59 protein-coding genes and 1 tRNA gene (2 of these 60 cut by a window edge) are annotated in these 54,373 nt (G+C 65.9%); 21 read left to right on the forward strand and 39 right to left on the reverse strand.

The window, feature by feature from the left end:
• The 4 genes in view from ACQY78_RS03450 to ACQY78_RS03465 are tightly spaced (at most 19 nt apart) and all read left to right on the forward strand, a layout consistent with a single transcriptional unit that may run on beyond the window.
• On the forward strand, nucleotides 1-1,031 hold the 3' portion of the coding sequence (locus tag ACQY78_RS03450) for an ABC transporter substrate-binding protein (protein WP_428682772.1). It extends 73 nt beyond the left edge of the window; the window shows 1,031 of its 1,104 coding nt (coding positions 74-1,104); the start codon falls outside the window, past its left edge; it ends in the stop codon at nucleotides 1,029-1,031.
• Between the two features lie 19 nt (nucleotides 1,032-1,050).
• Nucleotides 1,051-2,166, forward strand: a complete 1,116-nt coding sequence (locus ACQY78_RS03455) for an ABC transporter ATP-binding protein (protein WP_428686321.1) — start codon at nucleotides 1,051-1,053, stop codon at nucleotides 2,164-2,166.
• A gap of 8 nt (nucleotides 2,167-2,174) precedes the next feature.
• Nucleotides 2,175-3,071 carry an ABC transporter permease gene (locus tag ACQY78_RS03460; RefSeq protein ID WP_428682774.1) on the forward strand — a complete coding sequence of 299 codons (897 nt, stop codon included), beginning with the start codon at nucleotides 2,175-2,177 and terminating at the stop codon, nucleotides 3,069-3,071.
• Nucleotides 3,068-3,877 (forward strand): ABC transporter permease, encoded by an 810-nt coding sequence (locus ACQY78_RS03465; protein ID WP_428682776.1) that lies wholly within the window; start codon nucleotides 3,068-3,070, stop codon nucleotides 3,875-3,877. The genes ACQY78_RS03460 and ACQY78_RS03465 overlap by 4 nt, the downstream gene beginning before the upstream one ends.
• Here ACQY78_RS03465 and ACQY78_RS03470 read toward each other — a convergent pair.
• Nucleotides 3,855-4,394 (reverse strand): peroxiredoxin, encoded by a 540-nt coding sequence (locus ACQY78_RS03470; protein WP_428682778.1) that lies wholly within the window; start codon nucleotides 4,392-4,394, stop codon nucleotides 3,855-3,857. The two genes, ACQY78_RS03465 and ACQY78_RS03470, sit on opposite strands and share 23 nt — an antisense overlap.
• An 84-nt stretch (nucleotides 4,395-4,478) precedes the next feature.
• On the reverse strand, nucleotides 4,479-5,639 hold the full coding sequence (locus tag ACQY78_RS03475; RefSeq protein ID WP_428682780.1) for an NADH:flavin oxidoreductase/NADH oxidase: 1,161 nt from the start codon (nucleotides 5,637-5,639) through the stop codon (nucleotides 4,479-4,481).
• A gap of 14 nt (nucleotides 5,640-5,653) precedes the next feature.
• Between ACQY78_RS03475 and ACQY78_RS03480 the strand changes: the two genes are divergently transcribed.
• A complete protein-coding gene (locus ACQY78_RS03480) occupies nucleotides 5,654-6,142 on the forward strand; it encodes a CoA-binding protein (RefSeq protein WP_428682782.1) in 489 nt (162 codons plus the stop codon).
• A gap of 339 nt (nucleotides 6,143-6,481) precedes the next feature.
• Here the strand turns inward: ACQY78_RS03480 and ACQY78_RS03485 are convergent, their stop codons facing one another.
• The gene (locus ACQY78_RS03485; RefSeq protein WP_428682784.1) at nucleotides 6,482-8,002 is read right to left on the reverse strand and encodes a DegQ family serine endoprotease; all 1,521 of its coding nucleotides are present in this window, start codon (nucleotides 8,000-8,002) and stop codon (nucleotides 6,482-6,484) included.
• A gap of 133 nt (nucleotides 8,003-8,135) precedes the next feature.
• Here ACQY78_RS03485 and ACQY78_RS03490 point away from each other — a divergent pair, with 133 nt between their 5' ends.
• Both ACQY78_RS03490 and ACQY78_RS03495 read left to right on the forward strand, forming a co-directional pair.
• Nucleotides 8,136-8,810 (forward strand): response regulator transcription factor, encoded by a 675-nt coding sequence (locus ACQY78_RS03490; RefSeq protein ID WP_298313053.1) that lies wholly within the window; start codon nucleotides 8,136-8,138, stop codon nucleotides 8,808-8,810.
• Nucleotides 8,788-10,170, forward strand: a complete 1,383-nt coding sequence (locus ACQY78_RS03495) for a sensor histidine kinase (protein WP_428682786.1) — start codon at nucleotides 8,788-8,790, stop codon at nucleotides 10,168-10,170. Before ACQY78_RS03490 ends, ACQY78_RS03495 begins: the two co-directional genes overlap by 23 nt.
• Here the strand turns inward: ACQY78_RS03495 and ACQY78_RS03500 are convergent.
• From ACQY78_RS03500 to ACQY78_RS03520, 5 genes are read right to left on the reverse strand one after another with little or no spacing between them, the layout of a single operon-like run.
• Nucleotides 10,155-10,871 (reverse strand): ABC transporter ATP-binding protein, encoded by a 717-nt coding sequence (locus ACQY78_RS03500; RefSeq protein WP_428682788.1) that lies wholly within the window; start codon nucleotides 10,869-10,871, stop codon nucleotides 10,155-10,157. The two genes, ACQY78_RS03495 and ACQY78_RS03500, sit on opposite strands and share 16 nt — an antisense overlap.
• Nucleotides 10,868-11,638: an ABC transporter ATP-binding protein gene (locus ACQY78_RS03505; RefSeq protein ID WP_428682790.1), complete on the reverse strand. Its 771-nt coding sequence runs from the start codon at nucleotides 11,636-11,638 to the stop codon at nucleotides 10,868-10,870. The genes ACQY78_RS03500 and ACQY78_RS03505 overlap by 4 nt, the downstream gene beginning before the upstream one ends.
• A 1-nt stretch (nucleotide 11,639) precedes the next feature.
• Nucleotides 11,640-12,647 carry a branched-chain amino acid ABC transporter permease gene (locus tag ACQY78_RS03510; RefSeq protein ID WP_428682792.1) on the reverse strand — a complete coding sequence of 336 codons (1,008 nt, stop codon included), beginning with the start codon at nucleotides 12,645-12,647 and terminating at the stop codon, nucleotides 11,640-11,642.
• A 6-nt stretch (nucleotides 12,648-12,653) separates the two neighbouring features.
• Entirely contained in the window at nucleotides 12,654-13,556 is a 903-nt protein-coding gene (locus tag ACQY78_RS03515) for a branched-chain amino acid ABC transporter permease (protein WP_422036161.1), read from the reverse strand.
• A 29-nt stretch (nucleotides 13,557-13,585) separates the two neighbouring features.
• The gene (locus tag ACQY78_RS03520; protein WP_425065762.1) at nucleotides 13,586-14,857 is read right to left on the reverse strand and encodes an ABC transporter substrate-binding protein; all 1,272 of its coding nucleotides are present in this window, start codon (nucleotides 14,855-14,857) and stop codon (nucleotides 13,586-13,588) included.
• Nucleotides 14,858-14,962: 105 nt separating this feature from the next.
• Here ACQY78_RS03520 and ACQY78_RS03525 point away from each other — a divergent pair, with 105 nt between their 5' ends.
• Nucleotides 14,963-15,877, forward strand: coding sequence for an EamA family transporter (locus ACQY78_RS03525; RefSeq protein WP_428682795.1), 915 nt, complete (start codon nucleotides 14,963-14,965; stop codon nucleotides 15,875-15,877).
• Between the two features lies 1 nt (nucleotide 15,878).
• On the opposite strand, the gene ACQY78_RS03530 is transcribed toward ACQY78_RS03525, so the two are convergent.
• Nucleotides 15,879-16,727 (reverse strand): SDR family NAD(P)-dependent oxidoreductase, encoded by an 849-nt coding sequence (locus tag ACQY78_RS03530; protein WP_428682797.1) that lies wholly within the window; start codon nucleotides 16,725-16,727, stop codon nucleotides 15,879-15,881.
• A gap of 38 nt (nucleotides 16,728-16,765) precedes the next feature.
• Between ACQY78_RS03530 and ACQY78_RS03535 the strand changes: the two genes are divergently transcribed.
• On the forward strand, nucleotides 16,766-17,830 hold the full coding sequence (locus tag ACQY78_RS03535; protein ID WP_428682799.1) for a lactonase family protein: 1,065 nt from the start codon (nucleotides 16,766-16,768) through the stop codon (nucleotides 17,828-17,830).
• Between the two features lie 6 nt (nucleotides 17,831-17,836).
• On the opposite strand, the gene ACQY78_RS03540 is transcribed toward ACQY78_RS03535, so the two are convergent.
• Complete coding sequence (locus ACQY78_RS03540; RefSeq protein WP_428682801.1) at nucleotides 17,837-19,339, reverse strand: tripartite tricarboxylate transporter permease; 1,503 nt, start codon at nucleotides 19,337-19,339, stop codon at nucleotides 17,837-17,839.
• A 1-nt stretch (nucleotide 19,340) separates the two neighbouring features.
• The gene (locus ACQY78_RS03545) at nucleotides 19,341-19,790 is read right to left on the reverse strand and encodes a tripartite tricarboxylate transporter TctB family protein (protein ID WP_428682803.1); all 450 of its coding nucleotides are present in this window, start codon (nucleotides 19,788-19,790) and stop codon (nucleotides 19,341-19,343) included.
• Between the two features lie 277 nt (nucleotides 19,791-20,067).
• Here ACQY78_RS03545 and ACQY78_RS03550 point away from each other — a divergent pair, with 277 nt between their 5' ends.
• From ACQY78_RS03550 to ACQY78_RS03565, 4 genes are all read left to right on the forward strand, one after another.
• Nucleotides 20,068-21,360, forward strand: a complete 1,293-nt coding sequence (locus ACQY78_RS03550) for an O-acetylhomoserine aminocarboxypropyltransferase (RefSeq protein WP_428682805.1) — start codon at nucleotides 20,068-20,070, stop codon at nucleotides 21,358-21,360.
• A 45-nt stretch (nucleotides 21,361-21,405) separates the two neighbouring features.
• Nucleotides 21,406-22,740 (forward strand): Rieske 2Fe-2S domain-containing protein, encoded by a 1,335-nt coding sequence (locus ACQY78_RS03555; RefSeq protein WP_428682807.1) that lies wholly within the window; start codon nucleotides 21,406-21,408, stop codon nucleotides 22,738-22,740.
• Entirely contained in the window at nucleotides 22,740-24,074 is a 1,335-nt protein-coding gene (locus ACQY78_RS03560; RefSeq protein ID WP_428682808.1) for a Rieske 2Fe-2S domain-containing protein, read from the forward strand. Before ACQY78_RS03555 ends, ACQY78_RS03560 begins: the two co-directional genes overlap by 1 nt.
• A 65-nt stretch (nucleotides 24,075-24,139) precedes the next feature.
• Entirely contained in the window at nucleotides 24,140-24,748 is a 609-nt protein-coding gene (locus ACQY78_RS03565; protein ID WP_428682810.1) for a glutathione S-transferase family protein, read from the forward strand.
• Nucleotides 24,749-24,751: 3 nt separating this feature from the next.
• On the opposite strand, the gene ACQY78_RS03570 is transcribed toward ACQY78_RS03565, so the two are convergent.
• Nucleotides 24,752-26,008, reverse strand: coding sequence for an MFS transporter (locus ACQY78_RS03570; RefSeq protein WP_428682812.1), 1,257 nt, complete (start codon nucleotides 26,006-26,008; stop codon nucleotides 24,752-24,754).
• Between the two features lie 108 nt (nucleotides 26,009-26,116).
• Here ACQY78_RS03570 and ACQY78_RS03575 point away from each other — a divergent pair.
• A tRNA-Pro gene (locus ACQY78_RS03575) sits at nucleotides 26,117-26,193 on the forward strand.
• 25 nt (nucleotides 26,194-26,218) lie between these two features.
• The gene (locus ACQY78_RS03580) at nucleotides 26,219-27,427 is read left to right on the forward strand and encodes a TCR/Tet family MFS transporter (protein ID WP_428682814.1); all 1,209 of its coding nucleotides are present in this window, start codon (nucleotides 26,219-26,221) and stop codon (nucleotides 27,425-27,427) included.
• Here the strand turns inward: ACQY78_RS03580 and ACQY78_RS03585 are convergent.
• The 8 genes from ACQY78_RS03585 to ACQY78_RS03620 form a co-directional block, all read right to left on the reverse strand.
• On the reverse strand, nucleotides 27,390-27,701 hold the full coding sequence (locus ACQY78_RS03585) for a hypothetical protein (RefSeq protein ID WP_428682816.1): 312 nt from the start codon (nucleotides 27,699-27,701) through the stop codon (nucleotides 27,390-27,392). The genes ACQY78_RS03580 and ACQY78_RS03585 overlap by 38 nt on opposite strands.
• Before the next feature lie 185 nt (nucleotides 27,702-27,886).
• Nucleotides 27,887-28,414, reverse strand: a complete 528-nt coding sequence (locus tag ACQY78_RS03590; RefSeq protein WP_428682818.1) for a MerR family transcriptional regulator — start codon at nucleotides 28,412-28,414, stop codon at nucleotides 27,887-27,889.
• A 23-nt stretch (nucleotides 28,415-28,437) separates the two neighbouring features.
• Nucleotides 28,438-28,749, reverse strand: coding sequence for an integration host factor subunit alpha (locus ACQY78_RS03595; protein ID WP_295136311.1), 312 nt, complete (start codon nucleotides 28,747-28,749; stop codon nucleotides 28,438-28,440).
• A 123-nt stretch (nucleotides 28,750-28,872) separates the two neighbouring features.
• Nucleotides 28,873-29,844: a beta-ketoacyl-ACP synthase III gene (locus ACQY78_RS03600; RefSeq protein WP_428682821.1), complete on the reverse strand. Its 972-nt coding sequence runs from the start codon at nucleotides 29,842-29,844 to the stop codon at nucleotides 28,873-28,875.
• Entirely contained in the window at nucleotides 29,841-30,917 is a 1,077-nt protein-coding gene (plsX, locus tag ACQY78_RS03605) for a phosphate acyltransferase PlsX (protein WP_428682823.1), read from the reverse strand. The genes ACQY78_RS03600 and plsX overlap by 4 nt, the downstream gene beginning before the upstream one ends.
• Nucleotides 30,918-30,969: 52 nt before the next feature.
• Nucleotides 30,970-31,164, reverse strand: coding sequence for a 50S ribosomal protein L32 (gene rpmF, locus ACQY78_RS03610; protein WP_425065747.1), 195 nt, complete (start codon nucleotides 31,162-31,164; stop codon nucleotides 30,970-30,972).
• A 128-nt stretch (nucleotides 31,165-31,292) separates the two neighbouring features.
• Nucleotides 31,293-31,832: a YceD family protein gene (locus ACQY78_RS03615; protein WP_428682825.1), complete on the reverse strand. Its 540-nt coding sequence runs from the start codon at nucleotides 31,830-31,832 to the stop codon at nucleotides 31,293-31,295.
• A 54-nt stretch (nucleotides 31,833-31,886) separates the two neighbouring features.
• Complete coding sequence (locus ACQY78_RS03620; RefSeq protein ID WP_428682827.1) at nucleotides 31,887-32,435, reverse strand: ubiquinol-cytochrome C chaperone family protein; 549 nt, start codon at nucleotides 32,433-32,435, stop codon at nucleotides 31,887-31,889.
• 46 nt (nucleotides 32,436-32,481) lie between these two features.
• Here ACQY78_RS03620 and ACQY78_RS03625 point away from each other — a divergent pair, with 46 nt between their 5' ends.
• Nucleotides 32,482-32,976: an outer membrane protein assembly factor BamE gene (locus ACQY78_RS03625; protein WP_428682829.1), complete on the forward strand. Its 495-nt coding sequence runs from the start codon at nucleotides 32,482-32,484 to the stop codon at nucleotides 32,974-32,976.
• 97 nt (nucleotides 32,977-33,073) lie between these two features.
• Here the strand turns inward: ACQY78_RS03625 and ACQY78_RS03630 are convergent, their stop codons facing one another.
• From ACQY78_RS03630 to ACQY78_RS03685, 12 genes are all read right to left on the reverse strand, one after another.
• The gene (locus ACQY78_RS03630) at nucleotides 33,074-35,179 is read right to left on the reverse strand and encodes a sodium-translocating pyrophosphatase (protein WP_428682831.1); all 2,106 of its coding nucleotides are present in this window, start codon (nucleotides 35,177-35,179) and stop codon (nucleotides 33,074-33,076) included.
• A gap of 157 nt (nucleotides 35,180-35,336) precedes the next feature.
• On the reverse strand, nucleotides 35,337-36,569 hold the full coding sequence (locus tag ACQY78_RS03635; protein ID WP_428682833.1) for an MFS transporter: 1,233 nt from the start codon (nucleotides 36,567-36,569) through the stop codon (nucleotides 35,337-35,339).
• Nucleotides 36,570-36,646: 77 nt separating this feature from the next.
• Nucleotides 36,647-37,633: a thiamine-phosphate kinase gene (gene thiL, locus ACQY78_RS03640; protein ID WP_428682835.1), complete on the reverse strand. Its 987-nt coding sequence runs from the start codon at nucleotides 37,631-37,633 to the stop codon at nucleotides 36,647-36,649.
• A gap of 6 nt (nucleotides 37,634-37,639) precedes the next feature.
• The gene (nusB, locus tag ACQY78_RS03645) at nucleotides 37,640-38,110 is read right to left on the reverse strand and encodes a transcription antitermination factor NusB (RefSeq protein WP_428682837.1); all 471 of its coding nucleotides are present in this window, start codon (nucleotides 38,108-38,110) and stop codon (nucleotides 37,640-37,642) included.
• The gene (locus ACQY78_RS03650) at nucleotides 38,107-38,595 is read right to left on the reverse strand and encodes a 6,7-dimethyl-8-ribityllumazine synthase (RefSeq protein ID WP_428682839.1); all 489 of its coding nucleotides are present in this window, start codon (nucleotides 38,593-38,595) and stop codon (nucleotides 38,107-38,109) included. Before ACQY78_RS03650 ends, nusB begins: the two co-directional genes overlap by 4 nt.
• 2 nt (nucleotides 38,596-38,597) lie before the next feature.
• Nucleotides 38,598-39,749, reverse strand: a complete 1,152-nt coding sequence (gene ribB, locus ACQY78_RS03655; RefSeq protein ID WP_428682841.1) for a 3,4-dihydroxy-2-butanone-4-phosphate synthase — start codon at nucleotides 39,747-39,749, stop codon at nucleotides 38,598-38,600.
• Entirely contained in the window at nucleotides 39,746-40,348 is a 603-nt protein-coding gene (locus tag ACQY78_RS03660; protein WP_428682843.1) for a riboflavin synthase, read from the reverse strand. The genes ribB and ACQY78_RS03660 overlap by 4 nt, the downstream gene beginning before the upstream one ends.
• 9 nt (nucleotides 40,349-40,357) lie before the next feature.
• Nucleotides 40,358-41,449 carry a bifunctional diaminohydroxyphosphoribosylaminopyrimidine deaminase/5-amino-6-(5-phosphoribosylamino)uracil reductase RibD gene (ribD, locus tag ACQY78_RS03665; protein WP_428682845.1) on the reverse strand — a complete coding sequence of 364 codons (1,092 nt, stop codon included), beginning with the start codon at nucleotides 41,447-41,449 and terminating at the stop codon, nucleotides 40,358-40,360.
• Nucleotides 41,450-41,454: 5 nt separating this feature from the next.
• Nucleotides 41,455-41,922 carry a transcriptional regulator NrdR gene (nrdR, locus tag ACQY78_RS03670; RefSeq protein ID WP_304850666.1) on the reverse strand — a complete coding sequence of 156 codons (468 nt, stop codon included), beginning with the start codon at nucleotides 41,920-41,922 and terminating at the stop codon, nucleotides 41,455-41,457.
• Nucleotides 41,923-41,956: 34 nt separating this feature from the next.
• The gene (glyA, locus tag ACQY78_RS03675) at nucleotides 41,957-43,264 is read right to left on the reverse strand and encodes a serine hydroxymethyltransferase (protein WP_428682847.1); all 1,308 of its coding nucleotides are present in this window, start codon (nucleotides 43,262-43,264) and stop codon (nucleotides 41,957-41,959) included.
• 5 nt (nucleotides 43,265-43,269) lie between these two features.
• On the reverse strand, nucleotides 43,270-43,710 hold the full coding sequence (gene rpiB, locus ACQY78_RS03680; RefSeq protein WP_428682849.1) for a ribose 5-phosphate isomerase B: 441 nt from the start codon (nucleotides 43,708-43,710) through the stop codon (nucleotides 43,270-43,272).
• 253 nt (nucleotides 43,711-43,963) lie between these two features.
• Nucleotides 43,964-44,641, reverse strand: coding sequence for a GNAT family N-acetyltransferase (locus ACQY78_RS03685; RefSeq protein WP_428682851.1), 678 nt, complete (start codon nucleotides 44,639-44,641; stop codon nucleotides 43,964-43,966).
• Between the two features lie 58 nt (nucleotides 44,642-44,699).
• Here ACQY78_RS03685 and ACQY78_RS03690 point away from each other — a divergent pair, with 58 nt between their 5' ends.
• The gene (locus ACQY78_RS03690) at nucleotides 44,700-45,275 is read left to right on the forward strand and encodes a bifunctional transcriptional activator/DNA repair enzyme AdaA (protein WP_428682853.1); all 576 of its coding nucleotides are present in this window, start codon (nucleotides 44,700-44,702) and stop codon (nucleotides 45,273-45,275) included.
• 33 nt (nucleotides 45,276-45,308) lie between these two features.
• Here the strand turns inward: ACQY78_RS03690 and ACQY78_RS03695 are convergent, their stop codons facing one another.
• The 6 genes from ACQY78_RS03695 to ACQY78_RS03720 are packed head-to-tail and all read right to left on the reverse strand — an operon-like array spanning nucleotide 45,309 to nucleotide 50,703.
• Nucleotides 45,309-46,421, reverse strand: coding sequence for a branched-chain amino acid ABC transporter substrate-binding protein (locus ACQY78_RS03695; protein WP_428682855.1), 1,113 nt, complete (start codon nucleotides 46,419-46,421; stop codon nucleotides 45,309-45,311).
• A gap of 55 nt (nucleotides 46,422-46,476) precedes the next feature.
• Nucleotides 46,477-46,839 carry a DUF6867 family protein gene (locus tag ACQY78_RS03700; protein ID WP_428682857.1) on the reverse strand — a complete coding sequence of 121 codons (363 nt, stop codon included), beginning with the start codon at nucleotides 46,837-46,839 and terminating at the stop codon, nucleotides 46,477-46,479.
• Complete coding sequence (locus ACQY78_RS03705; protein ID WP_428682859.1) at nucleotides 46,836-47,564, reverse strand: ABC transporter ATP-binding protein; 729 nt, start codon at nucleotides 47,562-47,564, stop codon at nucleotides 46,836-46,838. The genes ACQY78_RS03700 and ACQY78_RS03705 overlap by 4 nt, the downstream gene beginning before the upstream one ends.
• Entirely contained in the window at nucleotides 47,557-48,366 is an 810-nt protein-coding gene (locus ACQY78_RS03710) for an ABC transporter ATP-binding protein (protein WP_428682861.1), read from the reverse strand. The genes ACQY78_RS03705 and ACQY78_RS03710 overlap by 8 nt, the downstream gene beginning before the upstream one ends.
• A complete protein-coding gene (gene livM, locus ACQY78_RS03715; protein ID WP_428682863.1) occupies nucleotides 48,363-49,784 on the reverse strand; it encodes a high-affinity branched-chain amino acid ABC transporter permease LivM in 1,422 nt (473 codons plus the stop codon). The genes ACQY78_RS03710 and livM overlap by 4 nt, the downstream gene beginning before the upstream one ends.
• Before the next feature lie 4 nt (nucleotides 49,785-49,788).
• Nucleotides 49,789-50,703, reverse strand: coding sequence for an ABC transporter permease subunit (locus tag ACQY78_RS03720; protein ID WP_428682865.1), 915 nt, complete (start codon nucleotides 50,701-50,703; stop codon nucleotides 49,789-49,791).
• 186 nt (nucleotides 50,704-50,889) lie between these two features.
• Between ACQY78_RS03720 and ACQY78_RS03725 the strand changes: the two genes are divergently transcribed.
• From ACQY78_RS03725 to ACQY78_RS03740, 4 genes are read left to right on the forward strand one after another with little or no spacing between them, the layout of a single operon-like run.
• Entirely contained in the window at nucleotides 50,890-51,759 is an 870-nt protein-coding gene (locus ACQY78_RS03725; RefSeq protein ID WP_428682867.1) for an NAD(P)/FAD-dependent oxidoreductase, read from the forward strand.
• Between the two features lie 17 nt (nucleotides 51,760-51,776).
• Nucleotides 51,777-52,295: a UGSC family (seleno)protein gene (locus ACQY78_RS03730; protein WP_422036204.1), complete on the forward strand. Its 519-nt coding sequence runs from the start codon at nucleotides 51,777-51,779 to the stop codon at nucleotides 52,293-52,295.
• Nucleotides 52,292-53,329, forward strand: coding sequence for a hypothetical protein (locus tag ACQY78_RS03735; RefSeq protein ID WP_428682869.1), 1,038 nt, complete (start codon nucleotides 52,292-52,294; stop codon nucleotides 53,327-53,329). Before ACQY78_RS03730 ends, ACQY78_RS03735 begins: the two co-directional genes overlap by 4 nt.
• On the forward strand, nucleotides 53,326-54,297 hold the full coding sequence (locus ACQY78_RS03740; RefSeq protein ID WP_428682871.1) for a hypothetical protein: 972 nt from the start codon (nucleotides 53,326-53,328) through the stop codon (nucleotides 54,295-54,297). Before ACQY78_RS03735 ends, ACQY78_RS03740 begins: the two co-directional genes overlap by 4 nt.
• 22 nt (nucleotides 54,298-54,319) lie before the next feature.
• On the opposite strand, the gene ACQY78_RS03745 is transcribed toward ACQY78_RS03740, so the two are convergent.
• A protein-coding gene (locus ACQY78_RS03745; protein WP_428682873.1) for a hypothetical protein crosses the window boundary here: on the reverse strand, nucleotides 54,320-54,373 show its final stretch. Its footprint extends 384 nt past the window's final position; 54 of the gene's 438 nt are visible here — the last part of the coding sequence; its start codon lies off the right edge, out of view — the gene reads right to left on this strand; its stop codon occupies nucleotides 54,320-54,322.

Here is a 54,373-nt window from a genome sequence, read left to right on the forward strand (position 1 = left end):
TCCGCCCGAGTTTCGGACAGGCCGCGTGGCCCGAGCAGACCACGGTGCCCGATGCGCTGAAGGGCAGCGGTGAAGTCCGCATCGCCACATTCGGCGGCACCATGCAGGAGGTCCAGCAGAAGGCCTATTTCGAGCCGTTCGAGAAGATCACGGGCATCAAGGTGCGTGCCTTCCCGGGTTCCGACGCGACCAAGATCAAGGCGATGGTCGATACGGGGAATGTCGAATGGGACATGGCGCAGCTAAGCCGTGGCTCGATCATGAACCTCCAGAAGCGCGGCGATTATTTCGAGAAGATCGACTACGACATCGTCGATCCGGGCGTCGAGCCGCAATATCGCTTCGAGTACGGTCTCGAGATGCTGGTCTGGGCGCAGGTCCTCGCCTACCGCACCGATGCCTTCAAGGGCGCCGTCCCTTCTGGCTGGGCCGACTTCTGGGATACCAAGAAATTTCCCGGCGATCGCGCCATGTTCGGCACCAACAGCGGCGGCTGGCCCGAGATGGAGTTCGCGCTGATGGCCGCCGGCGTGCCGGCCGACAAGCTCTATCCGATCGATGTCGACAAGGCGCTGGCGAGCTACGCCAAGATCAAGAAGGACGTCTTCAAGTGGTGGGATACCGGCGCCGTGCCGATCCAACTACTGACCGACCGCGAAGTCACGATGACCACGGTGTGGAACGGCCGCATGGCCGCGCTGCAGGCAGCCGGCGTCCCGGCGGCGATCAACTGGAACCAGGGTCTGCTCAAGCGCGACGCCTGGGGCATTCCGAAGGGCGCCAAGAACAAGGTCAATGCGATGAAGTTCGCGGCCTATTCGACCATGGCCATTCCGCAGGCTCGCGTCTGTCTCGGCATTCCCTATGGCTCGGTGAACGCCAAGTCCAACGAGTACATCCCGGCGGAACGCCTGGCCGTCCTGCCGAGCGCACCGGACATCAAGAAGCAGCTCGTCAACTACAACTACGACTGGTGGATCGACAATCGCGAAACGGTCATTCCCAAGTTCAACAAGTGGCTGTTGAGCTGACGCCGTGACCGGCGCTGGCATGAACGGAGCCGGCTCCGCCTCGGGCAGCGGTGCGTCGGTGACGCTCTCCAACCTGGAGAAGACCTACGATCGCGCCAACGCCGCCAAAGCCGTGGACGGCGTCTCGCTAGACATCCGCTCCGGCGAGTTCCTGACGATGCTGGGGCCCAGCGGCTCGGGCAAGACCACGACCCTGATGATGATCGCCGGCTTCGAGACGCCGACCGCCGGCGACATCGCGATCGACGGCAAGTCGGTCGTCGCCATGCCGCCCTACCGGCGCAACATCGGCATGGTGTTCCAGAACTACGCCCTGTTCCCCCACCTCACCGTCGAGGAGAATGTCGGCTTCCCGCTGAAGCAGCGCGGCGTGCCCAGGGCCGAACGGGCGAAACTGGTCGCCGAGGCGCTGGAGCTCGTGCACCTGCCGGGATACGGCGCGCGCTATCCGCGCCAGCTCTCGGGCGGGCAGCAGCAGAGGGTCGCCGTCGCGCGGGCCGTCGTGTTCAAGCCGCGCCTGCTGCTGATGGACGAGCCGCTGGGGGCGCTCGACAAGCAGCTCCGCGAAAACCTGCAGCTCGAGATGCGGCGGCTCCATGCCGATCTCGGCATTACCTTCATCTACGTGACGCACGACCAGGAAGAGGCGCTCACCATGTCCGACCGCATCGCCGTCATGAACGACGGCAAGGTGGCGCAGGTCGGAAGCCCAGAGGATCTCTACGACCGGCCCGACAACCGTTTCGTCGCGGGCTTCATCGGCGAATCGAATTTCCTGCCCGCGATCGTGCGCGGGCTGGAGGACGACGTCGTCATCGCCGAGTGTGAAGGCACCCTGATCCGCGCCCTCTGTCCCGGGCGGCCAGCGAGCGGCGACAAGGTGACGCTGACCACGCGGCCCGAGCGCCTGCGCTTCGCCGACGGCGCCTGGGCTGGGGCGGAGGCACGGCACAATCGCCTCAGCGTCACCGTCACCGAGGCCGTCTTCGCCGGCGAGCGTTGCCGCTACATGCTGCAGGCCGGTGACGGCACATCGATCGTGCTCAAGGAACCGTCCAGCGCCGCCATCCGCCGCCGCGCCGTGGGCGAGCGGGCGGAGATCGCCTGGTCCGTCGCGGATACGATTCTTGTCTGAGGTGCACCTTGTCTGAGGCCGTGCAGCCCGCCTCCCTTGCCCTCGCGGTCAGCCGGCCGCAGACGGCGCCGTTCGACTGGCGCCGAGCGGTGCCCTTGCTGCTGGCGGCGCCGCTGCTCATCTACATGCTGATCTTCTACGCGCTGCCGGTGGTGGCGATGCTGCTGCGCAGCGTCAATGACCCGACCTGGACGCTCGCCAACTATGCGACCCTGTTCGAAGACGTGGTGTTCCAGAAGACGTTCTGGATCACGCTGAATACCTCCGTCATCGTCACCCTGGGCTGCCTGATCCTGGGCTACCCGGTGGCCATGGGTCTCGTGCGCTCCAGGACGATGGCGCCGTTCATCCTGGTGATCATCCTGCTGCCCTTCTGGACGAGTGTCCTCGTCCGCAGCTACGCTTGGATGGTGCTGCTCGGCCGCCATGGCCTGGTCAACGAAGCGCTGATGGCGCTCGGCATGATCGACCGTCCGATTCGCATCCTGAACACCACGCTCGCGACGCAGATCGCGATGATCCACATCCTCCTGCCCTACATGATCCTGCCGATCGCCAATGCGCTACGGCAGATCGATCCTTCCCTGATCCGCGCCGCCTCGGGGCTCGGCTCGACGCCGTTCATGACCTTCCGGCAGGTGATCCTGCCGCTGTCCATGTCGGGCGTCGCGGCGGGCACCCTCCTCACCTTCGTGCTGGCGCTGGGCTTCTACATCACGCCCGCCATGGTCGGCGGACCGCGCGACATCACGCTCTCGATGCTGATCGCCCAGCAGGTCGACCAGCTCAACTGGGCCTATGCCGCCACCCTCTCCGCGATCCTGCTGGCGACGGCGCTCGCCATTCTCGCGGTTGCGCGCAAGCTGCCGGGCGTCGGCAACGCCTTCAAGACGAGCGTGCGATGAGGGTGGCGAGCATACTTTCGGCCAGCATCGTCGGGCTGATCCTGTTCTTCCTGGCCTTCCCGATCGTCGTGGTGGCGATCGCGTCCTTTTCGTCGGCGACCTACCTCACCTTTCCGCCGCCCGCCTTCGGCTTGCGCTGGTACGAGGCCTATTTCAGCAATCCCGACTGGCTGAAGCCCACCTGGGTCAGCATCTGGGTCGCGTCAGCCGTCGTCGTCCTGTCGACGTTCCTTGGCACCCTGGCCGCGCTCGGCCTCGCGCGCCTGCCCAAGGGAATGCGCATCTTCGCGGCCGGCCTCATCCTGTCGCCGCTGATCGTGCCCGGCATCGTCGTGGCGATCGGCATCTACTACGCCTATTCGCGTTACGGGCTGGTCGGCACGCCGATCGCTATGGTGCTGGCGCACACCTGCCTCGCCGTACCGTTCGTCGTGACCAGCGTGACCGCGAGCCTCTCCGGCATCGATCCGCGGCTGGAACAGGCCGCGCTCAGCCTCGGCGCGACGCCCGGCGCCACTTTCTTCCAGGTGACGTTGCCGCTGATCCAGCCCGGCGTGCTCGTGGGCGCCCTGTTCGCCTTCATCACCTCGTTTGATGAACTGATCGTGGCGCTGTTCATCTCGGGAACCGGCGCGGTCACCCTGCCGCGCCGCATGTGGGACGATCTGCGTTTCCAGATCGATCCCACCATCGCCGCCGTCTCGACGCTGACGATCGTGCTGACGGCCGCGCTGATGGGCGCCGCGCATCTTCTGCGCAAGCGCGCCGAGCAGAACCGGATGGCTACTTCTTCTGCAGCGCCTTGACCGCCGCCAACGTGTTCTCGACATGCTTGTCGGGATTGCGATCGGAGAAGGCGTAGACGATCTTTCCGTCCGGCGCGATGACGTAGGAAATGCGATCGGCGATGCCGACGCTGCCGACACGGATCAGCGCCGAGTCGTAGGCCTTGATGACCTTGAGATCGGGATCTGCGGCGACCGGGAACTTGCCCGAGCAGGCCTGCGTCGAGAATTTGTGCAAGGTGCCGATATCGTCGGCCGACATCCCGATCAACGTCGCGCCCATCGCGTTGAACTGCGCTGCCGCCTCGGCGAACTCGTGCGCTTCTGCGGTGCAGCCGGTCGTGAAGGCCTTGGGGAAGAAGTAGAGGACCACCGGCCCCTTCTTCAGGGCATCTGCCAGCGAGAACGTATAGTCCTTGCCGTCGAGCGCCGCCTGCGCCGTGAACACCGGCGCCGTGTCGCCGGGCTTCAGGGCCGCCCAAACCGGTGTCGCAAGGACACAGGCGAGAGCGAAGGCCGTCGCCGCAATCCGCTTCATGATCTTCTCCGCCAGAATTCGAGGGGGCGGAGAACATAACGCACGATGCGGCGCGGTGGTGTCACGACGGAGTGAGTTGGCGTCTCACTCGGCGTTGAGGCCCTTCATGTAGGTCGACGGCACGACCGACTTCACCGACTGTGCACGCTTGGCCAGCCAATAGGCCTGCGCCGGCGGCACGGACGCGAATTTCGGGTCGACGCCCAGCTTCTGCGCTGCATCCATGGGCCAGTTCGGATTGTAGAGAAGCTCGCGTGCCAGGGCGATCAGGTCGGCGCGGCCTTCCTGCAGGATCTTCTCCGCCTGGTCGGCATGCACGATAAGGCCGACGGCCATGCTCAAGATGTCGGCATCGTTCTTCAGCCGGTCTGCATAGGGGACCTGATAGCCGTAGGTCACGGGACCGGTGCCCACCACCGGCGCGCCGCGCATGCCGCCCGAGCTGCAGTCGATCACGTCGACGCCTTTCGGCTTGAGGATCTTCGCCAGCGCCACGCTCTGGTCCGGGCCCCAGCCGGCATCGTCCTCGACCGAGAAGCGCACGAAAAGCGGCTTCGAGGCCGGCCAGTGCGCGCGCACGCTCTCCACGACCTCGATGGCGAAGCGCATGCGATTGAGCTCGCTGCCGCCATACTGGTCGTTGCGCACGTTGGAGAACGGCGAAAGGAACTGATGGATCAGGTAGCCATGCGCCATGTGGATGTCGAGCACGTCGAACCCGGCCTCGTGGGCGCGTCGTGCCGCCTGCCCCCAGCGCTCGACCGCTTGCGGGATCTCCGCCAGCGTCAGCGCCCGCGGCGTCGGATCGGTGTCGGGCGAATTGATGCCGCTCGAGGAAACGAGCTCCCACTGGTCCCAGTCGTCGATCTCCGGGGACGGCTTCAGCGGACCGCCGCCTTCCCAGGGCCGGGAGCGCCGGGCCTTGCGGCCGGAATGGCCGAGCTGGATGCCCGGCACGGAATTATGTAGCCGGATGAAGTCGACGCAGCGCTTGAGGCCGGGAATGAACGCATCGTCCCACAGGCCGAGGTCTCCGACCGTGCCGCAGCCACGTCGCTCGACCTTGGTTGATTCCATGATGACGAGGCCGGCGCCACCGGCGGCATAGCGGCCGGCATTCACCAGGTGCCAGTCGGTCGCGAAGCCCTTCTCCGCCGCGTATTGATGCATCGGCGCCACGACCACCCGGTTCTTCAGGGTGACGTCGCGGATGGAAATCGGCTCGAACAGCATCGGACCGGCCATGTATAATCCCCCCCATGAAAGCTGCCTTCAGCGACCGTTACGACGATCTCTATCTGCGCAAAATCCTGCGCGACACCCGGACCATCGCCATGGTCGGCGCCTCGGCCAACTGGAATCGTCCCAGCTATTTCGCCATGAAATATCTGCTCGACCGCGGATACAAGGTCATCCCGGTCAATCCGGCGGCCGCCGACCAGGAAATCCTGGGCCAGAAGGTCTATTCCTCACTCGACGAGCTGCCGGTCAAAGTCGACATGGTCGACATCTTCCGCAATTCCGAGGCGGCCGGTCCGATCACCGACGAGGCGATCAAGCACGGCGCCAAGGTCGTGTGGATGCAGCTCGGCGTGGTGAACATGGAAGCGGCAGAGCGTGCCGAGAAGGCCGGCCTCAAGGTGGTGATGAATCGCTGCCCGAAGATCGAGCACTCCCGCCTCGCCGGCACGATCGAGTGGCACGGCATCGCCAGCGGCGTCATCTCCTCGAAGAAGCGCGCGCTCTAAAGCCATCGCGGCGCGCCCCCAGCAAAACAAAAGCCGGCCCGAAGGCCGGCGGCAGTCAAAGGGTTGGGAGGTCTGCAGTACCCACACCAGGCTGCAGACCTCCACTCCCCCTCATGATCGCGTCTTTCCGGTCTTCGCCTGAAATGACGCGGCCCCCCTGAGAGATCCGTCGGGTGCAGGAAAGCCGGCGATGGTGGGGCCACCGCCGGCTCCTTACTGAGGTCTTGCTAACCGCCCGGGGAGAGATAGCGGCTTCGCTTCAACCTCGAAGATTGAACTCAATGTCTGGAGGGAAGGCTTCGGTCGGAGCCCGAGGGCTCCGACCGATCGAGAGGTTTGCTAGGCCGCCCGGGGAGAGATAGCGACAAAGCGCGTCATCCCCTCTCGAAACACCTTCATCAGCACCGGCTTTCCGGTGGTCTTCGCTTCCTTGAGCTTCTCGGCAGCCGCCTTCGGGCTGTCGACGGCGTCCTTGCCGACCTGCTGAAGGAGGTCGCCGGCCTTCAGGCCCTGCTCATCGGCCGGGCTGCCCGGCTCGACCGTTGCGACCACGACACCCTTCACGTCACCATCCAGACCGAGCTGCTTGCGCGCCTCCGGAGAGAGCGGCGCCAGCGAGACGCCGTAGGCCATGGGCTCCGGCTTCGCGGTTGCGCCCTTGCCATCGGCGCTGGCCTTGACGATCGCGTCGTCCTTCTGGCCACCGACCTTGGCGGTGAGGCTCATCTCCTTGCCGTCGCGCCACACACCCAGCTTGACCGAGGTGCCCGGCTTGACCGCGGAGATCGTGCGGGTCAGCTCCTTGATGCCGTCGACCTTCTTGCCGTCGACGCTCACGATCACGTCACCCGACTGGACACCGGCTGCGAGCGCCGCGCTGTCCGGCTGTACCACCGCCACCAGAGCGCCCTTCTCGCTCTTCAGCGACAGGCTCTCAGCGATCTCCTTCGAGACCGGCTGGATCTGGACACCGAGCAGGCCACGCTCGACCCGGCCGCTGTCCTTGAGCTCCGCGACCACCGGCTGCGCCAGCGAGGACGGGATGGCAAAGCCCAGGCCGATGCTGCCGCCGGTCGGCGAGTAGATGGCCGTGTTGATGCCGATCACGTTGCCGTCCATGTCGAACAGCGGGCCGCCGGAGTTGCCGCGGTTGATGGCGGCGTCGGTCTGGATGTAGTCGTCGAACGGACCGGAGTGGATGTCACGGCCGCGCGCCGACACGATGCCCGTGGTCACGGTGCCACCGAGGCCGAACGGGTTGCCCACCGCCATCACCGGCTGGCCGACGCGCACCTTGGTGGCGTCGCCGAACGAGACGAACGGCAGGGCCTTGTCGCTCTCGACCTTCAGCACGGCCAGGTCGGTCTTCTCGTCGCCGCCCAGCATCTTGGCCGGCAGCTTGGTGCCGTCCGCCATCGTGACGGTGATCGAGTCGGCCTTGCCGACGACGTGGAAGTTGGTGACGATCACGCCCTTGGGGTCGACGATGAAGCCGGTGCCGACGGCCTGGGCCTTTTCCTTCGACTGCGGGCGGCCCTTGCCGTCCGGACGACCCGGCTGGTTCGGCTGCATCGGCTGGCCGAAGCGCTCCGCGAAGCGCTTCATGAATTCTTCCATCTGCTTCTGCTGCGAGTCCGAGGTGCGGGTCTCGTCTTCGTCGTCGGCGCCGGCCTTCATGGTCACGGCGACATTGACGACCGCAGGGGTCACCTTGGCAGCCAGGTCCGAGAAGTCCTGAACGGGCATGGTCTGGCCGGCAATGGCCGCGGGAGCGGTGAACATCGGGGCGATCAGGGCAGGCGCCGTCAGGGCAGTGGTGAGCGCCAGGGCGGTCAGGATACGGGACTTGGTCTTGGTCATGATCTACAGCCTCCTCCTTGGGGGGTGAGCGGAATATGGGGGAGGACCCGTAGCGCCCTGATGGCCGCCAGATTGAATGTTTGTATAGTTGGGGAACGTTGCGCCACGGGCCGGCGCCGGATAGACGGGCCACGTGAAAATCCTCCTCGTTGAAGACGACAAGCAAACCGCCGACTACATCGCCAAGGGCCTGCGCGAGCACGGCCACGTGGTCGACCATGCCGACAACGGACGCGACGGCCTCTACCTCGCCACCGGCGAGAAGTACGACGTGCTGATCGTCGACCGCATGCTTCCACAGATGGACGGGCTGTCGCTCGTCAAGGCGGCGCGCGCCTCGGGCATGAAGGCGCCGGTCCTCTTCCTCACCACGATGGGCGGCGTCGACGACCGTGTCGCGGGGCTGGAAGCCGGCGGCGACGACTACCTCACCAAGCCCTTCGCCTTCGCCGAACTCAGGGCCCGCATCGGCGCCCTCTCCCGCCGCCCGCCGATCGTGGCTGCGACCTCCCTCGTCGCCGGCGATCTCGAAATGGACCTACTGGCGCGTACCGTGACGCGCGGCGGCAAGCGCATCGAGCTGCTCGCCCAGGAATTCAAGGTCCTCGAATACCTGCTGCGCCATGCCGGCGAGGTGGTGACGCGTACCATGCTGCTCGAGAAGGTCTGGGACTTCCATTTCGATCCCAAGACCAACATCGTCGAGACGCATATCAGCAGGCTGCGCTCCAAGATCGACAAGGGCTTCGACAAGCCGCTCCTCCATACGATCAGGGGGGCAGGCTATGTCATTCGCGCGCCTGATTAGGATCCTGCGTTCGGCGAGCTTCCGCCTCCCGCTGCTCTACGCCGTCCTCTTCATCCTGTCGGCCGGCGTGCTGTTCGCCAGCGTCTACTGGACGGCGACCGCGGCGATGCAGAACGATATGGCCGCCGTCCTGCGCTCCGAAGCCTATCAGCTGGCAGAGGTTCACCGCCGCAGCGGCCTCGCGGGCCTCGCCGGGCAGATCACGCGGCGCATCAACTTCCGCACCAAGGGGCCGATCTTCTACCTGCTGCAGGCTCCCAGCCGTCGTGTCGTCGTCGGAAATCTTCCCGGCATGCCGCCGGTCAACGGCGCCATCGACTTCGAGCCCGACCAGCCCCAGCCCGAGATCGATCCCGACCGTCCCGGCGAGCGCCCCAAGCTGACGGGCTTCGGCCTCACCCTTCCCGACGGCTCGTTCCTGCTGGTGGCCCAGGACGCCAACCGTCTGGTCGACATGCAGCGCGCCATCATCCGCGCCTTCGCCTGGTCGGGCGGCCTCACCCTCGTCCTGGCCATCGCCGGCGGCGCCCTGCTGGGCAGCAATTTCCTGCGCCGCATCGATACGATCACCCGCACCAGCCGCGCCATCATGGAAGGCGATCTCTCCGCCCGCATTCCCGTGCGCGGGACGCACGACGAGATCGACCAGCTCGTGGCCAGTCTCAACGCCATGCTGGCGCGCATCCAGCAGCTCATGGACGGACTGCGCCAGGTGTCGAGCGACATCGCCCACGACCTGCGCACGCCGCTCGGCCGCCTGCGCCAGCGGCTGGAGGATGCCCGCGAGCGTGCCACGACGACCGCCGATTACAGCGCCGCAACCGACGCCGCCATCGAGGAAGCGGACGCCCTGCTGGAAACCTTCTCGGCCCTGCTGCGCATCGCCCAGGTCGAGGCCGGCGCCCAGAAGAGCGCCTTCGCTTCCTTCGACGTCTCCGCTCTGCTGAAGAGTCTGGGCGAGACCTACCAGCCCGTCGCCGAGGACTTGGATCGCGCCCTCGATGTGCAGATCGAGCCCGGCGCGATGCTGACCGGCGACCGCCAGCTGATTGCCCAGCTCGTGTCCAACCTGCTGGAAAACGCGCTGCGACATACGCCCGAGGGCACCAAGGTCCGCCTTGGCCTGCACCGGCACGGCGACGGGCTCGAAATCGAAGTCGCCGACAACGGCCCGGGCATCCCCGCCTCCGAGCACGAAAAGGTCTTCGACCGTTTCTACCGGCTCGACCGTAGCCGCTCGACGTCGGGCAGCGGCCTCGGCCTGGCGATGGTCAAGGCGATCGCCGGGCTGCACGGGCTCGCGATCCGGCTAGAGGATGCCAAGCCCGGCCTGCGCGTCGTACTTCAGACCGCCAGGTAGCGCTTCTTCACGTCGTCGTTGGCGCGCAGCTCGTCAATCGAGCCACGATAGACGATATGGCCCTTGTCGATCACGGCGACGTGGCTCGCGATATCCAGGCAGAAATGCATGTTCTGCTCGGCCACGATCAGGGTCGTGCCCATGTCGCGCAGCCGCTGGATCAGCTCACCGATCTTCTCGACGATGATAGGCGCCAGCCCTTCGCTCGGCTCGTCGAGCAGCACTACATCGGGATTTCCCATCAGTGTGCGCGCAATGGTGAGCATCTGCTGTTCGCCGCCCGACAGCCGGCCGCCCATGCGGCCACGCATCGACGCCAGGATCGGGAAGACGTCGTAGATCTTCTCCAGCGTCCAATCGATCCTGCCGCCGACGCCCGGCTTGATCGCGATCTTCAGATTGTCTTCGACCGAGTGCTCCGGGAAAATCTGCCGGTCCTCGGGCACGAAGCCCACGCCCTCGCGCGCGATGCGGTCGGGTGTGAACTTCTGCACAGGCGTGCCGCGAACGGAGACCGTGCCCCGTTTGGCGGGCGCGATGCCGATGATGGATTTCATGGTCGTGCTCTTGCCCGCGCCGTTGCGACCCAGCAGCGCCAGAGACTGGCCCTTCTCCACGGCGAAAGACACGCCGAACAGGATCTGGCTGGCGCCGTAGAAGACGTCGATACCCTCGACCCTCAGGATTTCGGCGGCGCTCATGCCGCCGCTCCCTGTCCAGCAGCTCCATGGGCGGATTTGCCGAGATAGGCCTCGATCACCTTGGGATTGGTTCGCACCTCGTCGGGCGTGCCTTCGGCCAGCACCGACCCGTAGGACAGGACGCGGACCGTCTGGGCAATCTTGAAGACGATGTCCATGTCGTGCTCGATGAAGATCAGGGTCATGCGCCGTGCCCGCCACAGGCGCTGCACCGTTTCGATCATGCGCCAGCGCTCCTCCGGCCCCATGCCGGCGGTCGGCTCGTCGAGCAGCAGCACTTTGGGCTCCAGCGCCAGGGCCAGTCCGATATCGAGCAGTTTCTGGTCACCGTGGCTTAGATTGCGGCTCAAAATGCCAGCGACACGGGTCAGCCCGAGCAACTCCATGATCTCGTCGGCGTGCTTCGTCGTGGTGGTGAGCGGAAACGGCGAACGCAGCACTGTCTCGCGGCGCTGATGGGCCTGGGCCGCCGCCGCCAGTGCTTCGGACACGGTGAGCGTCGGGAACAGGCTCGCCACTTGAAAGGCGCGCCCGACACCCAGCCGGACGATCCGGCGCTGCGAGAGGCCCGCGATGTTCTCGCCCGCCAGCAGGATGCGGCCGGTGTCTGGTGCAAAACGGCCGGTGATCAGGTTGAACAGCGTCGTCTTCCCGGCGCCGTTGGGGCCGATGATGGCGCTCAGCGAGCCGTCGGCAAAGTCCAGCGACACGTCGCGCGTAGCCGCCACGCCGCCGAAGGACTTCTTGAGGTTTTCGAGCTTCAGCATGTCAGGCATCCCTGCCCGTCTGCGCGTCCTTGTCGGCCGCATCCCGGATCGCCTGGGCCTTGGCTTGCCGCCGGTTCTCCCAGCGTTCGGCGAGCAGGTCGAGCGGACCTTTGCGCAGGCCGAGCACCAGGATGAGGATCACGATGCCCAGCACCAGTTCGGTGTGGCTGGTGTAGGTGACCGTGACGTCGTTCAGCAGGCGCAGAATGACCGTGCCGACCAGCGGCCCCAGGAAGACGTTCGACCCGCCCAGCAGGATCATGAAGATCGCCTCGCCCGAGGTCGTCCAGAAGCCGAAATTGGGATAGGCCCCCGACACGAACAGGGTCAACAGGATGCCGCCCACCGCGGCGATGCAGGCCGACATCACAAAGCAGGCCAACTTGACCATCGTCACGTTGATGCCGAGGAAGGCCGCACGCTCCTGGTTGTCGCGGATCATGCGCAGCGTGTAGCCGAAGGGCGACGTCACGATCTGGCGCAGGAGGGCGATGCAGACGACGAACGCCACCGAACAGAAGACGTAGAGCTGCGTCCGGTCGGCCAGATCAATGCCGAGGAACTTCGGCCGCGGAATGCCGCCCATGAGCCCCTGGTCGCCGCCGGTGAACGACACCCACCCCAGGATGATGTTGTAGAACAGCATCTGGAAGGCGAGCGTCAGGAACGCGAAATAGATCTCGTTCAGCCGCACGCAGATGGCGCCGACGATCAACGCCATCAGCGCCGTGAAGCCGATCGCCAGCGCAAAGGCCCCGGGAATCGAGAACTTGCCCGACTGCATTGCGAGGCCGAACGCATAGGCGCCGGCGGCAAAGAACATGGCGTGGCCGAACGACACGAGGCCGGTGTAGCCGATCAGCAGGTTGAGCGACATGGCGAGCAGGCCGTAGGCCATGCCGAACATGATGAAGTCGCGGATCGCCGGTGGCGCACCGAACACCGGCACCAGCAGCAGCAGGACCAACCCCAGCCCGGCCAGGCCCAGATCTCTCCAACGTGAGGTCATCGCCGCCTACCGGTGCGCGCGGCCGAACAGGCCGCTGGGCTTGAAGATCAGGACCAGCGCCATGATCAGGAACATTACCCCGTCGACGAACAGGGGAAAGCCGATGCTGCCGAAGGACCGCGTGAGGCCGATGATGATCGAGGCGACGAAGGCCCCCACGATCGAGCCCATGCCGCCGATCACCGTCACGATGAAGGACTCGATCAGGATCGAGAAGCCCATGCCCGGCGTCAGCGAGCGCACGGGCGCCGCCAGGGCTCCCGCCGCGCCCGCCAGAGCGCTGCCGATCCCGAAAACAGCTGCGTAGTAGAGGTTCACGCGGATGCCGAGCGCCGACACCATTGGGCCGTTGATGGCCGCGGCCCGCACGATGCTGCCGAAGCGCGTCCGGACGATGACCAGCCACAGCAGCAGTCCGATCGCCATCGCCGCGAGGATCATAAAGATATAGAATGGCGGTATGACGCCGCCCATGAAGCGGACCGGCGGCAGCCGGAACTCCGGCGGCATGCCCATCGACAGCGGCACCGGCCCCCAGATGATCTTGATGAGATCGTCCGAGATCAGCACCACGGCGTAGCAGACCAGGAGCTGCATCAGCACGTTGGAGCCGTAGACCTTGCTCATCAGCACCCGCTCGAACAGGACACCCAGCATGCCGACCGCCACCGCCGCTCCCAATGCGGAGACGAAGTAGCTGCCGGTGAGCTGGTAGAAGGTCCAGGCCGCGTACGCCCCGATCATGTAGAGCGAGCCGTGGGCGAAGTTGATGACGTTCAGAACGCCGAAGATCAGCGTCACGCCCGACGCGATCAGGAAAAGCAGCATGCCGATGATCATGCCGCTGGTGAGCTGCGTCACGACACAGGAGGTCGTTCCGACGCAGCGCAACAACGCGTCAAGGTCCACGTGGATGTCCTATCTGAAAGTGAAGACGATCAGGTCGCGTAGCCCTGCTTCTTCTTCCACTGCTTCTCGAGTTCGAGGATCGGCTCCCAGGGCGACATCTTGAAGTCCGAGATGTACGGCTCCTTCGACAGCGAGAGGCCGTACCCGATGATGTAGTTGATGGTGGTATTGTCCTCGGCGCGCATGGTGATGGAGCCGCCGTCGCCGAACGGGGTCTTGATCGTGGCCCCCTTGATCGCCTCGGCGAGCTTCTTGCCGTTGGTATCGCCGTTGGTCTTCTTCAGCGCCTCGATGAGGAACTGTGCGCCGACGGCATTCTCCCACGACCAGTTGGTCGGCTTGCTCTTCTGCGTCTTGACGTATTCCAGGTACCAGGCCTCGTTCTCGGGCGTCGGCGGAACGGTGCGATTGTAGCGGCCGCCCGAATAGACGCCCTGCGGGAACTGCTTCACCTGGTCGACGACGCCGTAGTCGCCGAGATTGACCATGAACGACGCCTGCTTCTCGAACAGGGCGTACAGGTTCGCCTGGTCGATGAAGGCCACGAGGTCACCGCCCCACAGCGCCGAGTACATGGCGTCGGCCTTGGCATTGAGCAGCTTGGTGACGACCTCGGTGTAGTCGGGCTGGAAGAGCTTGGGCCAGGTCTCCTCGACGACGGTGATGTTGCCGTCGAAGTACTTGGCGTATTCCATGAACTCGGCCGTGTTGGAGCGGCCATAGGCATAGTCGGGCGAGCAGGTCGCCCACTTCTTCAGGCCCTTCGCCTTGGCGACCTTGGCGGCATAGTCGCCGCCGCCGATCGCGTCGTGGATGCCCTGGCGGGCCGTGCGGAAGGCCGTCGGCACGTAGAGCTTGGGATCGGCGGTGAGCGACGACGTCTCCGAATTGGTGTGGATGCAGAGCACGCCGACCTCGCGGATGACCTCCTGCACCGCAAAGGCCGCGCTCGACGCTTCGGCATCGATGATGATCTGGCAGCCGTCGTTGTTGATCAGGTCGCGCGTGACCTTGGCGGCTTCCTGCGGCGCGCCCTTCGAATCGCGCACGATCATCTCGATCTTGCGGCCGTTGATGCCGCCTTCGGCGTTGAGCTTGTCGAAGGACATCTTGAGCGCGCCGACGCTGCTCTGGCCAAGGATGGCGACACGACCCGACAGGATCGTCGGCACGCCGATCTTGATGGCGCCGGTCTGCGCCTTGCTGATGGCCGGGGCGCCGACCAACCCGGCCGCGGCCAGGGCGCCCGCACCCTTCAAAACTTGACGACGGCTCGCGCGCCGCGACTCGGTGGACGTCATGGTGTTCACTCCCGGAATAGTTCTTGCGGTCTTTGACCGATTGCCGCGATCCTATGAGTAATTGTTCGACATGGTCAAACGACAACCCGCTTGCGAGTCGGGAATATGATCCCCGTCTCCGGGCTCTGGATCCCCCTCACCGTCTTCGCGGCCGCTGCGCAGACCGTTCGCAACACCGCGCAACGGCATCTGACCGCCGAGCTGGGCACGCTCGGCGCTACGCTGGTCCGGTTCCTCTACGGCATGCCCGTCCTTGCGGTGTGGCTTTGCCTCATGCTGCTGTTCGGTGGTTCCCCTCAACCGGCCCTCACCTTGGTCTTCGGCGGTTGGGTCGTCGTGGCGGCGCTGAGCCAGATGGCGGGCACGGCCCTGCTGTTGCGCGCGATGGAGGAACGCAGCTTCGCGATCGGGCTGGTCTATTCCAAGAGCGAGGTCATCCAGGTCGCGCTCTTCTCGGTTCTGTTCCTCGGCGAGACGCTGTCGGCCATGGCGGTCGGCGCCATCGTGGTCGCCACGTTGGGCGTCGTGCTGTTGACGCCGCGTCGTCCGTCACGCGAGGGCACCAGCCGAAGCTGGGCCGATCCGGCCGCGTTCTACGGCCTCGCTTCGGGCTCAGCGTTCGCGATTTCGGTCGTGGGCTATCGCGGCGCCAATCTCGCACTCCATACCGGCTCGCCCTTCCTTGCTGCGGCCGAGACGCTTTTCTGGAGCCAGCTCCTGCAGGCAGTCCTGCTCTCCGCCTGGCTGCTGGCGCGACACCCGGCGATCGTGCTGGGCGCCTTGCGGCAATGGCGTGTCTCGATGTTCGCCGGAATCGCCGGCGCCTCGGCGTCGCTGGCCAACGTGACGGCGCTGGCCCTCGCACCCGCCTCCCAGGTTCGAACGCTGATCTTGATCGAGGTCGTGTTCAGCTACTTCGTCTCGCGCCGCGTCTTCCACGAATCGATGAACCGGCGGGAGCTCGCTGGCATCGTTCTGGTCATGGTGGGCGTCGTCCTGGTTGTCTCCAACGCAAGGTGATCTAGGTCCACGGGTGCAGCTTGCGATGGCGCACCAGCAGGCCAGAAGGCTCCCGGGTTCCGGCCGGCAAAGTGGCCAGCCAGACGAGATCCTGCGCCGCCTCGTCCGGCGTTGCCGCCTTCGACATGTCCGCGAACCAAGGTCGTGACGCTTCGGTGTTCACCAGGCCGGGACAGGCCGCATTCACGAGGATGCCGCGGCGGCGGAACTCGGCTTCGTTAGCGCGCGCCAGCACGCGGACCGACGCGACCTGCCCGATCTTGGACGGTACGTTGATCCAGTCCGGCCAACCATCCTGCTGAGCCGTGCCGGCGCGTGTCGCTCTTGCGAACTCGTCCATCGCGGCCTCGACGTCATGCAGAGTGAGCCCCGGCGCATCGAACTTCGAATGCAGGCGCGGGTCGAGATTGCGCAAGGAGCCGAACGAGCTCGCCACCACGATGAAACGTGCATTGTCCCGGAGCAGCGGCACGAAGGCCTCGATGACCCTCAGGGTGCCGTGATTGTTGGTGTCGACGAAACCGACGACCTGATCGGCCTGCGGTGTGTCCCTGGTGATCCGCGCCGCCGCGTTCTGGATCACGATGTCGATGCCACCGTGCCGGGCGCGGATCTTGTTGGCCGCCGCGGCCACGCTCGCGGCATCGGTGACGTCGAGTTGGATGAAATCGGGTGCCAGCCCCTCGCCTTGCAACAGCGCGCAGGCCGCCTCGCCACGATCGGTGTCGCGGGCCGCGAGATAGACGACGCTCTCCTCGCCCAGGGCACGGCGCAAGCCGCGCACCAGCGCCAATCCCAAACCCTGGTTGGCGCCGGTGACGAGGGCGATCTTCCGCGTGGTATCCTGCATCGTTGACCTCGCTTCGCGACGGTGCCGAGAATGGCACCATGAAAACACATCCGCTCTTCGCCTATGTCGGCAGCTACACCTCGCCCGAGCGCAACGGCCGCGGCAACGGCATCAACGTCTATCGGGTCGACCCGCATACCGGTGCCTTTCGGCACATCCAGCATCTTGGCGGACTGGAGAACCCGTCCTTCCTGGCGCTGAACGAAGCAGGCACGCGGCTCTATTCCGTGCACGGCGATCGCAGCGAAGCAACCTCCTACACCGTCGATCGCGAGACCGGGCGCCTTGCCGTCCTGAACCGCCAGCCGACCGGCGGCTACAATCCCATCCATCTCGCCTTCGATGCCCAGCAGCACTTCCTGGTAGTCAGCAACTACGGCTCCGATTCGCTGGCCGCCCTGCCCATCGGCAAGGACGGGGCACTTGGTCCCTATTCCACCCTCACGACCGTCGCCGCGCCGCTCGGGCCTCACCGCTCAGAGCAGAAGAACGCGCGTCCGCATCACAATCCGCTCGATCGGGCCGGCCGCACCTTCTACCTGCCCTGCAAGGGCTCGGACTGTGTGATCGGCTACCGGCTCGATGCAAAGCGCGGCGTTCTGGTCGAGACCAGCCGCGTCGCCGCCCGGCCGGGCGCCGGCCCCCGTCACATCGACTTCCACCCGCGCAAGCCGTTCGCCTACGTGATCAATGAGCTCGATTCGACCATCACGACCTACCGCCAGAACGGTACCAGCGGCGCGCTGACGCCGCTGCAAACCGTGCCGTCGACGCCTGCGGAATTCACCGGTTACAGCACCGGCGCGGAGATCTGGGTCGATGGCGCCGGCGGCAACGTCTACGTCTCGAACCGCGGCCATGACAGCATCGGCGTGTTCGGCATCGAGGCCGCCAAGGGCACCCTGGCGCCGCGCCAGTGGGTGCCGACCAGGGGCGGCGTGCCGCGCTTCTTCGCCTTCGATCCGGCGGAGCGTCTTCTGTATGTCGCCAACCAGGGAGGCGATTCGATCATCGCCTACAAGGTCGGTCGCAACGGGCTCCTGGCCCCCACCAGGCTGCGGACCAAGGTCGGCAGCCCGGCGTGTATCGTCTTCTCTTGCTAGAGAGGGTCAGCCTTCCTCCTGGAAGGCCTCCTCTCGGGCTTTCTTGATGCTCGGCAGCGCCATCAGGATCAGCAGCAGCGCCGTCGTGATGAGCAGGCCCAGGCTGATCGGCCGTTCGACGAAGACCATGGCGTCGCCGCGCGAGAGCAGCATGGCGCGCCGGAAGTACTCCTCCATCTGCGGCCCCAGCACGAGGCCCAGAAGGAACGGAGCGCCTTCGCAACCCAGCTTGACGAAGATGTAGCCCAGCACGCCGAAGATCCCGACCTGCAGCACGTGGAACGTACTGTTCTGCAGACTGTACGCCCCGATGCAGCAGAAGAGCAGGATGGCGGGCGCCAGGTAGCGGTACGGCACGGTGAGCAGCTTCACCCACATGCCGATCATCGGCAGGTTGATGATGACCAGCATGGCGTTGCCAATCCACATCGAGACGATCATGCCCCAGAACAGGTCGGGCTTCTTGGTCATGACCTCAGGCCCCGGCTGGATGCCCTGGATGATCATGGCTCCGACCATCAGCGCCATGACGGCGTTGGACGGGATGCCCAGCGTCAGCATCGGGATGAACGAGGTCTGGGCGGCGGCGTTGTTGGCCGCCTCCGGTGCCGCAACACCCTCGACCGCACCCTTGCCGAACTGGCCGGGGTTCTTGGAGAGCTTCTTCTCAAGCGTGTAGGCCGAGAAGGCGCCGAGGGTCGGACCACCGCCGGGCAACACGCCCAGCAGAGATCCCAGCAAGGTGCCGCGCAGGATGGCCGGGATGGAGCGCCTTATCTCCTCTCGCGTCGGCCACAACGATCCCACTTTGATCGCCCCGCCGCGTTCCAGGTGTCGTTCTAGGTTGACCACGATCTCGGCGATGCCGAACAGGCCCATGGCGATCGGCGCGAAGTCGATGCCGTCGCTCAGCTCCGGAATGTCGAAGGTGAAGCGCTGGGCGCCGGTGTTCACGTCGGTGCCGATCAGGCCGAACAACAGGCCCAGGAACACCATCGCGATGGCCTTGGTGACCGAACCACTGGCCAGGACCACCGCGGCGACGAGACCAAGGGCCATCAGGGAGCAGTAATCAGCCGGGCCGAATTTCTGCGCCATGCGCGTCAGCGGCTCGGCAAAGATGACGATGATAATGGTGCCGACGGTACCGGCGAAGAACGAGCCGACCGCGGAGATCGACAGCGCCGCACCGGCTCGCCCGTTGCGCGCCATCTGGTAGCCGTCGAGACAGGTCACGACCGAGGAGGCCTCGCCCGGCAGGTTCACCAGGATCGACGTCGTCGAACCGCCGTACTGCGCGCCGTAGTAGATGCCGGCCAGCATGATCAGCGAGGCAGTCGGCGGCAGATGGAAGGTGATCGGCAGCAGCATAGCGATGGTCGCCACGGGACCGATGCCGGGCAGAACCCCGATCAACGTACCGACCATGCAGCCCAACAGGGCATAGGTCAGGTTCTGGAAGGTGAAGGCGACACTGATGCCGAGGACGAGATTGTCTAGGAGATCCATCTTACCAAATCCCCTGCACGACAGAGATGTTCATCCCCAGCCCGACCTTGAAGACGATCGTGCACAGGATGGAGAGAACGACGATGTTGCCGATCACTTCGGTGAGCTTGAATTCCTCGCCGGCCAGTGACGAGATCATGACCAGGACGACCAGCGCCGGGACCAGGCCAGCACGCTCGAACAGCAGCGCGAAACAGACAATGCCGAGGGTCACCAGCGTGATCGGCTTCCACTTCGGCCGTTCGACCGGCTCACTGCCGCTCACCACGGCGATGATGCAAACCAGCACGCCCAGTGCTAGAAGAATCAGGGAAAGCATGCGCGGCACGTAGCCGGGTCCCATACGGACGGGCGTTCCAACCGCCAGGTGCTGGCCGAAATAGAGAGCCGCCAGCCCGAAGGCGACAAACATCAACCCGGACAAAAAGTCCTTGGTCACAAACCGATTCACGGTGTTTCGCTCCCCAAACATTTACGCTGTGTTGCGACGCCCGTAATCGCGAGACACAGCGCGGGACCCTATCCTCCGATTCTTACGCCAAGCTGACGCCGAGCCTGGTGACCCCCCGCTTTCCGGAATGAAGGAACATTCAGGCAGCTCCCGATAGCGTGGCGGCGCAATTCCCTCAGTCGGAACTGCCCATTTCCGCAAGCTCGCCTTGGATTTGACGGGACCCGCGGGTGATGTGCGGAATGGCGGTGTGAAATTGCCGGCCCAGGAGAGCTTCGTGAGCGACAAGACCTATGGTTTCGAAACATTGGCACTGCATGCCGGCGCCGCCCCCGACCCGACGACCGGTGCCCGCGCCCTGCCGATCTACCAGACGACCGCCTATGTCTTCGAAGACGCCGACCATGCCGCCGCGCTCTTCAATTTGCAGACTGTGGGATTCATCTACTCGCGGCTGACCAATCCGACGAATGCCGCGCTCGAAACACGGCTGGCGACACTGGAGGGCGGGCGCGGCTGCACCGTCGCCTCGTCAGGCCATGCGGCGCAGGTCCTCGCCCTCTTCCCGCTCATGAGTCCCGGGGCCGAGATCGTCGCCGCCTCTCGCCTCTACGGCGGCTCGCTGCAGCAGATGAAGAACACCTATCCGAAGTTCGGCTGGACGGCGAACATCGTCGATGCGGACACGCCCGACAATTTCAAACGTGCCGTGACCGACAAGACCAAGGCCTTCTTCATCGAGAGCCTCGCCAACCCGGGCGGCGTGATCAGCGACATCGAGGCGATCGCCCGCGTCGCCGAGGATGCGGGCGTGCCGCTGCTGGTCGACAATACGCTGGCCACGCCCTGGCTCTGCAAGCCGATCGACTACGGCGCGACGCTGGTCGTGCATTCCACCACCAAGTTTCTGAGCGGCACCGGCACGTCGATGGGCGGTGCGGTCGTCGATTCCGGCAAATTCGACTGGTCGCGCGGCGGCAAATTCCCGAGCCTGGCCGGCCCGGAGCCGGCCTATCACGGGCTGAACTTCTACGAGACGTTTGGCGACATGGCCTACACGTTCCACAGCCATGCCGTCGGCCTGCGCGACCTCGGCCCCACCCAGGCGCCGTTCAACGCTTGGCTCACCATGCTCGGCATGGAGACGCTGGGCCTGCGCATGGAGCGCCACTGCGCCAATGCGCTGGCGGTCGCGCAGCATCTCGAGAAGCATCCGGCGGTGGCCTGGGTGAACTATGCCGGCCTGCCCTCCAACAAGTACAACGCGCTGGCGAAGAAGTACCTGCCCAAGGGCGCCGGCTCGGTCTTCACCTTCGGCGTCAAGGGCGGCTACGACGTAGGCGTGAAGGTCGTCGACAGCGTCGAGCTCTTCTCCCACCTCGCCAATATCGGCGACGCCAAGAGCCTGATCATCCACCCCGCGTCGACGACGCATCGCCAGCTCTCCGAGGAGCAGCGCGTGGCCGCCGGGGCCGGCCCTGACGTGCTGCGCCTGTCGATCGGGATCGAAACTGTTGCAGACATCATCGCCGATCTGGATCAGGCTCTGGAAAAGGCGACGCGCTCCTAGCCCGTCGCCCCTACGCCGGGGAACACGGCGAGGCAGGAGGATGGAATGCTCAGCAAGGCGGACAACGAGTTCCTGACCCGTGCCGGCAAGGGCACGCCCATGGGCGAGATGTTGCGGCGTTTCTGGATGCCGGCGCTGCTCTCCGAGGAATTGCCCGAACGCGACGGCCCGCCGAAGAAGATCCGCATCCTTGGCGAAGACCTGCTGGCCTTTCGCCAGACCGACGGACGGGTCGGCATCGTGGAGCCGCACTGCCCGCATCGCGGCGCCAACCTCTATTATGGCCGCAACGAAAATTGCGGCCTGCGCTGCTCCTTCCACGGCTGGAAGTTCGACGCCGATGGCAACTGTGTCGACCTGCCAACCTCACCGCCGGAGTCGGCCTACAAGGATACGATCAAGCTTCTCGCCTACCCGACACGCGAATGGGCCGATCTGATCTGGGTCTATATGGGCCCGCGCAAGCATATGCCGGAACTGCCTCAGCTCGAGCTGGGGCTGGTCCCCGCCGCCTCACGCTTCGTCACCAAGAAGTGGCAGGACTGCAACTGGGTGCAGAGCCTCGAGGGCGCGATCGATACCTCGCATTTCTCCTTCCTGCACAAGGTGCTGGCGACGGACGACGAGGCGGCGCGACGCGCTATGAGCCGCGCTGCGCTGAGCGACCAGGCCAAACCCGACGATCGCGTGCGCTGGGTGCAGAACGACCCGCGCCCGCGCTTCAGCGTGCTGGGTCACGACACAGGCCTCGTGATCGCGGGCGGCCGCAAGACCGACGGGCCCGACCTGTACTGGCGCATCGCACAGTTCCTGATGCCCAACCACGCCTACACGCCCGCCGCCTTCCCGGGCGAGATCTACTACGGGCAATCGTGGGTGCCGGTCGATGACGTGAGCTGCTGGATCTACACTTATTGCTGGCAGCCGGACCGGCCTCTAAGCAATTCCGAGCGCGCCAAGTATCGCGGCGGCTTCAACGTCCATTCCGAGGTCGATGCCGACTACAGGCCGCTGCGCAACCGGGACAACGACTACCTGCGCGACCGCGGGGTGCAGCTCACCGAGAACTTCACCGGCATCACCGGCGTTTCCGAGCAGGACGCCGCCATCCAGGACAGCCAGGGGCCCATCCAGGATCGCACGAAGGAGCATCTCGGGCCGACCGATATCGGCATCGTCGAATTCCGCAAGCTGGTGATGGGCACCGCCCGCCGCCTCGTCACGGGCGAGCCGCCCGCCGCCGCGCACAAGGCCCATCGCTATGCCGTCCGCTCCGGAGGCTGGATCGCGGCGCCGGACAAGGATCTCGCCACGGTCATGACCGAGCGGTTCGGCCAAGAGCGCGGCTATGTCGGCAACCAGTACGGATTGGGTGACTGATGCTCGCAGCTGACAACGCGTTCCTGACTGAGAGCGGCCCCGGCACGCCGATGGGCGACCTGATGCGCCGCTTCTGGATGCCCGCCCTGCTCTCCGAGGAACTGCCCGAGCGCGACGGCCCCCCGAAGAAGATCCGCATCCTGGGCGAGGACCTGCTGGCCTTCCGGCAGACCGACGGACGGGTCGGCATCGTCGAGCCGCATTGCCCGCATCGCGGCTCCAATCTCTATTTCGGCCGCAACGAGGAGTGTGGGCTGCGCTGCGCCTTCCACGGCTGGAAGTTCGACATCGACGGCAACTGCGTCGACCTGCCGACCTCGCCGCCGGAGTCGGCCTACAAGGACACGATCAAGCTCCTGTCCTATCCGACGCGCGAATGGGCCGACATGGTCTGGGTCTACATGGGCCCGCGCGAGACGATGCCCGAGCTGCCCCAGCTCGAGCTGGGCCTCGTTCCCGCCGGCCATCGCTTCGTCTCCAAGAAATGGCAGGACTGCAACTGGGTGCAGAGCCTGGAGGGCGCCATCGACACGGCGCACTTCTCCTTCCTGCATGCCATTCCGACCAAGGATGAAGCGGCGCGTCTCGACATCCTGCGCAAAACCTCCGCGATCGGTCAGGAAGGCGGCCTCGCGGATCGCAGCCGCTGGGTCACCGACGATCCGCGACCGAAATTCAGGATCCAGGGCCACGATGCCGGGCTAGTGATCGCCGCCGGTCGCAAGACCGATACGACCGACGTGTATTGGCGCATCGCGCAGTATCTCGCGCCCAACCACGCGTTGGTGCCGGTCGCCTTCCCCGGCGAGGTCTATCATGGCCAGACGTGGGTGCCGGTCGATGACACGAGCTGCTGGATTTACACCTACAGCTGGGTGCCCGACCGGCCGCTCACCAACGCCGAGCGCACCAAGTACGCGTCGGGCCTGAGCCTCCACGCCGAGATCGACGAGCACTACGTGCCGAAGCGCAACCTGCGCAACGACTACATGATCGATCGCGAACTGCAGAAGACGCTGAGCTACACCGGCATCAGTGGCGTCTCCGACCAGGACGCGGCGATCCAGGACAGCCAGGGCGCCATCCAGGACCGGTCCCGAGAGCATCTGGGTCCGACGGATGTCGGCATCGCCGAGTTCCGCAAGCTGCTGATGGGCGCCGCCCGTGCCCTCCAGCAGGGCGAACCGCCGCGCGCGGCGACCGCGGCGACACGCTATGCCGTGCGGGCGGGTGGATGGATCGCGGCGGCAGAGAAGGATCTCGCGACGGTGATGACGGAACGCTTCGGTCACCGGCATGGCTATGTCGGCGACGAATACGGGCTCACGGAATAGAGGGTTAGACCGGCGCGGAGCGCTGCACTATCGTCGCGACCATATCGGTATTGGGGAGATATTTCGTGACCATCAAGATTTACGGGCCGACAGCGTCGCGCGCCGCGCGCGCCCTCTGGATCGCCCATGAACTCGGCATTCCGTACGAGCACATCGCCGTCGAGATGAAGGATCTCAAGAATCCCGACTATCTCAAGGTCAATCCGAACGGCAAAGTACCGACGCTGGTCGATGGCGAGTTCAAGCTCTTCGAATCGATGGCGATCAACCTCTACCTGGCGGCCAAGCACGGCAAGGACGGCTTCATGCCGGCGAGCCTCGAGGATCAGGCCTTGTGCAACCAGTGGAGCTTCTGGGGCATGACCGAGCTCGAGAAGCCGCTGCTGACGATCCTGATCGACATGTTCATGACCCCGCCCGACAAGCGCAAGCCGGAGGCCGTCGCCGACGCGCAGAAGGCGCTGCCCAAGCCGCTGGCGGTGCTGAACGGCGCGCTCGAGGGCCGCGAGTACCTGCTGGGTTCGAGCTTCACCGTGGCCGACCTCAACCTCGCGTCGATCATGAGCTGGGCCAAGCCGATCAAGGTCGACTTCACCCCGTTCCCGAACGCCAGTGCCTGGCTCGATCGCTGCCTGTCGCGTCCTTCCTACAAGGCCGCACGCGGCGCGAAGTAGCCTCTACTCCGCGGGCGCGACCTGAGCCGCCGGCAACGACGCATCGCGCTCGTTGCCGGGCAGGAGCAACGCCACCAGGGTGATCACGACCGAGGTGGCGGCGAGGCCGAGGAACAACAGCTCGAGGCTTCCCGTCGTCTCGCGCACCCAGGCAATCAGCAGAATCGCCAGCGGTCCTGCGCCGAAGGCTACGACGAACTTCGCGCCGAAGCCCAGCCCGTGATAGCGGCTGGGCGTGTAGCGGGCGATCAGGATGTTCTCGATCGGCCCGGCCGCCGCGCTCAGCACCGCCGAGCCGATGGCCCCCAGCAGCGCCACGTAGCCGTTGCCCATGGCCAGCGCCAGCATGGCGATCACCTGCAGGGCCGAGGCCACGACATAGGTCGCTTTCAGCGGATAGCGGTCGATGATGCGCCGGCCCATCGCATACTGCGCCACGCCCGAGACGACGTAGATCATCGAGGTGGCCAGGCCGACCCACAGCACGATCTGGGTCGCGACACCCCACGAGGCCAGCCCATCGCGCAGCGCCGAGATCTCGGGCGCGAGCTTCACCTCGAAGACCATCGCCGCACCGAACATCAGCGCCTGCCAGATGACGCCTTCCAGCGCCATGGTGACGGAGAGCACCGAGAAGACGCGCCAGAAATCGCGCCGGCCGACCTGCGTGCTCTTGGCCTGCGGCATCGGCCGGTCGCCGACCTTGCCCTGGCGGATCTGGACCCAGAGGACGGCGCCGACGACCAGGCAGACGAGGCCGGGAACGATGAAGGCCGCACGCCACGAGGCCAGCGTAATCAGCACGCCGGGGACGATCCCGTACAGCGCGAGTCCGGCGCTGCCCCACAGGCCGTTCACGCCCATGGCGTGGCCCTGCTCCCGGGCCGTGCGGATCACCCAGCCGATGCCGACCGAGTGATAGAAGGCGCCGAAGGTGCCGATGCCGCACAGGGCCAGGGAAAGCGCCAAGGTGTCGCCGGTCGGAACGAGGCCGCAGGCGATCGACGACAGGCCGAGGCCGAGGAACATCACGACCATCATGGCCGGCGCCCCGAACTTGTCCGATGCCCAGCCGGCCGGCAGCGACACGATGCCCAGGAGGATCGTGGCCGGCGCATAGAGACGCAGCAGATCTTCGGCCGGCAGGTTCCAGGACACTGCCAGGGTGAGGACGATCACGGCGTAGAACGCCGTCATCATGTGCATCAGCGCGTGGCCGATGGAGGAGAAGAGCAGGACGCGCCGGCCGGGGTCGATCATCCTGTCTGTATCGTTTCTCGCCCTCTTCGCTGCAAGCGCAGCTTGCGGCAACGCTGCCATTCGCGCTAAAGCCCCCGTGCCGCGGGCCTACCGGCCGGCGGCACCGGTCGGGGCGTAGCGCAGCCTGGTAGCGCATCAGTCTGGGGGACTGGGGGTCGCAGGTTCAAATCCTGTCGCCCCGACCAATTAATTCCCCTGCCATATGTCATCATGAACACGCGCCGGGCGCTCGCCTTCATTTTCTGCACGGTGGCGCTCGATGTGCTGGCGCTCGGGGTCATGATCCCGGTGCTGCCGAAGATCGTGCTGGGCTTCATGGACGGCGACACCGCGGGCGCAGCCGAGATGTTCGGCCTGTTCGCGACGGTCTGGGCGCTTATGCAGTTCTTTTGCTCGCCCCTCCTCGGCGCGCTGTCGGACCGCTTCGGCCGCCGGCCGGTCATCCTGATCTCATGCCTGGGGCTCGGCCTCGACTATATTTTCATGGCGCTGGCGCCCTCGCTCCTGCTGCTGTTCGTCGGCCGCGTGGTCTCGGGTATCACCTCGGCCACGATCGGCACCGCCTTCGCCTACATCGCCGACGTGACCAAGCCCGAGGAACGGGCCAAGGCCTTCGGCCTGATTGGCATGGCGTTCGGGCTGGGCTTCGTGGTCGGGCCGGCGATCGGCGGCCTGCTGGGCGGTCTCGATCCGCGCCTGCCGTTCTGGGTCTCGGCGGCCGCCTGCCTCGCCAATGCAGCGTTCGGATGGTTCGTGCTGCCCGAATCACTTCCGCCGGAAAGGCGCATGGCGTTTTCGTGGAAACGCGCCAATCCGGTCGGATCATTGAAACTCCTGGCCTCACAGGGGCAGTTGCTTGGCCTCGCATCCGTCGATTTCCTGGGGAACTTCGCCCACCAGGTCCTGCCGGCCGTGTTCGTCCTCTATGCCGGCCACCGCTACGGATGGGGTGAGGCCACGGTGGGCCTGACGCTCGCCTTCGTGGGCATTTGCACCGCCATCGTGCAGGGTCTGCTGATCGGGCGAATCGTAAGGCGCATCGGTCCACGTTGGGCGGTGATCGCGGGCCTGCTCGCCGGCGCGGCCGGCATGTCGATCTATGGGCTCGCCGCCACCGGCCCCTGGTTCTGGGCAGGCGTGCCGGTAATGGCATTTTGGGGCGTCGCCGGTCCGGCCCTGCAGGACATGATGACCCGCCGTGTCGGCGGCTCCGAGCAGGGTCAGCTCCAGGGCGCCGCCTCGGCGTCACGCAGCATCGCAGGCCTGATCGCGCCCGGGGTGTTTGCCGTCCTGTTCGCCTGGACGATCGACACCGTCCCCGGCGCCGCATTCCTTCTGGCCGGCGGGCTGCTGGCAGCGGCAGCCGTCGTCACGTGGTTCGTTACGGCTCGGACGCGACCTGCCGCCCACGCTCCGTGAGCTTGCAGACGAGCCAATCCGGCTTCAGCGGATTCTTGAACCAAGGCTGCGCCCATCCCGCCGTCAGGCATCGCTTGACAACGTCAATATCAATCTCTTGCCCGTCAAGATCGAACAACGGCAGCTTGCCGCCCGGCTGGCTGAGCCCGCGCCTCAGATAAATAAGCTCACTTATGGTAGGAAGAACGACTTCCAAACCATTGTCATTAAATGATATTAAGTCAAACGAGCGCGCGTGATGGCGCGCGAAATCGCGATTTACAAGCACGGTCACGTCCCCCTTTGACGATTCCGTTGAAGGCCCCTCGCCGGGCACGATACGCTCGCCCGGACAAAAACCAAATAAAATCAGTTACTTGATACACTTTCTTACAAAGGCCACCCGATCTGGTGGCCTTTCGACGCCGAACCTGCAAGCCCTAGAGCGCCGCCCCCCGGCGATGCTCCAGGCTCGAAGGCCTAGTTTTGCGTCTTCAGCGTGCTGCGCAGCTGCGTCAGCGCCTGTTCGAGGTCTTCCAGCACAGACTCGATCTCACGGCGCTTGTGGAGGTCGAGAACCGCCGCTCGCGGTGTGGTGGTCGAGGGCTGCGGGCCGGTCCGCGGCAGCGGCTGGCGCGTGCCCCCTGCCATCGCCTCGGCTCTCGCCGACACGATACGCAAGCTCTCCAGCGCGCTCTCGGCCGCAAGGTCGAGACGCTGGGCCGGCAGACGGCCACGGCCCTCCTTCAGGAGGCGCTGGACGCCCTTTATCGTGTAACCATCATCGTAAAGCAGCGCGCGGATGCGGCGCAGCAGATCGATGTCTTCCGGCCTGTAGTAGCGACGGCCCCCGCCCCGCTTCAGCGGCCGTACTTGGGAGAACTTGCTCTCCCAGAACCGCAGCACGTGCTGCGGTACATCGAGCTCGGTCGCAACCTCGCTGATCGTTCGAAACGCCTGCGCCGACTTCTCGACCCGTCTTTCGACGGTCTGAACCGAAACGGCCATCCCTGATCCCCTCGTGTTCCCAACTACCCCTTGTTCTCGCCGGGCGCCCCGTTGATCAGTGTTTTCAGGACATTCGACGCTCGAAAGACGAGGACTCGCCGCGGCAGGATGGGAACTTCCTGCCCGGTCTTTGGGTTGCGGCCGACCCTTTGCCCCTTGTCGCGAACCGTGAAACTCCCGAACGACGAGATCTTCACCGATTCGCCGCGCGCCAACGCTTCCACCACCTCGGAGAGGATCGTCTCCACGAGATCGCTGGATTCATTGCGAGACAGTCCCACTTCTTGGAACACTGACTCGCTCAAATCGGCGCGCGTAATAGTCCGGCCGTCCACTCCGGTACCTCTTCTTCCCCCACTTAATCCTTACTCTAAGGTGGGAAAGCGGTCAATATCAGTGGGATAGCGGCAGGACTTGAATCGCCGCCTGTTCACGTTCCGTTGGCGTTTATTCGCGCTTTACCAACGAACGAGGCTCGCGCCCCAGGACAGGCCCCCGCCGATCCCCTCGAGCAGCAGCAGATCGCCCTTCTTGATGCGGCCGTCCTTGACGGCGACGTCGAGTGCCAGCGGGATCGACGCGGCGGACGTGTTGGCATGCTTGTCGACCGTCATCACGACACGCTCCGGCGGCAGGCCGAGCTTGCGACCAGTGCCGTCGATGATGCGCTTATTGGCCTGGTGCGGAACCAGCCAGTCGATGTCCTTGGGCTCGAGCCCTGCTTTCGCCAGCACTTCGCCCACGACCGCCGCCATGTTGACAACGGCATGTTTGAAGACCTCCTTGCCTTCCATGCGGAGAAAGCCGGTGGTCCGGGTCGAGGATGGGCCGCCGTCGACATAGAGGATGTCGTGATGGCGGCCGTCGGAATGCAGCGCGTTGGCGAGGATGCCGCGATCGGCCGACGTGCCCGCGCCCTGCTCGCCCTTGAGCACGATCGCGCCGGCGCCGTCGCCGAACAGAACGCAGGTCCCGCGATCGTCCCAGTCGAGGATGCGCGAGAACGTCTCCGCGCCGATCACCAAGGCAGTCGAGGCAAGGCCGGTCTTGATCAGGCTGTCGGCGACCGAGACGCCGTAGACGAAGCCCGCGCACACCGCCTGGACGTCGAAGGCCGCGCCCTTGGTCATGCCGAGGGCGGCCTGCACGCGCGTGGCCGTGGCGGGAAAGGTCTGGTCGGGCGTCGCCGTCGCGAGCACGATCAGGTCGAGGTCGGACGCCTTGAGGCCGGCATGGTCGAGCGCCCGCTGCGAGGCCTTGATCGCGAGGTGCGAGGTGAACTCGCCCTCCGCCGCGATATGGCGCTGGCAGATGCCGGTGCGCTGACGGATCCACTCGTCGGTGGTCTCGACCGTCTTCGACAGTTCTTCGTTGGTGACGACACGCTCGGGCAGATACGAACCGCAGCCCTGGACGACAGAACGAATCACGCGGTTCCTCCGGTGGCCTGCAGCGATGCGGCCGGGGTTTCGGTTGCCGAGGAGATCTCGTGCAGCCGGGCCAAGCCTTCGACAAGCTTGCTCTTGTATTCGTAGCGGACCAGGTCGACCGCCACGCCGATGGCGTAGGCGAAGCCCAGCGCGTCCGTGCCGCCGTGGCTCTTCACGCAAACCCCGTCGAGGCCGAGGAACACGCCGCCATTGTAGCGGCGCGGATCGACGCGCACGCGCAGCTTCGACCAGGCGCCCGAGGCGAACAGATAGCCGAGCTTGGCGAGGGTGGAGGTCCGGAAAGCATCGCGCACGAACTGGGTATAGAGCTTGGCCGTGCCCTCGATCGCCTTCAGCGCGACATTGCCGGTGAAACCGTCGGTGACGACAACATCGGCCACACCAGCGCCGATGTCGTTGCCCTCGACGAAACCGTGAAAGGAAACCGGCGAGCCTTCACGACGCAACAGGGCGGCCGCCTGGCGAAGCTCCTCGTGGCCTTTCAGTTCCTCGGAGCCGACATTCAGCAAGCCGACCCTGGGCTTGTCGAGGCCGAGCAGGATCTGCGCAAAGACGCTGCCCATGACGGCGAATTGAGTAAGATTGCTGGCGTCGCATTCGAGATTGGCGCCGAGGTCGAGCATGATGCTCTCGCCGCGCGAGGTCGGCAGGAACGAGGCCAGCGCCGGCCGGTCCGCTCCCTCGAGCATACGCATCGCAAACATCGAAATGGCTAGAAGCGCACCGGTGTTGCCGGCAGAGACGATCGTGTCGGCACGGCCCTGGGCCGCGGCCTCGACGGCCATCCACATGCTCGACTTGCGGCGGCGGCGCAGCGCAAACGACGGCTTGTCCCCGGCGAGCACCGCGTCTTCAGACGGCACGATCTCGAGCACCTGCGCGAGACCCTTGCGCTTGTCGACGAGCGCCTTCAGGCGCGCTTCGTCGCCGAACAGCAGGAAGGAGGTTCCGGGATAGCGCTCGCGGGCGATATCGGCGCCATTCACGATGACGTCGGGGGCGTGATCGCCGCCCATGCCATCGAGGGCGAGTACGATCTTTTTCGTACCCACCGTCACGCTCCGACTGTCGACTGCCAGCGCATTGCCGGCGGCGTGCTTCTGACTACTTCTCGGCCGACGCGGCGTCGGCCAGGACGGGCATGTCCTCGCGATAGTAGCCGCAATGCGAGCAAACCATGTGCGGGCGCTTCAGCTCGCCACAGTTCTTGCACTCCACGAACGCCATGGTCGGCAGCGCGTGATGCGAGCGACGCATATTGCGACGGGACTTCGAAACCTTTTTCTTGGGAACTGCCATGACGATCTCCAGAACGAGGGCCGCACCCGCCAATACAAGCAGGGCATGCCCCCAGAAATGCTGCAGCCGCGCTCTACGGGCGCGGCGGGCGGCCTTCTCTAGCCAAAACGTCTCACCGCCGCAACAATTTACCGGCCGCGGCGCGGCTTGTCCTTCAGCGCCGCCAGACCGGCGAACGGATGCCGGCGCTGCTCGGGCGCCGAGCGGCGGGCGCCGCCCTTCGGCTTGGGCAGGACATCTTCGAGTTTGATGCCCGGCCGCCGCGGATAGGGATCCGCCGTCAGCGACAATTGCTCGGCGACGATTTCGCCCACATCCAGCATGTTCCCCTCCAGGGGCTCCGGCGCGTCGCCCTGGGCATTCAGCAGGGCCTCCCCACTCTCGGGGTCGAGGTCCTCGGTCACGTGCTCAGCGAAGATCAGGCGGAAAGCGTCGTCCAGTTCCTGCGTCACCGGATCGAGGCTGAGGATACAGGCCTGGACGATGCGCCCCTTGAGACGGCCCTCGACGATGATCTGTCCACCGGGTTTGCGATCCACGGACACGCGCGCCGAAAAGGCCGGCAGCCCGAGGAACCCGAAGCGCTTGGCCAGAGCTGCCCGCTCGTTTTCCGAGGTCGAAATGTCGAGGGCGGCGCCGTTATTGCCAAGCTTCTCAAGATCGACCATCCTTTCGATCTCAGATTTGTCTTTCTTTTCAATATTTTGAGGCATTTTATTAATTCACTTTATCAAGTCGTTGCGGGGCGTCGCATCGAGTGATCGGACATAGGCTCTGATATGGGCTTCGAGCCGAACGACAACCTCGGAATCCTGAGGCGGCCTACCGCCATAGGCGTTGCGGCGCAATACCTCGGCAAGGGGCGTGGGTCCATCGTTCAGCGCCTCGCGGTAGGCCAGCGCCCGCCCATGGAGCCCTTCGGCCATGATCTTGATACGCCGCCCTACTCCCAGGTCCTGGATGCCGATCTCTCGCAGGGTGAGATCGAGATGCCGGAACATGGCGTCGAAGAAGGCCTGTGCCAGAACTTCGCCATCGGGCTCGCGGCGCAGCCGGTCGATCATCAGTGCGGCATGGAGCGCCAGAGAGTCGAAGCGACCGTCCAAAGTGTCGGGTATGCCGCAGGCTTCGAAGAGCTCAGGCGCGCGCGCCTGCTCGGCCACCTGGCGATAAACGGCCATGGCGAACTCGTCCTCGGGCTTTCGGCGACGGAACACGAGCGGCTTCCTCCTCAATTCGTAGCGGGCTAACGGTTGACCGGCGCCCTTCACCACGACATCTTGCAGTCCCTCTTCCCCCAAAGCCAAGAAGCAGTCCATGCGTCGCACCGCCCCGCTCGCCCTTGCCAGCGTCCTCGCCGTCTCTGCCGTCGTCACCCTTGGCGGCTGTGAGAACACCGTCGACATGCGTGGCTTCGCCGCGACGCCGGGCTCAGTCGAAAAGCTCGAAGTCGGCGCGCAAAGCCGCGAGGACGTGGTCCGCCTGATCGGATCGCCCTCGGCCGTCGCGACCTTCAATCCGAACGTCTGGTACTACATCAGCGAGACGCAGGAATACTGGGCCTACACCAAGCCCCGGATAAGCTCTCAGAAGGTGATCCAGGTCACGTTCAACGAATCAGGCCGCATCGACGCGATCAAGAATTACGACCTGAAGGACGCGCAGGACATTCAGATGGTTGCCCGCATCACCCCGACCTCGGGCAAGGAGCTTACGATCCTCGAGCAGGTACTGGGCAATGTCGGCCGCTTCAGCGGTCCGAAGGGCCAGGGTACCAACCCCGGCGCGCCGACCAGCGGCGGCGGCATCTGACGCGAGTTCGTCTCCTGGCCTAGCGCCAGAGCGGATCCTCAAAGAAAAAGCCCCGGTCCTTCGACCGGGGCTTTTCCGTTTGAGGTTCCGCGTCCGCTCAGTGCGCCAGGACGGCGAGGAGCAGCAGCGCCACGATGTTCGTGATCTTGATCATCGGATTGACGGCCGGGCCGGCCGTGTCCTTGTACGGGTCGCCGACGGTGTCACCGGTAACCGCCGCCTTGTGAGCGTCGGATCCCTTGCCGCCGAAATGGCCTTCCTCGATGTACTTCTTGGCGTTGTCCCAGGCACCGCCGCCCGCCGTCATCGAGATGGCGACGAAGATGCCGGTGACGATCACGCCGAGCAGCATGGCGCCGACCGCCGCGAAGGCATCCGAGCGATTGGCGATGGCCGAGATCACGAAGAAGAGCACGATCGGCGACAGCACCGGCAGCAGCGACGGGATCATCATCTCCTTGATCGCCGACTTGGTGAGCATGTCGACGGCGCGGCCGTAATCCGGCCGGTCCGTGCCCGCCATGATGCCGGGCTTCTCCTTGAACTGGCGACGCACCTCCTCGACCACCGCCTGGGCGGCACGGCCGACGGCCAGCATCGACATGCCACCGAACAGGTACGGCAGCAGGCCACCGACCAGCAGGCCGACCACGACGTACGGATTCTTCAGCGAGAAATCGACCGATTTGACGCCCAGTTTGCCCGCGGCGATGAAGTAGTCGAGGTCCGACGTGTAGGCCGCGAACAGCACCAGCGCACCGAGACCGGCCGAGGCGATGGCGTAGCCCTTGGTCACGGCCTTGGTGGTGTTGCCGACCGCGTCGAGCGCGTCGGTGTTCTTGCGCACTTCCTTCGGCAGTCCGGCCATTTCAGCAATGCCACCGGCATTGTCGGTAACCGGGCCGTAGGCATCGAGTGCGACGATCATGCCCGCGAGCGCCAGCATGGCGGTCGTGGCGATGGCGATGCCGAACAGGCCCGCGAGGATGTAGCAGGTCACGATGCCGGCGCAGATCAGCAGCGCCGGGCCCGCCGTGGCTTCCATCGACATCGCGAGGCCTGCGATGACGTTGGTGCCGTGGCCGGTGACCGAGGCCTGCGCCACGGCCTTCACAGGGCGATAGTCGGTACCGGTGTAGTACTCGGTGACCCAGACGATCAGGCCGGTGATGGCGAGACCCACCAGCGAGCACCAGAACAACGACAGGCCGGTGAACGAGCGATCGCCCACCGTCAGGACTGTGCCCATGCCGACCAGGCGGTCGGTGGCGAAGTAGATGGCCGGGATCGACAGCACGGCGGCCACGATCACGCCCTTGTACATCGCCCACATGATGTTGCCGTCCGAGCCGAGGCGGACGAAGTAGGTGCCGATGATCGAGGTGATGATGCAGGCGCCGCCGATGACCAGCGGATAGGCCATCAGCTTGCCGACGAGGACCGGATCGGCCGCGAAGAAGATCGAGGCCAGGACCATGGTGGCAACGGTCGTCACGGCATAGGTCTCGAACAGGTCGGCGGCCATACCAGCGCAATCGCCGACATTGTCGCCCACGTTGTCGGCGATGGTCGCCGGGTTGCGGGGGTCATCCTCCGGAATGCCCGCTTCGACCTTGCCGACCATGTCGCCGCCGACGTCCGCACCCTTGGTGAAGATGCCGCCACCGAGACGGGCGAAGATCGAGATCAGCGAGGCGCCGAAGCCCAGCGAGACGAGCGCATCGATCATGTCACGGCTGCCGCCGGGGATGCCCATGTTGAGCAGCACCGCGTAGTAGCCGCCGACGCCGATCAGGGCGAGGCCGGCCACCAGCATGCCGGTCACCGCGCCCGCCTTGAAGGCGAGGTCGAGACCGGAGGCCAGGCTCTTCTGGGCCGCCACCGCGGTGCGCACGTTGGCGCGGACCGAGACGTTCATGCCGATGAAGCCGGTGGCGCCCGACAGAACGGCGCCGATCAAAAAGCCGATGGCGGCGAACTTGCCGAGCAGGATGGCGAGAACGACGAGGACGACGATGCCCACGATGCCGATGGTGGTGTACTGGCGGCGCAGGTAGGCAGCCGCACCTTCCTGGATGGCTTGCGCAATTTCCTGCATGCGTGGCGTGCCGGCATCGGCCGCCATAACCCGTGACGCGGTAACGACGCCATACAGCACGGCAATCAAGCCGCAGCCGATGACGCCCCAAAGAACCGTGGACATGTTTCCCTAACCTATTGTTTTTTCGTCTCTTTTACGCACATCGCGACCTGAAGCACGCGAACTCCCCCTGGACGCGAGGTACTTGGAAAAATGACAGATGGCCCGTGGGCGCGCAACCGCAGACGAGGAAAAGCCCCGTTGCCTCAAGGGCTTGGCTTCAAATTCGTGACGGATTGCGCAGCCGGTAAACGCCGATGACCATCAGGGCGACCAGAACCAGGACCAGCGCCACGTAGTTCAGCGCGGCCCACCCCTTGAGTTCGAGCACGACACTGGCCATCAGGCTGGCCACCGTGGTGACGCCGAACACCATGAAGTCGTTGAAGGCCTGGGCCTTGCCACGCTCCGCCGGACGGTAGGTCGTGGTCAGAAGCGTCGTCGCGCCGACGAACAGGAAGTTCCAGCCCACGCCGTTCAGGGTGAGTGCCCCGCGGAAGTGCCATTCGGTGATGCCCATCAGCGCGACGATCACACCTGCCACCAGCAGCACGATGCCGGCGATCATGACGTTGAACACTCCGAAGCGCGCGATCAGGTGACCGGTGAAGAAGGACGGGATGAACATGCCCATGACGTGGACGAAGATCGTCACCGGGGCCTCGGTCGCCTTGAGTCCGCATTGGACGATGGCCAGGGGCGACGCCGCCATCACGAAGGACATAACACCGAAGGCGATCATGGCACCGGCGCAGGCCACCATGTAGGTCGGCTGGGTCACGATCTGAGAGAGCGGACGCTGGGGTCCGGCAGTGTCCTCGACCCTGACCTGGGGAAACTCGATGAAGCCCAGCACGATGAAGACGAGGATATGGATGAAGATGACGGCGACGAAGCTCGCCTGGAACAGCGGCTGCCAGAGATCGGGCGTGAAGCGCGCCAGGCTGGGGCCCAGGATGCCGGCGAGCACGCCCCCCGCCGTGACATAGGAGATGGCCTGCGCGCGATGCGGGGCTGGCGCGAGTTCGACGGCGGCAAAGCGATAGAGCTGCATGTTGGCTATGCCGTAGCCCAGGAACAGGCCGCCCAGGCACATCACGGGGAAGCTGCCGAGGCCGAGCCCAATGGCCGCCAGCGACGACCCGACCATGCCCATCACGGAACCACTGCGGAAACCGAACTTGCGGCCGCGCCGCATCATCAGCAGCGAGGCCGGGAAAACCGACAGCATGACACCGAGATGCTGCATCGTGACCGGCAGGTTGGCCCACATGCGCATGTCCGGCGAGACGATGGTGAGCACCGCCAGCGCCGAGGAGGCGAACATGAGCGTGTTGCTGCTTTGCGTCAGCGCCTGGCACATTGCCAGCAAGGCGATGTTGCGCATCGACCGGCGCGGCATCCGCCCGCCGGAGTCTGCCGGCGCTTCCTGCACCTTCGATGATCCATCCATTGGGCCGGCACTCTAGTCAGGAGCCCTGCCCGCGCCATGGCGCGCCGCGCAGTGCAGCTATGAGGATGTGTGAGTCCCTAGAAGTGAACGTATCCCTTGCGGGGCGCTGCGATTGCCCTGCCGCCGCCCGTCACGGCAACCCCGCGGCCACGGCCAAAGCGGCCGATGCACGTGACCTGAATGCCGGCCGCGTGCGCGGCGGCCTGGAGCGCGGCCCGGCGGCGCGCCGGCACGGCGATCACGAGTTCGTAATCGTCGCCGCCGCCCAGGACGTTCGCCCAGAGGCGCGGATCCGCCGCCACCGCCGCACGGGCGGCAGGCGACAGGGGCACGTTGTCGCGTTCGATGCTCACGGCGAGGCCGGAGGCGGCGGCGACATGGCCAGCATCCGCCAGCAGCCCGTCGGAAACGTCGGCCATCGCCGTCACGACACCCGGGAGGCGCGGCCCCAGCGCACTGCGCGGCTGTGGCAGGCGATAGCGATCCTCGAGAACCGCGCGCTGCCGTTTTGTCAGCGCCGGCAGGCCACCCTGTGCCGCGAGCAGGCCGAGCGCCCCATCGCCGATCGTGCCGCTCACCCAGAGTTCGTCCCCTGCCCGTGCGCCGGCGCGGGTAACGCCCTTGCCGCGAGCAACGCGGCCGAAGGCGGTAATCGTAATCGTGAGCGGCCCGGGCGTGACGACCGTGTCGCCACCACAGAGAACGATCCCGAAGCGGCGCTGGTCGGCGGCGAGACCCTTGGCGAAGGCCGAGACCCAGGCCTCCTGCCAGCTCGACGGCAGAGCGAGCGCGAGCTGGTAGACGAAGGGGGTCGCGCCACCGGCGGCAAGATCGGACAGGCAGACCCGAAGCGCCTTGGCAGCAATCCGCCCGGGCAGATCGTCGGCCAGGAAATGTACGCCCGCGACAACGGTGTCGGTCTTGACCACCAGGTCATGCCGCGCATCCGCCGGCAGGAAGGCATTGTCGCTCTGGAGACCGCCCGCCCCTTCGAAGTCACGGGCCAACGGCGCGAAGTAGCGGGCGATCAGGTCGAATTCGCCGAGCCGCCGCGCCCGCGCCATGACGGTCTACTTCTGGTCGGACGGCCGCGCCTGGCGCGCCACGCGGTCGAGAACGGAGTTTATGAAGCTCGGCTCGCCCTTGTCGTAGAAGGCGTGGGCGATCTCGACATATTCGTTGATGACAACGCGCATCGGGACGTCGGGGCGGTGCGCGAGTTCGTAGGCGCCGGCGAGGAGAATGGCGCGCACCAGGCGGTCCACGCGCGCCCAGGTCCAATCCTGCGCCAGAGAGGCCGTCACCAGCGCCTCCAGCTCGTCGCGCTTGCTCGCGGTGCCCTCGACCACGTCCTTGAACAACGGCCGGTCAGCGTCGCGGCGCATGCCGCCCTCGCCGGTTTCGCCGGTGCGGACCTTGAGGAACTGCTCGACGATCTCGGCCGGAGCGTCCTGCCCCTCCTGCCATTGATAGAGCGCCTGAACCGCTGCCAGCCGTGCGGCCTGGCGACGGCTGGGCCCGGCCGGCTTGGCGTCGCTCACGATTTCTTCCAGCGACGGCCGAGAGCCACCATGGCGAGGCAGGCATGGGCCGCGTCACCGCCCTTGTCGCCGCGGTCGGTATAGGCGCGGGCCCGCGCCTGCTCGACAGTCTCGACCGTGACGATGCCGTAGCCGATCGCCAGCTTCTTCTGAACCGCGAGGTCCATCAGCCCGCGCGCGCTCTCGCCGCAGACATAGTCGTAGTGCGTGGTCTCGCCCCGGATCACGCAGCCGAGCGCCACGTAGCCATCGTAGGGCTTGCCTTTCTTGGCCGCCGCCAGCGCGATCGCGCCCGGGATTTCGAAGGCGCCGGGCACGACGACCCGTTCGGACTTCGCTCCGTTCTTCGCAATCTCCCGCTCGGCGCCCTCAATGAGGGCATCGGCAATGTCGGCATAGTAACGCGACTCGACGATGAGAATGCGCGCGCCCTTGACGCCCGCGACCGCCGGCCGGGCGGTCGGATTTTCCGTCCGTGTCGACATGTTCAGACCTTTGCGCGGCCGGGAACCGGCTTCTGGGCGACGATCTTGAGGCCGAAGCCCTCCAGAGCGACGACACTCTTCTGCGAATTGCTGAGCAGCACCATTTCCTTCACGCCGAGATCGATCAGGATCTGGGCACCGACGCCGTAGTCCCGCAATTCCTGTCCCGACGGCTCGATCGGCTCGCCGGCGCGGCGGCGCTGCTCGGCCAGAACGACGGTCAGCGGCTCACGGATCAGCACGATCACGCCGCGGCCTTCCTTGGCGATCTCGCGCATCGAGGCCTCGATCTCGCCGCCCCGGCCGCCGCTGCGCTGGCCCAGCGTGTCGGTGAAGAGGTTGACCGCATGCATACGCACCATGACGGGGCCACCCGCCGCGGGATCGCCCTTCACCAGGGCGACGTGCTGCGCCATCGTCACCTTGTTCACGTAGACGACACAGCGGAAGTCGCCGCCCCAGGTGCTGTCTAGCCTGGTCTCGCTGATGCGCTTCACGATCGAATCGTAGCGGCGGCGATAGGCGATCAGATCGGCGATGGTGCCGATCTTGAGCGCATGGCGCTGTGCGAAGGTGATGAGATCGTTGCGACGGGCCATCGTGCCGTCGTCGTTCATGATCTCGCAGATCACGCCGGCCGGATTGAGGCCCGCCAGGCGCGCGAGGTCGACGGCAGCTTCCGTGTGGCCGGTGCGCTCCAGCGTGCCGCCATCGCGGGCAACCAGCGGGAACACGTGACCCGGCGTCACGATGTCGTGCGGTCCGCACGACGGGTCGATCGCCACGGAGACGGTGCGCGCGCGATCGGCGGCCGAGATACCGGTCGTCACGCCCTCGCGCGCCTCGATCGAGACGGTGAACGCGGTCGAGTGACGGGTGCGGTTGTTCTGCGACATCAACGGCAGGCCGAGCTGCTCGACCCGTTCGCGCGTGAGCGCCAGACAGATCAGGCCGCGCGCGTGCTTGGCCATGAAGTTGATGGCCTCGGGGGTGGCCCACTGGGCCGGGATCACCAGATCGCCCTCGTTCTCGCGATCCTCGTCGTCGACGAGGATGAACATCCGGCCCTTGCGGGCTTCCTCGATGATGTCCTCGGCGGCGGCCTTCACTTCGCTGAAGGTGATCCGCCAAGCGTCCTTTTCGAGCGCACTCATGATTTCTGATGCTCCAACAATCGCGCAACGTAACGCGCGAGCATATCCACCTCAAGGTTGACCCTCTGGCCGACCCGGGCCTGGCCCAGCGTGGTGACGGACTGGGTGTGTGAAATCACGTTCACGCCGAAGCGATTGTCGTCCACTTCATTCACTGTGAGCGATATCCCGTCGATCGCAATCGAGCCCTTCGCCGCAACGAAACGGGCCACTTCCGGCGGCGCCTCGAAGACGAAGCGCACGCTGCCGCCTTCCGGCGTCGACGAGACGATCTTGCCCACGCCGTCGACGTGACCGTAGACGAGATGCCCGCCCAGTTCGTCGCCGAGCTTCAACGACAATTCGAGGTTGAGGCGGCTGCCGACCGTCCAGTCTCCCAGATGCGTCTTGTCGAGACTCTCGGCCGAAACCTCGACGGCGAACCGGCCCGCGCTCTTTTCGATCACCGTCAGGCAGCAGCCCGAACAGGCGATCGAGGCGCCGATGGCGATCGGCGTCATGTCGTGCTTCGTGGCGATGACGAACCGGCGGTCGCCTTCCTTGCCGCCGGGGTCGACCGAGACGATCTCGCCGATGTCAGTCACTATGCCTGTGAACATGGCCGCTACTTAGTCCTCCCGCCGCCAGGTTTCCAGCGTGTCGCCCTGCAGTTGCCGCGCCGAAACCAGCCGGAACCGGGGCGCGGAACCGAGCCGTGCAAAATCCAGTCCGCCGACCGCAGTGCGGCCGTCTCCCCCGAGCACGAGCCCTGCCCGGTAGCTTGAAATGCCGTCGACCAGCCCCGCCTTCAGGAAGGACGCCGCGACCTGCCCGCCGCCCTCGACCAGGACCCGGGTGAGCCCGCGTGCGCCCAACGCCCGTGCGGCCGCCAGAACATCGATCCGGCCCTCGCTGCCACTATCGACCTCGACGATCTCTACGCCAAGCTCGCTCAGCGCCTCCCGGCGATCGGCCGGAGCGGACTTCGTACACACCAGCCAGACCGGCGTCACCCGTGCCGACGCGGCCAGTTTCGACCGGGTCGACAGGCGCGCCTGCGAGTCGAGGACGATGCGGACGGGCGAACGTGCCTCAAGGCCCGGCAAACGGCAGGTCAATTCCGGATCGTCGGCTTCAGCTGTCGCGGCGCCGACCAGGATCGCGTCGTGGGTCACCCGCAGCCGATGGCCGTCGCGTCGCGCCGCCTCGCCGGTGATCCATTTGCTCTCACCGGAGGCGGTCGCGATGCGGCCATCGAGCGAGCCCGCCATCTTGAGATGGAAGAGCGGGCGGCCTTCACGAACCCGCAACAGGAAGCCGGCGTTGATCTCGGCCGCCTGGACGGCCCCTTCTCCGATCTCCACGACAAGGCCAGCCGCCTTCAGCCGTGCGTGCCCCTGCCCCTTCACCCGCGGATCGGGATCCTCGAGCGCCGACACGACGCGCGCGATACCCGCCGCCACCAGCGCGTCCGCACAGGGCGGCGTACGGCCGTGATGCGAGCAGGGTTCCAGGGTGACATAGGCCGTGGCGCCCTTCAGCGACTGACCGGCCTGCGCGGCCTGGGCGATCGCATCGGCTTCGGCGTGCGGGCGGCCGCCGTGCCGGGTGCGGCCGCGCGCCAGCACCTGGCCGTCGCGCACCATCACGCATCCGACGGCGGGATTGGGCCAGGTAGTCCCCAGAGACCGGCGCGCCAGCGCGAGCGCCGCGCGCATCATCGGCGTCAGTCCTTGAAGTGGGCGGTATCGGCCAGGTCGGAGATGAACTCCTCGAAGTCACGGGCCTCGCGGAAGTTGCGATAGACCGAGGCGAACCGCACGTAGGCCACCGGATCGAGCGCACGCAGCGCATCCATCACCAGTTCGCCGATCTGCGTCGACGGAATCTCGCTCTCGCCGGAACTCTCGAGCCGGCGAACTATTCCGTTCACCACGCGCTCCATCCGCTCCGGATCGACAGGCCGCTTGCGGCACGCGACCTGGATGGAACGCGCCAGCTTGTCACGGTCGAACTGCACCCGCTGTCCGTTCTTCTTCACCACCGTCAGCTCGCGCAACTGCACCCGCTCGAAGGTCGTGAAGCGCGAGCCGCAGGACGGGCAGTAGCGCCGCCGGCGGATCGCCGAATTGTCGTCGGTCGGCCGCGAGTCCTTAACTTGTGTGTCCTCGTGACCGCAGAATGGACAGCGCATCTCGTTCCCCCGTTCGTTCCGGCTTGGCGCCTTGTCAGTCGCGGTAGATCGGGAAGCGCGCGCACAGGGCGTGAACCTTGGCGCGAACTTGGGCCTCGACCTGGGCGTCTCCGTCCGGACCGTTCTTGGCGATGCCGTCGAGCACATCGGCGATGAGATGGCCGATCTGCTGGAACTCGGCGACGCCGAAGCCGCGCGTCGTTCCCGCCGGCGAGCCGAGCCGCACGCCCGAGGTCACCGTGTATTTCTCCGGATCGCCCGGGATGCTGTTCTTGTTGGTCGTGATGCCGGCGCGATCGAGCACCTTCTCCGCCGACACGCCGGTCGCCTTCTTCGGACGCAGGTCGACCAGCATGACGTGGCTGTCGGTCCCGCCGGAGACGATCTTCAACCCGCGCTCGGTCAACACGGCGGCGAGCGCACGCGCATTGTCGATCACGTTCTGGGCGTAGACCTTGAAGTCCGGCTTCAGCGCCTCGCCGAATGCCACGGCCTTGGCGGCGATGATGTGCATCAGCGGGCCGCCCTGCAGGCCGGGGAACACCGCCGAGTTGATCTTCTTCCCGAGCTCGGCATCGTTCGACAGGATCATGCCGCCGCGGGGGCCGCGTAGCGTCTTGTGCGTCGTCGTCGTCACGACATGGGCGTGGGGCAGCGGGCTCGGATAGACGCCGGCCGCCACGAGACCGGCATAGTGCGCCATGTCGACCATGAAGTAGGCGCCGACCTCGTCGGCCACCTTGCGGAAACGCGCCCAGTCGATGTGACGTGAATAGGCCGAGGCGCCGGCGATGATCACCTTGGGCTTCTCGCGGCGGGCCGCCTCTTCCATCTGCTCGTAGTCGATCAGATGCGTGTCGGGCTTCAGTCCGTAGGACACGACCTTGAACCACTTGCCCGACTGGTTGGCCGGCGAGCCGTGCGTGAGATGGCCACCCTGGTCGAGCGCCATGCCGAGGAACGTGTCTCCCGGCTGCAGCAGCGCCATGAACACAGCCTGGTTGGCCTGCGCGCCGGAATGCGGCTGCACGTTGGCGAACGAGCAGTCGAAGAGCTTCTTCGCGCGCTCGATGGCCAGGTCCTCGGCCTTGTCGACTTCCTCGCAACCACCGTAGTAGCGGCGACGCGGGTAGCCTTCCGCGTACTTGTTCGTCAGCACCGAGCCGGCCGCCTCGAGCACCGCCCGTGAGACGATGTTCTCCGAGGCGATCAGCTCGATCTGCTCACGCTGGCGATGCAGTTCGCCCTTCAGCACCGCGTCGATCGCGGGATCCGCTTCGGCGAGACTCGTGGTGAACATCGGCAACGGCGAATCGACCGTCTTTGCAGCGGCTTGGCTCATGATACTCAACCCTTCGAAAGCTTGTCGACGCGGCCGGCATGGCGGCCGCCTTCGAACTTCGTCGCGAGAAAGACCTTCAACGCCTCGCGCGCGACCTCGATACCGGTCAGGCGCTGGCCGAAGGCGATGACGTTCGCATCGTTATGCTCGCGCGACAGGCGCGCCGAGGTCACATCGTGCGCGAGGACTGCGCGAACCTTGGGATTGCGGTTTGCCGCAATGGAAATACCGATCCCGCTGCCGCAGACGAGCACGCCGCGCTCGGCCTTGCCCGAGGCAATGGCGTCGCCCATCGCCTTTCCGAAGTCCGGATAGTCGACGGATGCGGTCGAATGCGTGCCGAGGTCCAGCACTTCGTGACCCGCTTCCTGCAGGTCCCGTTTCAGACTTTCCTTAAGGTCGAAGCCGGCATGATCCGACGCGACCGCGATGGTGCCACCCGGCATTTCGACGATCGACCCCCTCTAGCTATTGAGCCCCCCGATACCATATCCGGGGCCGCGATGTCACCGTTTCGCAAAATCGTGGAAGGTGACCCACAAGACACTGAATTGGCTCAGGAAATTCGTCGGCCCAGTGCGACAATCGCCCCCACGAGGGCTTGTACGCCCGCCGCCAGCAGAAATGGCACGACATAGCCACGCAATCGCACCCGAGGCGGCCCAGACGACTGCGCGCCGTGGCGGTCGCCCCCTTCGCTCATCCCGGCCGGCGCCACAGGACCATGAGTTCGCGGCGGGTTTCGAAGCCCTGGTGACGATAAAGGTCGATCGCCGCCTGGTTGTCGGGTCGTACGTGCAGAAATGGCACTTCGTCGTTCTCAAAGGCCAACCGCATCAGCCGCCGCACCAGCCTGGCCGCGTGTCCTTGTCCCCGTGCCTCCGGATGGACGCAGATTGCGCTCAACTCGACATGGCCCGGCAAGCGCAGCCGCTCGCCCGCCATGGCCATAAGGCGATCTCCTTGCCAGATGCCGAGATAGCGGCCCAGCAGCGGCGTACGGCGTCCGAACGGACCGGGTTGGGCCAGCTCGACGAGCTCGAGCATTGCCGCGGCGTCGGCCGAGGAGAGCGTCGAAATCGCCTCGCCGCCACCCTCCGGAGTTCGTGTCGCCACCATCTGCAGCAGCGGAAAGCGACCGAGATCATCCCAGCCGGCTGGAAGCGGCTCCTCTGTCGGCCGGAACAGGCGTGCCTCGGTGCCGACCGAAAGATCTGCAGCAAGGTCGGCATAGGCCTGATCCGACGGCTCGAGGATCGCAGAGAAAGGTGCGATGTCGCGCGGATAGTGGCGGGCCGCTCCACGGCCGGTCGCGTGATTTCGGTGAGGCCCCACAAGGGCGTGCCAGACCGGATTGTCGAGAACATTGATCGTCATGCCGCGCGACGTAACATGAGCGGCGAAAGTCGACTCGCCGGAATCGGACTCCATCGTCATGCTCGACCACGAGGTCTGCGAACGCGCCCGCATCGGACGCGACCGTCGCTACGACGGCCGGTTCTTCTCCGGCGTACGGACCACGCGCATCTACTGCCGGCCGGTCTGTCCGGTGCGGCCCGCCCAGGGAAAGAACGTCCAGTTCTATCCGACGGCCGCCGCAGCCGAGGTTGCCGGCTTCCGCCCGTGCCTGCGTTGCCGGCCAGAGACGGCCCCCTTCTCGCCGGCGTGGCGGGGATCGCGCACGACGGTGCAGCGCGCCATGCGGCTGCTGCGCGACGGAGCGCTCGATCACGCGGGCGTCGACGATCTTGCCGAACGACTAGGCATCGGCTCACGCCATCTCGGCCGGCTGTTCCAGCGTCACATCGGCGCCAGTCCGTTGCAGGTGGCGCGGACACTGCGGGTCCAGCGTGCCAAGCGGCTCCTCGACCAGACCAGGTTGCCGATGCTGGAGGTCGCGGCACGCGCTGGCTTCACCAGCCTGCGGCGTTTCAATACCGTCTTCTCCGAAGTCTACCGGCGCACGCCCAGCGACATACGCCAGCTCCGGCAAAACAAAAGGCCCGGCTGACGCCGGGCCTTTGCCTCGCAAGGGCGATTTGCCCTACTTCTTCATCGGCGCCGACTTCCCGTCCTTCCAGACGTAGATGTCGTAGACCGCGTCCTTGATGTCGCCCTTGGCGTCAAATTCCAGGACGCCGACGGCCGAGTCGTACTTGCCGGTGCGAAGCTGCTTGGCGACGGTGACGGCATCGACCGACTTCGCCTTGTTGGCGGCATCGGCCCAGGCCTTCACGGCGGCGTAGCTGAACAGCGTGTAGCCTTCCGGATTGTACTTGGCGTCGCGGAACTTCTTCACCAGGGCGGCATTCTTGGGGTCGTCCTCGGCCTTGGGCGGGAACGACATCATCACGCCGTTGGTCGCCGCGCCGCCCAGCTGGGCGAACTCGGCCGTCTCGAGCGCATCGAAGCCCATCATGTTGGCCGCCAGGCCCTGCTCACGCGCCTGCTTGATGATCAGCGCACCCGCGGTGTGGTAGCCGCCGAGCACGATGATATCGATCTTCGCCTGCTTCATCTTGTTGATCAGCGCGGCAAAGTCCTTGTCGGTGTCGTTATAGGCCTCGTACATGGTCTCGCGCAGACCGCCCTTGTTCAGGGCCTTCTTGGTCTCGTCGGCCACGCCTTTGCCGTACGGCGACTTGTCGTGGAGGATCGCAACCTTGGCCGTCTTGTTGTTCTTCAGGATGTAGTTGCCGACCGTCGTGCCCTGCACGTCGTCGCGGCCGCAGGTGCGGAACACCGTGGTGTTGCCCTTGCCGGCCGCGTCGTCCGTCAGCTTCGGGTTGGTCGAGGCCGGCGTGATCTGCAGGATCTTGCCTTCCTTGTAGATGTCCGAGGCCGGGATCGACGAGCCCGAGCAGAAGTGCCCGGCCACGAACACGACCTTGTCCGACACCATCTTGTTGGCGACCGCGGTTGCCTGCTTGGGATCGCAGGCATCGTCGCCGATCACCAGTTCAAGCTTCTGCCCATTGACGCCGCCGGCGGCATTGATGTCCGCAACCGCCATCTCCGCGCCGCGCCGGAGCTGCTCGCCGAACGCCGCGTTCGAGCCGGTCATGGGGCCGGCCGAGCCGATCTTGATCTGGGCAAACGCGGGCGTCGCCATCAGCGCGACGGCTGCGACGGCCAGAGTGCCGTACATCTTCTTCATCCGGGTCTCCCTTGTTGGTTGAGCCTCCTCCGCACGCGCGGAGCATCTCGATACATTAGGGCCGCTCGTCCCAGCCCAGCAAGCCTTTGCGCCTATAGAGCCAGGGATACTGGCGCACCATCTGGCGCGCCCGGGTGAGCCTGAAGGCAAAGGCCGCGATCGCCAGTTGGACCGCCCAGCCCAGCGCGAAGCCCGCCAGCGACAAGAGCTCGCCGCCGGCCAGCGCATAGTCGAGGAAGCGCAGCGTCGCCGACAGGAGCGCCGTGTAGAACACGATCTGCGGCCAGGGCCGCCAGGTCAGCGCCACGGCATGTCCCGCCGCGAACGAGGCCGGCCCGATCAGAACGAGGTTGAACAGCACCACGTTGAACAGCGTGTCGCCCAACCAGTCGAACATGAAGGTGTCGAGTGGGCTCATGCGTGGCCGCCTTCGAGATAGGCCGCCCGGACCTCCTGGTTGGCCAACAGCTCCTTGCCGCTGCCGCTGAGCCGCACCCGGCCGTTGGCCAGCACGTAGCCGCGGTCGGCGAGTCGCAGCGCATGAAAGGCGTTCTGCTCGACCAGAAAGATCGTCACCCCCTCCTCCCGCGCGATGCGGCCGATCGAGTCGAAGATCTGACGCACGATCAGGGGCGCCAGGCCGAGCGACGGTTCGTCGAGAAGAAGGAGGCGCGGCCGGCTCATCAACGCCCGCCCGATGGCCAGCATCTGCTGCTCGCCGCCCGACAGCGTGCCGCCGCGCTGGTCGCGCCGCTCGGCCAGCCGCGGGAACATCGCAAAGACCCGGTCGATGTCCGACTTGAAGCTGGCCGGGTCGCCCAGGATCGCGCCCATCTGCAGGTTCTCGTAGACGCTCATGCGCGCGAAGATGCGCCGCCCCTCCGGCACCTGCGCCACGCCGCGCCGCACGATCTGATGGGTCGGCAGGGTCGTGATGTCCTCGCCGTCGAAGGTGATCTTGCCGCCGCGCGCGCGAGGATTGCCGCAGATCGTCATCAGCAGGGTCGACTTGCCCGCGCCGTTGGCGCCGATCAGCGTCACGATCTCGCCGCGCGTCACGTCGAGATCGACCCCGTGCAGCGCCTGGATGGCGCCGTAGAAAGTCTCGACGCCCTTCACCGAGAGGATCGAGGGTTCAGCCATCGATCGCCTCCTCGTCGGTGCCGAGATAGGCACGGATCACCGCCGGGTCGTTACGCACCGCAAGCGGCGCCCCCTCGGCGATCTTGCGGCCGTAGTCGAGCACGACGATGTGGTCGGAGATGTTCATCACCACGCTCATGTCGTGCTCGATCAGCAGCACGCCGATCCCGTCACGGTCGCGGATCGAGACCAGGAGCTGGTTGAGCTCGGCCGATTCTCGCGGGTTGAGGCCCGCGGCCGGCTCGTCGAGGCAGAGCAGCACCGGCTCGGTGCACATGGCGCGGGCGATCTCGAGACGCCGCTGGGCGCCGTAGGGCAGCTCGCCGGCCGGTCGGTCGGCATCCGCCACCAGTCCGATGCGCTCCAGCCAGAGCCGGGCCAGCTCGATCGCGGCCGCCTCGGCGCGCTGGAAGCGACCGGCGCCCACCAGCCCCAGCAGGCTCCAGCCCGACGCGCGCATCAGCTTGTTGTGCTGTGCGACCATCAGGTTCTCCAGCACCGTCATGCCGGAGAACAGGCGGATGTTCTGGAAGGTGCGCGCCACCCTCGCCTTCTGGCCGATCTCGTGGCCGCGCATCCGCTCGAGCAGGAATTCACTGCCGACGCCGCGCAGGGTCAGCCGCCCGATCGTGGGCTTGTAGAAGCCGGTGATGCAGTTGAAGATGGTGGTCTTGCCGGCGCCGTTGGGCCCGATGACGGCGGTGATGGCGTGCGACCGAGCCGCGAACGAAACGTCGTCGATGGCAACCAGCCCGCCGAAACGCATGGTGAGATGCTCGACCTCGATCAGCGGCGCGCTCATCCACCGCCTCCTGAGCCCGCCGGATGCAGCCTTATCGACGGTTCGCGGCTGGAGACGAGGCCGCGCGGCCGGAACACCATGATCAGGACCATGGCGAGGCCGAAGGCCAGCATGCGGTAGTTGCCGAGGTCGCGGAACCATTCGGGCAGGCCGATCAGCAGCACCGCCGCCAGCACGACGCCAATCTGGCTGCCCATGCCGCCCAGCACGACGATGGCCAGGATGATCGCCGATTCGATGAACACGAAACTCTCGGGACTGATGAAGCGCTGCTTGGCGGCGAAGAACGAGCCGGCAAAGCCCGCGAACATGGCGCCGATGGCGAACGCCGTGAGCTTGGTGTTGGTGGGATTGATGCCCAGCGCCTGGCAGGCCGTCTCGTCCTCGCGCAACGCCTCCCAGGCGCGACCGACCGGCAGCCGCCGCATGCGCTGGGTGAACAGGTTGGTGATCAGCGCCAGGCCGAGGATGATGTAATAGAGGAAGATCAGCCGGTGATTGCCGTCGAAGGCGATGCCCAGCATCTCCGATACGGTCTGCTTGCCCGGCGGCGGCGTCTCGGCGAACACGGCGCCGAACAGGGTCGGTCCGGGAATGGAGCCGATGCCGGCCGGACCGTTCGTCAGGTCGAACCAGTTGAGCAGCACCAGGCGGATGATCTCGCCGAAGCCCAGGGTCACGATGGCAAGATAGTCGCCGCGCAGGCGCAGGACCGGAAAGCCCAGCATGATGCCGAACAGCGCCGCCATCATTCCCGCAAGCGGCAGTACCGTCCAGAAGCCAAGCCCATACTGCGTGCTGAGCAACGCATAGGCGTAGGCGCCGACAGCGTAGAAGGCCACGTACCCGAGGTCGAGCAGGCCTGCGAGCCCGACCACGATGTTCAGCCCCCAGCCCAGCATCACATAGGTCAGGATCAGCACGCCGAGATCCATCGTCTTCTGGTCCGCGAACGGCATGGCCGGCAGCAGGACCGCCCCGGCCAGCAGAAGCCAGCCGAACCATTTGGCCCCGGCCTTGCCCAGCGCCACGCCGGAGGGGGTCCGCGCCGCCGTGCCCATCGCGTCGTTGGCCCACGGCCAGATCGCGCGGATCACCAGCACGACGCCGCCCAGCCCCACGAACCAGTGCAGGAAGCCTGACGGCAATTTCATCGGCGAGGCGCCGGCCGCGATCATGGCGACACCCAATAGAATGGCGGGCCAGCGCAGGCCGTTCGCCGCCATGGAGAGGCCGAGGCGCCCGACGAAGATCGCAACGACCGCCACGGCGAGATCGACCAGTTGGTAGTCGAAGCCCAGCCCCTTCCCGCCGCCCTGGTCGACGGTGCGGAAGCCAACGACGAAGAAGCCGAGGGCCGCGGCAACGAAAGCGGTGAGACCCGCATCCTTCAGCATGAGAGGGAGACGCGGGCCCATGCGCTCAGACCTTCTCGATCTCCGGCTTGCCGAGCAGGCCGCTCGGCCGGAAGATCAGCACCAGCACCAGGATCGCGAAGGCCGCGACGTCCTTGTATTCGCTCGAGAAGTAGCCGGCCCAGAACACCTCGATCAGCCCGATCAGCAGCCCGCCCAGCATGGCACCCGGCAGCGAGCCGATGCCGCCCAAGACGGCAGCCGTGAAGGCCTTGATGCCGGCCAGGAAGCCGATGAAGAAGTCGATGATGCCGTAGTACATCAGGAAGAGCATGCCGGCGACCGCAGCCAGCGCCGCGCCCAACACGAAGGTGAGCGAGATGGTGCGGTCGACGTTGACGCCCAGCAAGGAGGCCATCTTCATGTCCTGCTCGCAGGCACGCTGCTGGCGTCCCAGCGAAGTCCTGGCGATCACCCAGGTGAAGCCCGCCATCAGGACGACCGTCACCAGCACGATGATGATCTGCAGCCAGGTGACGCGCACGTCGAACCCGTCGGCGGTAAAGAGATTGAAGCCGCCCGACACGATCTGCCCGCCGGGTTTTGGTCGCGCGCCCTGCGCCAGCTGCACGTAGTTCTGCAGCGCTATGGAAACGCCGATCGCTGAAATCAGTGGCGCCAGGCGGAACGAACCTCGCAACGGTCGATAGGCCGTTCGTTCTATTGCCCAGCCGTAGACGGCGGAGAAGGACATGGCCAGCAGCAGGACCAGGACGATGGCGATGGGCGCCGAGCTGATGCCGAGACTGCCGCAGATGATGAAGCCGATCAGCGAGATGAACGCGCCGATCATGAAGACTTCGCCGTGTGCGAAGTTGATCATGCCGATGATGCCGTAGACCATCGTGTAACCAATGGCGATCAGCCCGTAGATGGCGCCCAGCGTGATTGCGTTGATCAGCTGTTGCGTGAAATACGCCATGCCTTGTTTCTGTCTCCCTGTCCTTGCGACCTACGATGCTTTCTCGGGCACTGGCAAGCTCAAGATAGGCCGCCTGCAAATCGCGGACCACAAGCCACGGGGTGTCGCCGAATGCCGGCCAAGCCGGGGTCGGGCGGCCGAAATGCCGCTTGCGCTCCGTCGCGCGAGCACGGATTAAATGCAGCCATGATTACCCCCTCCTACGACGTGATCGTCATCGGCGCCGGTCCGGCTGGACTTACCGCCGCCACCGAAATCGCCCGCGCGGGCCTGAAGGCGCTCTGCCTCGACAAGCTCGCCCCCGGTGGCGAAATCATCAACCTCGGCGCCCTTCACGATTTCGAGGAAATGTTCGACGGCACGACGATGGCCGCGCGCCTTACCGACGACGCCGCCGTGGCGGGCGTGGAGATCGGCTTCGGCGAGGTCTCCGCGATTGCCGGGACCGGCCCCTTCGAGGTCGAGACGACCGACGGCGAGCGCCACAGTGCGCGCTCCGTCGTCGTGGCGACCGGCCTGAACAAGGGCAAGCTCGGCATTCCGGGCGAGGATGAATATGAAGGCCGCGGCCTTTCGCACTGCGCCAATTGCGACGGCCCACTCTACGCCGGCCAGCCCGTAATCGTCGCCGGCGCGACCGGCTGGGCGCCTTACGAGGCTGCCGTCCTGGTCGGTATTGCTGGCGACATCACCATGCTCGGCGCCCCGACCGGCCCCGTGCCCGAGGGCGTGACGGCCCAGCCGGGACGCATCGTCGCCCTCGAAGGCAGCAATGGCCTCGAGGCGGTCACCATCGAAAATGACGGCCAGCGAAACCGCGTTTCGACGAATGCCGTGTTCGTTTACGAGGGCCGGTCTCCCGCTGCGGAATTTGTGCCGGATTCGCTTGCACGCGACGCCACGGGGCATATCGTTGTCGATGCACAGGGCCAGACCGGCCAGCCGCTGGTATTCGCCGCCGGCGACGTCCGGTCCGACTCCAAGGAATACCTGGCCGACGCGATCGCGGACGGCCAACGCGTCGCCAAGACGGTCGTCGCGGCGTTGAACAAATAGCGTGGAGGAAAGCAGACATGCGTATCTTCAATCCGAGCTTTGGCATGGCCGCCGCCGGTCCCGCCAAGGTGACCTTGCAGCCCGTGAACTGGGCGACCGACGCCATTGCCCTGATCTCCAATTCCAAGCCGAATGCCCGTGAGCTTCTGGAAGGCGTCCGCGCCATGCTCGGCGCACACCGTCCGGTGGACAACATCCACTTCCATGCCAAGAACAGCGCCAGCCAGCCCGCGCCGAAGGAGCTGATCGAGAAGGTCGCCAAGAACTACAAGGCAGCGCTTCTAGCCTTAGGTGATTGAGGAAGCTGTTCATCGTGGAGTTTCCACGACAGCCTCGAACTCGAGAAGCTCGGCATCACCGCTTTCGTGATCGCCACTGAGACTTTCAAACCGCTGGTCCTCGCCCAGGCGAAAGCCCGCAAGGTCGAAGCGCGCCTTATCGTAGTGAAGCACCCCGTCGGCGGCCTGAATGCCGAAGAGCTGCGGGAACGCATCGAAGCAGCCACCAAGGGACTGACCGAGGCGACGAGCAAATGAAGGACATCGCCGAACAGGAAGTGATCGACATCGGCGACATGGATGTCGAGGCCTTCAACGAGTACGCCAACGAACAGGGCTGGAGCGACGGCATGCCGCTCTTCGTCCCCACCGAGGCCAAGGTGGCGAAGTTCGTCGAGACCGTTCGCGGCGACAACCGCCCCTACCCGCCGGTGCCGCCGCGCCAGATCGTCCCGACGCTGCAGGCCCTGGCCGCGAACGCAGTCATGGCCGGCTGCAAGGCGGAGTACTTCCCGGTGGTGACCGCCGCCCTGCGTGGCGTGCTCGACCCGGAATACAATCTCCACGGCACGCTCGCGACCACGCACTCCTGTGCGCCGATGGTCATGGTGAGCGGCCCGATCCGGCACGAGCTCAACATCAACTGCGGCACCAACTGCTTCGGCCAGGGTCGCCAGGCCAACGCCACGATCGGCCGCGCGCTCGGCCTGATGCTGCTGAACGTGGCAGGTGCCAAGCCGGGCGAGATGGACCGCTCGACCCAGGGCAATCCCGCCAAGTTCACCTTCTGCTTCGGCGAGAACGAGGAAGAGAACCCGTGGACGCCCTATCACGTGCAGCGCGGCTTCGCGCCCACGGACTCGGTCGTGACGGTGATGTCGGGCGAAGGCCCGCATAATCTCAACGACCACGGCTCGACCACGGGCGACGGCCTCCTGACCACCTTTGCCGGTGGCATGTCCAATCCGGGCGCCAATACGATCTACGGCAAGGGCCCGATGTTCGTCATCATCGGCCCAGAGCACGCCGCGACCCTGAAGCGCGACGGCTTCACGATCGACAGCATCCGCGAGGAACTGTGGAAGCGCTCGCGAGTCCATCTCTCGCGCGTCTCGAAAGAGAACCTCGTGACGTACGAGACCACCGGCCACAAGCCGGATGGTGACTGGCTGACGATCGGCCGCGATCCGGGCGACATCCACATCACCGTGGCGGGCGGGCCGGGCAAGCATTCGGCGTTCATTCCGTCGTTCGGCGGCACCACCGTCGCCTGCACGCGCATCGCCCGATGAACGAGTGGTGCGGCTGGCCGGTCGTCGACGAGTCGACGGCCTGGGAAAGCGCACAGCAGATCCTGACGGAAGCCGAACTCTCGGACGGCCTCCCTCTGGTGCCTCCGACGCAAAAGCGACTCGACGCCATGATTGCGGGCGTCGCCAACCGGGCGGACTCGCTTGGGATGATGCCGCCGATGTTCGGCGACATCACGCCCGAGGCCGTCGCCTATCAATGCGTGATCGCGGGCTGCGTGCCGGCGGAACTGCCGGTCGTACTGGCGGCGGCGCAGGCCCTGCTCGAGCCCGACTTCAATCTTCTCGGCATCGCCACCACCACCGGCAGCGCCGCCGTCGCGCTCTGCGTCCACGGCCCGATCGCGCGCAAGCTAGGCGTCAACGCCCTGACCAACGCCATCGGCCCCGGCACGCGCGCCAATGCCTGCATCGGCCGCGCCCTGCAGCTCTGCCTGCGCAACATCGGCGGCGCGCGCTCGGACACGGGTGACATGGCGACGATGGGCCAGCCGGCCAAGTTCACGCTGTGCTTCGCCGAACGCGACGAAGGCCCCTTCCCCACCTTCACCGAACGCCACGGCCTCGGCAAAGACGAGAGCGCCATCACCGTGATGGGCATTTCTGGCACGGCCGAGGTGCTGCCAGGGGACGGCGAAGGCGCCACGCCCGAGGCGATCCTCGACCCCGTCGCCGCCGGCATGCGCGCGGAGATCATGATGTCGGGCCAGAGCCGCAAGAGCGCGCGCGGCGAACAGGTGCTTCTGCTGCCGCTGGAACTCGCGGAGAAAATCGCCCGCCACGAAGGCTGGGATCTCAAGCGCGTCCAGCAGTACCTGTTCGACGAGGGCAAGGATGTCGCGGCCTCTCCCGAGGCGATCCATCCGATCGTGACCGGCGGCGCCGGCTACAAGATGGCCTATCTCCCGATCTGGGGCGGCGGCTCACACATGGTGCTGCGCAAGCTCTGACGCGGGGCGCCGGCCAGGCGGGCTACTTGAACAGCTTGCGAATGAGTCCGTAGAACAGCCACATGCCGAAGCCCCA

Source organism: Reyranella sp. (assembly GCF_965279625.1).
Classification (GTDB): domain Bacteria; phylum Pseudomonadota; class Alphaproteobacteria; order Reyranellales; family Reyranellaceae; genus Reyranella.

What these genes read in the sequence shown, in the direction of transcription:
- ACQY78_RS03455 (WP_428686321.1), top strand. Translation starts at nt 1,051, where the DNA reads ATGAACGGAGCCGGCTCCGCCTCGGGCAGCGGTGCGTCGGTGACGCTC.
- ACQY78_RS03465 (WP_428682776.1), top strand. Translation starts at nt 3,068, where the DNA reads ATGAGGGTGGCGAGCATACTTTCGGCCAGCATCGTCGGGCTGATCCTG.
- ACQY78_RS03470 (WP_428682778.1), bottom strand. Translation starts at nt 4,394, where the DNA reads ATGAAGCGGATTGCGGCGACGGCCTTCGCTCTCGCCTGTGTCCTTGCG.
- ACQY78_RS03475 (WP_428682780.1), bottom strand. Translation starts at nt 5,639, where the DNA reads ATGGCCGGTCCGATGCTGTTCGAGCCGATTTCCATCCGCGACGTCACC.
- ACQY78_RS03480 (WP_428682782.1), top strand. Translation starts at nt 5,654, where the DNA reads ATGAAAGCTGCCTTCAGCGACCGTTACGACGATCTCTATCTGCGCAAA.
- ACQY78_RS03485 (WP_428682784.1), bottom strand. Translation starts at nt 8,002, where the DNA reads ATGACCAAGACCAAGTCCCGTATCCTGACCGCCCTGGCGCTCACCACT.
- ACQY78_RS03495 (WP_428682786.1), top strand. Translation starts at nt 8,788, where the DNA reads ATGTCATTCGCGCGCCTGATTAGGATCCTGCGTTCGGCGAGCTTCCGC.
- ACQY78_RS03500 (WP_428682788.1), bottom strand. Translation starts at nt 10,871, where the DNA reads ATGAGCGCCGCCGAAATCCTGAGGGTCGAGGGTATCGACGTCTTCTAC.
- ACQY78_RS03505 (WP_428682790.1), bottom strand. Translation starts at nt 11,638, where the DNA reads ATGCTGAAGCTCGAAAACCTCAAGAAGTCCTTCGGCGGCGTGGCGGCT.
- ACQY78_RS03510 (WP_428682792.1), bottom strand. Translation starts at nt 12,647, where the DNA reads ATGACCTCACGTTGGAGAGATCTGGGCCTGGCCGGGCTGGGGTTGGTC.
- ACQY78_RS03520 (WP_425065762.1), bottom strand. Translation starts at nt 14,857, where the DNA reads ATGACGTCCACCGAGTCGCGGCGCGCGAGCCGTCGTCAAGTTTTGAAG.
- ACQY78_RS03525 (WP_428682795.1), top strand. Translation starts at nt 14,963, where the DNA reads ATGATCCCCGTCTCCGGGCTCTGGATCCCCCTCACCGTCTTCGCGGCC.
- ACQY78_RS03530 (WP_428682797.1), bottom strand. Translation starts at nt 16,727, where the DNA reads ATGCAGGATACCACGCGGAAGATCGCCCTCGTCACCGGCGCCAACCAG.
- ACQY78_RS03535 (WP_428682799.1), top strand. Translation starts at nt 16,766, where the DNA reads ATGAAAACACATCCGCTCTTCGCCTATGTCGGCAGCTACACCTCGCCC.
- ACQY78_RS03540 (WP_428682801.1), bottom strand. Translation starts at nt 19,339, where the DNA reads ATGGATCTCCTAGACAATCTCGTCCTCGGCATCAGTGTCGCCTTCACC.
- ACQY78_RS03555 (WP_428682807.1), top strand. Translation starts at nt 21,406, where the DNA reads ATGCTCAGCAAGGCGGACAACGAGTTCCTGACCCGTGCCGGCAAGGGC.
- ACQY78_RS03560 (WP_428682808.1), top strand. Translation starts at nt 22,740, where the DNA reads ATGCTCGCAGCTGACAACGCGTTCCTGACTGAGAGCGGCCCCGGCACG.
- ACQY78_RS03570 (WP_428682812.1), bottom strand. Translation starts at nt 26,008, where the DNA reads ATGATCGACCCCGGCCGGCGCGTCCTGCTCTTCTCCTCCATCGGCCAC.
- ACQY78_RS03580 (WP_428682814.1), top strand. Translation starts at nt 26,219, where the DNA reads ATGAACACGCGCCGGGCGCTCGCCTTCATTTTCTGCACGGTGGCGCTC.
- ACQY78_RS03590 (WP_428682818.1), bottom strand. Translation starts at nt 28,414, where the DNA reads ATGGCCGTTTCGGTTCAGACCGTCGAAAGACGGGTCGAGAAGTCGGCG.
- rpmF (WP_425065747.1), bottom strand. Translation starts at nt 31,164, where the DNA reads ATGGCAGTTCCCAAGAAAAAGGTTTCGAAGTCCCGTCGCAATATGCGT.
- ACQY78_RS03615 (WP_428682825.1), bottom strand. Translation starts at nt 31,832, where the DNA reads ATGGTCGATCTTGAGAAGCTTGGCAATAACGGCGCCGCCCTCGACATT.
- ACQY78_RS03625 (WP_428682829.1), top strand. Translation starts at nt 32,482, where the DNA reads ATGCGTCGCACCGCCCCGCTCGCCCTTGCCAGCGTCCTCGCCGTCTCT.
- ACQY78_RS03630 (WP_428682831.1), bottom strand. Translation starts at nt 35,179, where the DNA reads ATGTCCACGGTTCTTTGGGGCGTCATCGGCTGCGGCTTGATTGCCGTG.
- ACQY78_RS03635 (WP_428682833.1), bottom strand. Translation starts at nt 36,569, where the DNA reads ATGGATGGATCATCGAAGGTGCAGGAAGCGCCGGCAGACTCCGGCGGG.
- thiL (WP_428682835.1), bottom strand. Translation starts at nt 37,633, where the DNA reads ATGGCGCGGGCGCGGCGGCTCGGCGAATTCGACCTGATCGCCCGCTAC.
- ACQY78_RS03650 (WP_428682839.1), bottom strand. Translation starts at nt 38,595, where the DNA reads ATGTCGACACGGACGGAAAATCCGACCGCCCGGCCGGCGGTCGCGGGC.
- ribB (WP_428682841.1), bottom strand. Translation starts at nt 39,749, where the DNA reads ATGAGTGCGCTCGAAAAGGACGCTTGGCGGATCACCTTCAGCGAAGTG.
- ACQY78_RS03660 (WP_428682843.1), bottom strand. Translation starts at nt 40,348, where the DNA reads ATGTTCACAGGCATAGTGACTGACATCGGCGAGATCGTCTCGGTCGAC.
- ribD (WP_428682845.1), bottom strand. Translation starts at nt 41,449, where the DNA reads ATGATGCGCGCGGCGCTCGCGCTGGCGCGCCGGTCTCTGGGGACTACC.
- nrdR (WP_304850666.1), bottom strand. Translation starts at nt 41,922, where the DNA reads ATGCGCTGTCCATTCTGCGGTCACGAGGACACACAAGTTAAGGACTCG.
- glyA (WP_428682847.1), bottom strand. Translation starts at nt 43,264, where the DNA reads ATGAGCCAAGCCGCTGCAAAGACGGTCGATTCGCCGTTGCCGATGTTC.
- rpiB (WP_428682849.1), bottom strand. Translation starts at nt 43,710, where the DNA reads ATGCCGGGTGGCACCATCGCGGTCGCGTCGGATCATGCCGGCTTCGAC.
- ACQY78_RS03685 (WP_428682851.1), bottom strand. Translation starts at nt 44,641, where the DNA reads ATGACGATCAATGTTCTCGACAATCCGGTCTGGCACGCCCTTGTGGGG.
- ACQY78_RS03690 (WP_428682853.1), top strand. Translation starts at nt 44,700, where the DNA reads ATGCTCGACCACGAGGTCTGCGAACGCGCCCGCATCGGACGCGACCGT.
- ACQY78_RS03695 (WP_428682855.1), bottom strand. Translation starts at nt 46,421, where the DNA reads ATGAAGAAGATGTACGGCACTCTGGCCGTCGCAGCCGTCGCGCTGATG.
- ACQY78_RS03700 (WP_428682857.1), bottom strand. Translation starts at nt 46,839, where the DNA reads ATGAGCCCACTCGACACCTTCATGTTCGACTGGTTGGGCGACACGCTG.
- ACQY78_RS03705 (WP_428682859.1), bottom strand. Translation starts at nt 47,564, where the DNA reads ATGGCTGAACCCTCGATCCTCTCGGTGAAGGGCGTCGAGACTTTCTAC.
- ACQY78_RS03710 (WP_428682861.1), bottom strand. Translation starts at nt 48,366, where the DNA reads ATGAGCGCGCCGCTGATCGAGGTCGAGCATCTCACCATGCGTTTCGGC.
- livM (WP_428682863.1), bottom strand. Translation starts at nt 49,784, where the DNA reads ATGGGCCCGCGTCTCCCTCTCATGCTGAAGGATGCGGGTCTCACCGCT.
- ACQY78_RS03720 (WP_428682865.1), bottom strand. Translation starts at nt 50,703, where the DNA reads ATGGCGTATTTCACGCAACAGCTGATCAACGCAATCACGCTGGGCGCC.
- ACQY78_RS03725 (WP_428682867.1), top strand. Translation starts at nt 50,890, where the DNA reads ATGATTACCCCCTCCTACGACGTGATCGTCATCGGCGCCGGTCCGGCT.
- ACQY78_RS03735 (WP_428682869.1), top strand. Translation starts at nt 52,292, where the DNA reads ATGAAGGACATCGCCGAACAGGAAGTGATCGACATCGGCGACATGGAT.
- ACQY78_RS03740 (WP_428682871.1), top strand. Translation starts at nt 53,326, where the DNA reads ATGAACGAGTGGTGCGGCTGGCCGGTCGTCGACGAGTCGACGGCCTGG.